We start from the raw sequence: 55,959 nt of genomic DNA, 5'->3' as shown, positions 1-55,959 counted from the left end.
GCTCGGCGACTCGCAGTACACCACGATCGCCGGCCGCGAGTTCAGCATGGTGACGCCCGAGAACGAGATGAAGATGGACGCCACCGAGCCGAACCGGGGCCAGTTCAACTTCGCCAACGGCGACCGCGTCTACAACTGGGCCGTGCAGAACGGCAAGCGGGTGCGCGGGCACACGCTGGCCTGGCACTCTCAGCAGCCCGGCTGGATGCAGTCGCTGTCGGGCAGCAGCCTGCGCCAGGCGATGATCGACCACATCAACGGTGTCATGGCCCACTACAAGGGCAAGATCTACGCCTGGGACGTGGTCAACGAGGCCTACTCCGACAGCGGAGGCGGGCGGCGCGACTCCAACCTGCAGCGCACCGGCAATGACTGGATCGAGGTGGCCTTCCGCACCGCGCGCGCCGCCGACCCCGCCGCCAAGCTCTGCTACAACGACTACAACATCGACAACTGGACCTGGGCCAAGACGCAGGGCGTCTACAACATGGTCCGCGACTTCAAGCAGCGCGGCGTGCCGATCGACTGCGTGGGCCTGCAGTCGCACTTCAACGGCAACAGCCCGTACAACAGCAACTACCGCACCACCATCTCCAGCTTCGCCGCCCTCGGGGTGGACGTGCAGATCACCGAGCTGGACATCCAGGGCGGCTCTCCGCAGACCTACGCCGCCGTGACGAACGACTGCCTGGCGGTGCCCCGCTGCGCCGGCATCACGGTGTGGGGGGTGCGCGACCAGGACTCCTGGCTCGGCGCCGGCGCCAGCCCGCTGCTGTTCAACGGCGCCAACAAGAAGCCCGCCTACGACGCGGTCCTCAACGCCCTCAACGCCGCCCCGCCGACCCCCACCCCCACCCCGACCCCGACGCCCACCCCGACTCCGACGCCCACCCCGACTCCGACACCGACTCCGACTCCGAACCCGGACGGATGCACGGCGACGATCACGACGACCAACAGCTGGCCGGGCGGCTTCCAGTCGACGGTGACCGTCCAGGCAGGCGGCGCGGCGATCAGCGGATGGACCGTGCGGTGGACCTGGCCCGGCGGGCAGAGCATCAGCAGCCTGTGGAACGGCCAGCAGAGTGTGTCCGGCTCCAGCGTCACCGTACGCAACGCCGACTACAACGGCTCCATCGCCGCCGGCGGCTCCACGACCTTCGGGTTCACCGCAAACGGCACCGCAGCCACCCCGACCGCTACCTGCACCAGCCCCTGACGGCGGTTGGACATGATGATGAGGAGAATACAGATGCGTCTGCCCTGGCGAGCGCGGTCACCGCGCCTCTCCGCCGTCACGACCGCGGTGCCGCCCCGGCGGGCCTCGCGCCGGGGCCTCGTGATCGGCGCCATCGCGGTACTGCTGGCCGGAGCCGGACTGCTGACCACACAGCCCGCCCAGGCCGCGGTCGACTGCCGGGTCGACTACACCATCAGTTCGAGCTGGACAGGCGGCTTCAACGCCAGCGTCACCATCAACAACCTCGGTGACGCGGTCAACGGCTGGCGGCTGACCTGGTCCTTCAGCGCGGGCCAGCAGATCACCCAGATCTGGAACGCCACCCAGACCCAGTCCGGCTCGTCGGTGACCGCCACCAACGTCTCCTACAACGCCTCCATCCCCTCCGGCGGCAGCACCAACTTCGGGTTCAACGGCTCGTGGAACGGCAGCAACCCGGTGCCGACGTCGTTCACCCTGAACGGCGTGACCTGCGGCAATCCCGGCACCCCCACCCCCACTCCCACCCCCACTCCCACCCCCACCCCCACTCCCACCCCAACTCCCACCCCCACTCCGACGCCTACGTGCGATCTACCGTCGACGTACCGCTGGACCTCGACGGGGCCACTGGCGAACCCGAAGTCGGGTTGGGTCTCGCTCAAGGACTTCACCAGCGTCGTCTACAACGGCAAGCATCTCGTCTACGCGACGACGCACAACACGGGGACGAGCTGGGGTTCGATGAACTTCGGTCTCTTCACCAACTGGTCCGACATGGCCTCGGCCAGCCAGAACACGATGTCTTCCGGCACTGTCGCGCCCACGCTGTTCTACTTCGCCCCGAAGAACATCTGGGTGCTCGCCTACCAGTGGGGCGGGACCGCCTTCTCCTACAGGACCTCCAGCGACCCCACCAACCCGAATGGCTGGTCAGCGCAGCAGGTGCTCTTCTCCGGAAGCATCTCCGGCTCCGGAACAGGACCCATCGACCAGACGCTCATCGGTGACGGCACGAACATGTACCTGTTCTTCGCCGGGGACAACGGCAAGATCTACCGGGCCAGCATGCCCATCGGGAACTTCCCGGGCAGTTTCGGCTCGACATCGACGGTGATCATGAGCGACTCGACGAACAACCTGTTCGAAGCCGTTCAGGTCTACAAGCTCAAGGACCAGAACAAATACCTCATGCTCGTCGAAGCGATCGGCTCGCAGGGCCGCTACTTCCGATCGTTCACCGCCACCAGCCTGGGCGGTTCGTGGACACCGCAGGCCGCGACCGAGAGCAATCCCTTCGCGGGCAAGGCCAACAGCGGCGCCACCTGGACCAACGACATCAGCCACGGCGATCTGGTCCGCAGCAACCCCGATCAGACCATGACCGTCGATCCCTGCAACCTGCAGTTGCTCTACCAGGGACGCAACCCCAACTCCGGCGGCGACTACGGCCTCCTGCCCTACAGGCCGGGTGTGCTGACACTGCAGCGCTGACACGTGAATCCACCTCAGCCAGGGGAAGCGGCAGCGGACCCTGGCTGAGGAGTGTCGGTCAGGGTTTCGTGGGGAGGTTGGGTCAGGCCGTCGCTGCTTCGACGGTGACCTTGTGGCCGAGGGCTTGCAGCTTGGCGATCAGCCGCTGGGCTTCCTTCTCGGGGTCTTTGCGGGTGATGAAGTAGTCCTCGCCGAGTTCGTGGTACGGCGTGCCGGTGGCCAGGACGTGCCAGATGATGACGATCACGGTATCGCGGCGATCAGGAGGCGCTTGTCCGGTTTGCCGTTCGGTGCCAGTGGCGCCTCGTCGATGATGGTGACCGTCGCCGGGACGCATGCGGCGCCGAGCCGCTCGCTGACCAGTGTCCGCAGTGAATCAAGGTCGGGGGCCCGGTTCGGCGCTGGTACCACGAATGCGTGCACCGCCTCGCCGGTGTCCTCGTCCGGGGCGCCGATCACGTACGCCTCCGCGACGTCAGGGGACGTGGCCAGGACCCGCTCGATCGGGCCGGCGTAGTGGAGGTTCGCGTTGACGATGATGACGTCCCGCGTCCGCCCGGCCAGGTACAGCCGGCCATCGTCGTCGAAGTGGCCCAGGTCCCGGGTGCGCACCCACCCGTCGATGAACACCTCCGCGGTCTCCGCCGGTTCGGCCCAGTACCCGATCGCCTGCGCGGGTGTGCGGACGTACAGTTCGCCGTCGACGCCGGGCGGGACCGGTCTGCCGTCCGCGTCCCGGATCACGATGTCGATGATGTCGGGTGGGAATCCGACCGAAGGGGGGATGTCCGACGGCGTGGCCATGGAGATCGTGCCGGTCTCGGTCTGCCCGTAGCCCTGGAACACGACCGGGCCGAGCACGTCGCGTGCTTCGCGGAGCCGGGACGCCTCCAGCGGCGACCCGGACACCATGAGCGCCCGGAGGCTGCTCAGGTCGGCCGGGGCGCTGCGCTGGGCGGCGACGAGTTTGTACAGGCGGGGCACGGTGATGACGCTGGCGGACGCACGGTGTCTGGTGATCGCGTCGGGGAACGTGGGCGAGTCGGCGACGACCATGGTCCCGCCCGCGGCAAGGGTGAGGACGCCGTACTCCATCATCACCTGGCTGCTCAGCGACCCGAACACCAGGTAGCGCTGCAGCCGGGAGGCCAGTTCCCGGATCGCCGGCGGCCACGTCGCCGGGCGGGCTGTCCACGCGGCGTTCATGGCGGCGTAGGTCTGCGCGCACGCCTTCGGCGTGCCGGTGCTGCCGCTGGTGTAGACGAGCCGGGCGACGTCCTCCGGCCGGCCGGACAGGCGCAGCTGACCGACCTCGTCGGGTGCGGCCGTCAGCTCGGAGACGGTCAGTGTGCGCGGCGCGTGCTCCGGCCTGGTGGCCGCGTCGGTCACGACCGCGGCGATGTCCTGGTGGAGCACGTGGCGTAGCTGGCCGTCGGACAGCCCGGGCCGCACGCCGACGACTCGGGCTCCGACGACGTAGCCGGCGATCGTCGCGGCGAACGCTTCCGAGGTGACACCGAGCATCATGGCGAGGCCGTCCCCGGGCCCGATGGCCGCGGCGCGCAGCCCGGCCGCGATCCGCCGGACGATGCCGAGCATCTGCGCGCCGGTGACGGTACGGGGACCGTGCTCGAAGACGGGCCGGTTCCCGGCCGCGACGAGGAGGTCCAGAACGGACCGCGGGTAGGGTTCAGTAGGCGTCGGCAAGGCATTCCTTGACGAAGACGGCCAGTGGCTGCTGATGCACCGTCGGCAGGTTCCACTGGTTGTCCAGGTTCTCCGCCAGGTGGTGGACGCCGGCCGCCGTGCCGTCGCGGTAGTGCCGCACCACCGGGTGCAGGTAGCTCGCGTCGTGAGCGTTGGCGGCGTCGTTCTCGACGACTCTCGGGACCGAGATGTCGAACGGATCGACGGCGTCGTGATCCTTTCCGTACTCCAAGGTGATGACGAACCTGTGCCGGGCCGGGCCGAGCCCACCGTCGGCGGTGTACGCCACGGGGACCTCCTCCTGGTAGAGCGCGGTGCCGCCATCCACGGTGACCACGTCGCCGAGCACGCCGAACTGCTGCCACAGCGCCGAGGAGCGGTTGACCCGGGCGATGATCGCGTCGCTGATCGCGTCCGGGTCGGGCTCGACCTTCTCGGCCGGCCAGGTCCCGCCGTGGTAGCGGGCGGTCAGGATCCGGTGGAGCGCGCGCACCCCGTACCGGAAGCCGTGGATGAAGCCGCTGGTGCCCTTCTTGAAGTCGCGTTGCTGCGTGAGCGTGCCGGCGAAGTACAGATCGGGCACGTTGGCGGATTCGTACGCCGGCGTCTGCTCGGGGAAACGGTCGTTGATGACCAGCGCGGGCCGGCAACTGTCGTCGAACGCCGAGGCGTCGAACCGGAAACCGGTGCACACGATCACCCGGTCGTAACACAGTTCGCGCAGCGCTTCCACGGTCCGGGCGTAGCGGAACATGACCCGGTAGCGACCGTCGGCACGGCGTTCGATGCTCTCCACCGTGCCGTCGAGGACCGAGTTCTGCGATTTCAGCTGGTAGCTGTCGAGGAAATTGTTGTTCACCGCCCGCAGGTGCCCGACGTAGTGCGACTGCCAGGCCATCCTGACGGAGTGCGGCCCGGCGACGTGGATGACCGCGGCCTTCTCCATGAGTGACTCGGCGGTCTCGAATCCCGAATTGCCCTTGCCGATCACCAGGACCTGCTGGTCGACGAAGGACATGGGGTCGGTCTCGAACGTGTCGTAGCGTTCAGCGGTCTCGATGCCGGGGATCGGTGGGACGTACAGCTGGGAGACGCCGGTGGCCACGACCAGTCGCCGGCCCCGCCATGAGTGTCCACTGCGGTCGGTGGCGGTGAACCCGTCGTCGTCCCGGCTGATCCGGACGATGTCAGTGTCGTAGTGCACCTGGACGCCGGTCGCCGACGCGAAGTCGGACAGGTAGCGTACGAGATCGTCGGCCTGCGGGAAGTACTTCTCGCTGTAGCGGGTGAGCAGCAGTTCCGGATCGTCGCTCAGCAACGAGTTCCAGTCCATCCGCAGCCGCAGCTCCGGGTCCTCGTACCCGGTGTGCACCTTGTTGATGGAGATCAGCTGGCGGTGCCGCGGGAACCGGGTGAAGAAGGTGCCCGGCCCGGCTCCGCGTTCCAGGACGGCATAGTCGTGACCGCCATGTTCGAGCAGTGCGGCGAGCTGCAGCCCGGCCGGCCCGGCCCCGATGATCAGGTAGTCATGCGCCATGATCCAGAAGCTACGGACGAATTCTCAGAATCTTCTGAGAATTCGAGATCTATGGTCCAGGCATGCCCGTTGCCGAAGGCTCCATCAACCTCAGCGCCCCGCTGCGCTCTGCCGACCTGCACCGCGCCGCGACACCGGTGTCCGTCGTGGTCGACGAGGCCGTCCGCAACCGCGTCGAGCGCGGCCGTGACTTCCTGCGTGGCGTGCTACGGGAGGAGGAACGCCCGGTCTACGGCGCGACCACCGGATTCGGCGCCCTGGTCGGGTTCGCCGGCCGGGAGGAGGAGGCGGACCAGTGTGACAACACCCTGGCCCACCTCGGTGCCGGGCAGGGGCCGGATCTGGCCCACGACGTGAGCCGGGCAGCGATTCTCGTGCGCGTGTGGTCTCTCGCACAGGGGGCGTCCGGGGTTTCGGCACACGTGGTCGACGGGCTTGCCGCGATGTTCGCGACGACGTTCGTCCCGGCGATCCCACGCTACGGTTCGGTCGGCGCGAGCGGAGACCTGATCCCGCTCGCCTATGCCACCCAGGCACTGCGTGGCCGGGGACAGGCGTATGTCGACGACCGGCGGATGCCCGCGGCCGAGGCGCTGCGCCATGCCGGGCTGACCCCGTTGACGCTCGACGGCCGGGACGCCCTCGCGCTCGTCAACGGCACGTCTCTCACCACCGCCGCGACCGCCCTGGCCCTGGACAGCATCCGGTCCTCCCACCGCGCGCTGCAGGCGCTCACCTGCCTGCTGGCCGACACGCTCGGCTGCGACCCGGGGTTCCTCGACCCGCGCCTCCTCGACGCCTACGGCCACCGCGGCGCGATCGACGTCGCCGAGGGCATGCGCAAGACCCTTTCCGGTATCAGCCCGACCGGCACACGCGCGCTGCAGGAGCCGTACAGCATCCGCTGCTCCCCACAACTGCTGGGCGCCGCCGAGGACGCTCTGCGCTACGTCGACGGTGTCGTCGAGGCCGACCTGTCCAGCGTCAGCGACAACCCGCTGTTCTTCCCCGATGATGACCTGGTCGTGCACGGCGGCAACTTCTTCGGGCAGCCGGCCGCGTTCGCCGCCGATGTCCTGGCGATGGTCGCCGCCCAGCTCGGCAACCTCGCCGAGCGGCAGCTCGACCTCCTCGTCGACCCGGCCCGCAACGGTGGCCTGCCCCCGATGCTCGCCGCCGGACCCGGCCGCCAACACGGGATGCAGGGGGTACAGCTCGCCACGACCGCGTTCGTCGCCGAGATCCGCCGCGCCGCCGTGCCCGCCGGCATGCAGAGCCTGCCGACCAACCTGCACAACCAGGACGTGGTGCCGTTCGGCACCCAGGCCGCCCTTCGCTCCCACGACATGGCCGCCCTACTGCGCCTGCTCTGCGGCTCGCTGGCGGTGGGACTGCGACAGGCAGCGCACGTCGGCGCCCGCCGCCCCACAGCTCCGAGCTGCGCGGCACTCCTCGACGCGCTGGTTGAGGTGATCCCTCCGGTCGATCCCGACCGCCCGTTGGACGCCGATGTCCGCAGGGCCGGCGAGCTGCTCACCGCCGTACTCCCTCTGTAAGAAACAGCCTCTGGGCTCTCGCCCGTTTTCCACATGGGTGGTGCCTCCCCTTGAGGTCTTTGACCTGGTGGATCAAGGCCGACGAGCGACGGGACAGCGCTGCCGAACGAGGACCGCCCTCTTGGCGCACTGCCGCCGTGATCGGCGCGCGAGGTATCGGCCCCTTCATGCCGTGACCTCGGCGAATGGCGTACCACGTCAGTACTTCTGCTCGTACAGGGCTCTGCGCTTCTACCTGTACGCCGGTCTTCGTGCTCGGCCGCTCGAACTCCGGTGACTGACGAACGTCGCTCAGAAGTGACAGCGCCGTGTCAGGCGTTCGGGTGCCGATGGACGGACATGTCACCAGCCGCAAACGAGCCTGACAGCGAGACTCGGCGAGAGGTCCACCCTGCGCCGTAAGGGTGGGAGAGGTCAGCGGCGAGTGGACCCTCCAGCCTGGGGCCGCCGAAAGTTGAAGAGGGCGCGTACCGCGGCTTCATCGCCTTCGATGTCGACGAGCCCATGGGCGTCGTCGAGGGCGAGCACACCCGCTGCCAGCCCGAGAATGATGGGGGCGTCAGCACGCACGACGGCATCGAGACCGCCGCCATCATGCAGGGTCACCTCTGTGCCCGAGCGCGTCGCCCGCACCTGGAGCAGCTGGCCGTCGACCTCGATCCCCACCGTCGATGCCCGGTGCGCGGCGGCCCTGTCGACGAGCAAGGCGCGGAGGGCGACGGCGAGCCATTCGGCGTGGAAGCGGTCGCCGTCTGGTCCGCGCGCCATGAGCGGCGTGGACCAGCGGATGAGGCTCTCGATCGGTTCCCGCAGCTCGGCGCCCCATGGGGTGAGTGCGTACACGATCGCGTTGCCCTCCTCGGCCAGTCGCCGCTCAACCACTCCGGCAGTCTCCAGGTCGCGGAGACGGTCGGTGAGCAGGTTCGTGGCCATGCCGCCGAGCCCATCGAGCAGCTCGCGGTAGCGGGCGGGAGCGATGAGGAGCTGGCGGACGATGAGCAGATTCCACCGGTCGCCCACGACATCGAGCGCCCGGGCGAGACCGCAGTACTGGCCGTAGCTCCGACTCATGACCATCACTTTACATTCTCAAGTATGCCTGACAATATCCAGCAGGGCGCCGGTACGGGTGTGACGACCTCGTCCTGGCCATGGGACGGCCACCGCGACCAGCACTCACGCCACAGGAGTGAAACGATGACCGAGACCCCATCTCCCAGGCGAGGCCCAGACTCTGACACCCGGGAAGGCACGGGCACGGTCCCGGCTGCGACGCACAGCGGGGCCTCCGACACCCTGGCCCAGGCGCGTGCGGCACTGCGGGATGTCGTTCCCAGCCTCGTCGAACTTGTGCGCAGCGTCCCTGACGCCAACGCCGATTCGGTCGGTACTTGGACAGTGGGCGATGTCGCGGCTCACCTGGCTCATGTCTTTCGCCTCGACACCGACGCCGTCGCCGGAAGGCCGGTCCCGCAAGCCACGGTGACGACGGCGGGAATGGCCGAGGTCAACGCGAAGATGCTGGCCCAGGATGGCGAACGGGCCCCAGCCGTCCTCGCAGATCGCATCGGCACGCTGGCGAACGAGTTCGACGTCATCGCGTCGCGTTCGCGAGCGGCCGCCGTCGATTGGCTGCAAGGCGCCCGCCTGCCGCCTTCGGCGGTGGCGTGCCACTTGCTCGAGGAATGTTTGATCCACGGCCATGACATCGCCGCAGCCACCGGGTGCTCGTGGCCGATACAGCGTCACCACGCTCTCCTCGCGGTCGAGGGCGGCGTGCTTCCGCTCATCGGGGCTCTACCGCCCACGGCCCTGTTGAACCAGGAGAAAGCTCGATCCTTCCGAGCCCGCTTCGACCTGCGCCTGCGTGGAGGCGGGCGCACGTTGATGGTCTTCGACCGCGGTTCGTTGACACTTGACGCGGGGGGTGCACGCGACGTTGACGCCCACCTGTCTGCCGACCCCGCGGCTCTCATGCTGGTGTTCATCGGCCGACAAGGGATAGGCAAGCCGCTTCTCGAAGGAAAGCTCGCCGCCTGGGGCCGTCGGCCATGGAAACTCGCCCGCATGCTCACTGTCATCAGCCCCCCGTAGCCCATTCGCCGTCCACCGACCTAGACCCTGGCTGGCGCCAAGGCAGGCGTCCGACGTCATGCTCGGTGTGGACGGCTGACCCGCAGCCCGACATCGGGACCGGTCGGCTTCCTCGGCCCCTGCGCTTGCAGACACGGTTATCCAGCGCGGTAGCCGTCGATCCGGTGGCGGTGACGAACAGGCGTAGCTGGGCGTTCTTGGTGTCGGGATCGATGCGGGGCTCGGTCAGGTTCAGGACATCGACGAGCAGCGGTCCGGTGAAGGTGTGTTTCTCCGCGCTGTGGGAGGTCCGGTAGCGCACGCGCACAGTGTGCTGCGGCAGGCTGCGCGGCCGGGCCATGCTGAACGAGCGCGGACGGATCACCTGGCCGCGTACCTTGACCGTGCCGACGGTGGTCTGCTGGGCGGAGGACGGTCCGGCGGCGGCCGTGGCCGTGGTGGCGGGCGCGAGCGTGGCCAGCAGGGCGATGGCGAGTGCGGATGTGACGGCCCAGCGGCGAGGGAGACGGAGACTCACGGAAGGTTCTCCGATCTCGTGGATGCCATGGCAGCACGGTAGATCGTGCCGCTGCTGCGGTCGAAGACGGGTATTCAGACTGGAATGTGCGAAAGGTATGGTGAGGCTTGTGACGACGTTTCGGATCAGTGAGGCCGCCGCGCTGCTCGGGGTCAGCTCGGACACCGTTCGCCGGTGGGTGGACGCGGGCCGGCTCGGGGCCGAACGGGACGAGCACGGTCACCGGCGGGTCAACGGCGCCGACCTGGCCGCTTTCGCTCGATCGCAGATCGAGGAGAGCGACGGCAGCGGCCGTTCTTCAGCGCGTAACCGCTTTCGCGGGATCGTGACCGAGGTGATCCGCGATGCGGTGATGGCGCAGGTGGAGATCGCCGCGGGGCCGTTCCGGGTGGTGTCGCTGATGAGCCGCCAGGCCGCAGATGAGCTGGGCCTGGAGGTGGGGGTGGTGGCGGTCGCCGTGATCAAGTCCACCAACGTCGTCGTGGAGATTCCCGGCCACGAGCGTGTGGCCAGTCACTTGTGAGGAGCCCCCCTTGGTGTTCAGGCGTCTTTCCCGATGGGCGATCGCCCTTCCTGTCGCGCTCGCGCTGGCGGGGCTGTCCGGTTGCGGCTCCGGTGATCCGGCCACGTCCACGACCTCCGCTTCGTCCTCGGCGTCCGCCGGGGGTGGGGCCAAAGAGGTGACGGTGTTCGCGGCGGCCTCGTTGACCGGTACGTTCACCGAGCTCGGCAAGACGTTCGAGGGCGCTCATCCAGGTACGACGGTGAAGTTCAACTTCGGCTCCAGCGCCACTCTGGCCCAGCAGATCACCCAGGGGGCACCGGCCGACGTGTTCGCCGCGGCGAGCCCGGCCACGATGAAGACGGTCACGGACGCGTCGCTGGCAAGTGCGCCGACGACGTTCGTGCGCAACAAGCTCCAGATCGCCGTGCCGAAGGACAACCCGGCCAAGGTGGACGAGTTGAAGGACCTGGCCGACTCCAAGGTGAAGGTCGCGCTCTGCGCCGAGCAGGTGCCGTGCGGCGCGGCCGCGGTCAAGGCGCTGGACGCGGCGGGGCTCAAGGTCACGCCGGTGACGCTGGAGCAGGACGTCAAGGCCACGCTGACCAAGGTGGAGTTGGGCGAGGTGGACGCGGCACTGGTCTACAGGACCGACGTGATCGCCTCGGTGGGCAAGGTGCAGGGCATCGAGTTCCCCGAGGCGGACAAGGCGATCAACGACTACCCGATCGCCACGCTGGCCAAGGCGCCCGCGGGTGACCTGGGCAAGCAGTTCGTCGATCTGGTGCTGTCGCAGCAGGGCAAGGACGTGCTGGCCAAGGCCGGCTTCGAGGCTCCCTGATCCCGGATGAGCTCTTCTGCACCGGAACATCTCGACTCGGCGGGTCCGCGTGGCGGGCCCACCGAGCGCCCGGTCGCGGGCCGCGAGATCTCCGGGCGGCTGCCGTGGATGCTGGTCGTCCCCGCGGTGCTGGGGCTGGCGTTCCTGGTGCTGCCGTTGGCGGGGCTGGTGGTCCGGGCGCCGTGGTCCACGCTGCTGGAGCGGCTGGCCGAACCGCACGTGCTGGAGGCGCTGCGGCTGTCGCTGGTGACGGCCACCATCGCCACCGCCATGTGCCTGCTGCTCGGCGTGCCGCTGGCGTGGCTGCTGGCCCGGGTCGACTTCCCCGGCCGGCGCCTGGTACGGGCCCTGGTCACCGTGCCGCTGGTGCTGCCACCGGTGGTCGGTGGCGTCGCCTTGCTGCTCGTGCTCGGGCGGCGCGGCCTCGTCGGGCAATGGTTGGAGGCTTCTTTTGGCATCACGCTGCCGTTCACCACTGCGGGCGTGATCGTCGCCGAGGCGTTCGTGGCGATGCCGTTCCTGGTGATCAGCGTGGAGGGTGCGCTGCGTGGCGCCGACCAGCGCTTCGAGGAGGCTGCCGCGACGCTCGGCGCCTCGCGCTGGACTGTGTTCCGGCGGGTGACGCTGCCGATGGTCATGCCGGGTGTGGTCGCCGGGGCGGTGTTGTGCTGGGCGCGGGCGCTGGGCGAGTTCGGGGCCACCATTACGTTCGCGGGCAACTTCCCGGGCACCACCCGCACCATGCCGCTGGCGGTCTACCTGGCGCTGGAGACCGAGCCGGAGGCGGCCATCGTGCTCAGCCTGGTCCTGTTGGCCGTCTCGGTGGTCATCCTGGCCAGCCTGCGTGATCGGTGGGTGAGTGCGCCATGACCCTCGACGCCAAGCTGGTGGTGACCCGGCCCGCCTTCACTCTCGACATCACGCTCGAGGTCCAGCCGGGCGAGGTGGTCGCGCTGCTCGGCCCCAACGGCGCCGGCAAGACCACCGCCTTGCGCGCCCTGGCTGGGCTCACCCGTCTTTCCGGCGGGCACATCAGCCTACGCGGCAGGCCCCTGCACACTCTGCCCGCCGAGAGCCGTCCGATCGGCATGGTCTTCCAGGACTACCTGCTTTTCCCGCATCTGACGGCGTTGGACAACGTGGCCTTCGGGCCGCGCTGCCGCGGAGTGTCCAAGGCCGAGGCGCGCAGCACTGCGGCCGCCTTGCTGAAGCGTGTCGGCCTGGCCGACCGTGCCGGCGCCAAGCCGCGCCAGCTGTCCGGCGGCCAGGCCCAGCGGGTCGCGCTCGCCCGCGCGCTGGCCGTACAGCCTGAGCTGCTGCTGCTGGACGAGCCGCTGGCCGCGCTCGACGCGCACACCCGGTTGGAGATCCGCTCCGAGCTGCGCCGCCACCTGGCCGACTTCGACGGCGTCACCGTGCTGGTCACCCACGATCCGCTGGACGCGATGGTGCTGGCCGACCGGCTGATCGTCATCGAGAACGGCGCCATCGTCCAGCAGGGCACTCCGGCTGAGGTAGCCCGCCGCCCCCGCACCGACTACGTCGCCCGTCTCGTCGGGCTCAACCTGTATCGCGGCGTGGCGGACGACGCGCGGGTCAAGGTCGGCGAGCTGCTGCTGCACACCTTCGAGCAGCTCGACGGGCCCGCGTTCGTCGCCTTCCCGCCCGCTGCCGTCGCCCTCTACCGAGCGCGCCCCGACGGTAGCCCGCGCAACCTGTGGCAGGCCCGGATCGAGGGCATCGAACGGCACGGCGACAACGTCCGTGTCCACCTCGACGGCCCCATCACCGCCTTCGCCGACATCACTCCCGCCGCCCTCGCCGACCTCGACCTGACACCGGGCCAGATGATCTGGGCCTCGGTCAAGGCCACTGAGACCCACGCCTACCCCGCATGAACGAGATCCCGCCGGACGGCCGCCACGACTGCAACGCCATCTGTCTCGGCGGGCCCTGCCACGGCCTGCTCACCCACATCGACCAGGACATCGGCATCCTGACCGTCCCTGTACCGCGTCGCTCACCGAGTGAGGCCGAGACGTGCGCCCGTTACCGCATCACGCGCGAACGGGTGCGCTACTGCGGCCAGGCCGAGCCGTACATCGCCCTGCACTGGGCCGACCCGCCATGTTCCTGCGGCCTGACCCCATAACCGGTCGTCAGCGCACACCCTGATATCGGTGACCTGGCTGATGTGCCGCGCTCCGCAGCGATCTCCCGGCATCAGCGGCATCGAGCCGAGCATCGCGACGCTCAGCGCGGCTGACCGGCACCTCCGGCATGCCCGCGGGGCCGCGCAAGTCCTGGGGTTGTAGAGGTGGGTAGCACGATGGTCCCCACACCCGTGAAGGTGACCTGCGAAGCCCGCTATCCGGCCGTTGGCCGAAGAGACGCTACCTGCGCGGTACGGCAGCAGCGTTGGAGTGCCTTGTCGGTCGCCAGGTGGACTTCGCGCGTGATCGCTCCCCATCGCATTTCCACGATGGGTTTCACGAGCGAAGAGATACAGGTCAGCGCGTGGATGTGAAGGGGGATTCGGCGGCATCCAAGGAGATAGTGCTGGACGGGCGCAGCACCTGATTGCACGGGCGTGGGGCAGAGAGGACGCCGTCCCCCAGAGATGATCTAGGCTGGACGTCTCCATCTACGAACACGTGGCGGCCGTCTTGCTTCCGTTACCGGTGGTTCCCCCTCGCTGGAGGGTGGCTTCGTTAACGCTGGCGGCGCTGGCGGCTCCCGCCTTGCGTACCGTCTGGTGGTACTTCCCCGAAGGGCCTGCCTACTCGACGCACCGCTTTATCCGCTTCTCATGTGATGTCTTCCCCTTCGCGAATGTCGGCTGGCTGATAGAGATCCACGGGTGGACCATATCGGCGGAGTTGAACGGCTGGCCCACTGCTGTGATGGCACTTGGCCTGAGCGCGACTCTCGCCCGTCGGGGAAGGTGGGGCACAGTCGCCGGGTGGATGACGGCGGCGTTGTTCGTGGTGATCGCCGGGGTATTCACGCACGGCATGCAAGTTCGGCAAGATCAGCGGGCGTGTCTGCGCCACCGTGCGCTACCGTAACGTCTCCGTCAACGACCTGCGGCACATGGTCGTCTCGAACTCGACCGACTGCGCCAGTGGCGACAGTGGCGGCCCCTGGTACCACGGTGGCATGGCCATGGGCATCCACCAAGGTCTGATCCGCAAGTCCGGTGACAGCTACCGGTGCTCGTTCACGCCGGCGTATCTGTACCAGAACAGAAACTACGACGTCTGGCAACGCTGACCACGGACCAAGGCGCCCTCCTCGGGCGGGGCGGCACTGCTCAGTGCCGCCGGCTGTTCGTCGACCGCACGGCATCGGGCCTGAGCGATTTCACGCAGCACTTCAAAGGCCGCACCGCCGTACCCGATGAGGCCCCTCGACAGCCGCGTCACGCTCCGTGTCTTCGTGGACTTCTCGTCAGTCGAGGCCTTCGGCTTTGCGATCGAGCTCTGCTCGGATCTGGCTGAGCCACTCTGTGCCCAGTTGGCGTCCGTTCGGAAGTTGGTCGTCTCGATCCCAACGCCACGTTGTGATCATCGCCAGCACGAGGATCCGGCACTCGCGCAGCAACTCTTGATCGACGCCCGGATAGTGCTCGCCGACTTCTTCGGGCGCATGGGCGAGGTCGAATTCGACAGGCCCACGGCAACACGTCTCGAGATCTATGAACAGCAGCCCGTTCTGCGTGGTGAGCACATTGCCCGGGTGCGGCTCGCCGTGCAGCAGCTGATCGGCGCCGCCGCGCTCGCCGATCACTCGGCTCAGGGTTCGTAACGTGTCGCCGAGCAGCTCCCGGTCCGCGTCGGCGAGTGCCGGAGTAAGGTCGCGGTTCGCCACGAGTTGTTGGGCCTGCTCGACTCGATCCGTGAAGTGCGGCGTCGGGACATCGAGCCGGCGCATGCCGGCGTGCAGCCGCTCGAGTGCATGGGCGTAGTCGGCCGGTGAGACCTCTCGATGTGTCACGGGTTCGTAGTAGGTCCACAGCGTGACCACGAAGCCATCGCGCTCATAGACGCGTGGCTCCACTCGAGGCTCGAGAGCGGCAACAGGGCACCCGGATTCGGCGAGCCGCTGGGCAAGCTCGACTTCGAACTGTGCGACCTGCTGCGCTACAGGTGCCACCCGGGCCAGGACGTCACAAGGCAGCAGACGCAGGGTGAGCTTGTTCGAGTCATGAAGAACGATCGCGTCGTCGGCTGTCAGGCCAAGTGATGAGGCGGTCGACATGGCCGCAGCCACCGCACGGGTGAGATCTGACGCCTGCATCGTCGCCTGGCCCCCTTCCTTGAGCGCTTCCATACTCTCCAAGCGGTGCAATCTGGGCACCATACCAAGGTGTCGATAGAAGGCCGCAGTAGCGCGACCGAATCGGCGACCTGACCCCTTCGGCGGCTCAGCGGCCTCACCCACGAACCCTGACGAAAGTAAGAGCGCGAGCTGGACTTTCGGACATGTGGGGCATGGCTGCGTCCTTCCTACAGTGCTGCCCGTGATCAGAACTCGCCGCAACGCCGCGATCGTCCTTCTCAGCCTGACGATGACCCTGCCTGTGCCAGCCGCGGCGGCCGCCACGACGTCGTCTCCCGCCGCCGCGACCTCCTCCACGGACACCTCCGACGTGCGCTTCGCGATCCCTCGACCCACCGGGCAGTACGAAGTCGGGCGCGACACCCTGCATCTCGTCGACGGCAACCGCCGCGACCTGTGGCTGCCCACAGCCGGCGCACGCGAGCTGATGGTGTCGATGTACTACCCGGCCCACGCCGGCGGGAGCGCCGCGCCGTACATGGCCATCGACGAGGCCCGTCTCCTCCTCAAAGGGCAGAAGCTCGACAGCGTCTTCAAGGCCGAACAACTCGCCGGCGTCCACACGAACGCACACGTCGGCGCCCGCCCCGTCAGCGGCAAGCACCCCCTGGTGGTGCTCTCCCCGGGTTTCACCCTCAACCGTGCCACCCTGACCACGCTCGCCGAAGAACTCGCCTCGAAGGGCTACGTCGTCGCGCTCGTGGATCACGCCTACGAGTCGTTCGGCACGACTTTCCCCGGCGGCCGCACCCTGACCTGCGTCGCATGCGAGACGGTGGAGAAGGCCCCCTCCGACGAGGCGGAGAAGAAGCTGATGGCCAAGGCCGCCGCCAACCGGGCAGCGGACCTCTCCTTCGTCATCGACCAGCTGACCCACGCTGCCGGGTCCGCACCCGCCTGGAAGCGCTGGAAGATGATCGACCCACGCCGGATCGGCGCCGCCGGACACTCGCTCGGCGGCAACGCCACAGCGAGCGTCATGGCCACCGACCACCGAATTCGTGCCGGGGTGAACATGGACGGCACGTTCTTCGCACCGATCCCCACCTCCGGCCTCGGCCAACGACCGTTCCTCATGCTCGGCACCAAGGCCCAGCACTCGCCCGACTCCATTGACCCAACCTGGCTACGAGACTGGCGACGCCTGGACGGCTGGAAGCGCTGGCTGACCGTGGCCGGCTCCGGCCACTTCACCTTCATCGACCTGCCCATCCTGGGCGGACAGGCCGGGATCACCGACCCCACCGCGCCGCTGTCGGGAGAGCGGTCGGGCGAGATCACCACGTCGTACGTGGACGCCTTCTTCGACCAGCACCTGCACGGCGAACACCAGCCGCTGCTGGACGGCCCGTCCCCCGCCAACCCTGAAGTCGCCTTCCAGAACCCCTGAGACCGGGTTGAGACACCGGCCGCCGCTGCCGTGCACCCGGAGGAATTCCACGTAGCGGGGGCCTCCCGATCAGCTGACGGGCAGCGCGCCCAGGTCATACGCTGCCCGTCGAGCCGTCACAGGTTCAGCGGAGAGGCAGGACCGGCTGGAAGGAGCTTGCGGCGCGGAAGGCGGCGGTCGCCTGCCGGGGAAGGAGCCATAGCTGACGGTTGCGCTGGACGACGACCCGGTTCGGGTAGTTGAACGACTCCAGTGTCACCGATGCGGAGGTCGAGCCGGGACGGGCGTAGAAGGTGGCGTCCTTGTTGAACAAGGAACCGCCATCCCTGAGGTCGAAACGCAGCCGGAAGTTCCTGTGGCGTAGGTAGCGGCCGTCGAGGCCGACGAATGAGTATCCCTTGGGGTCAGCGAGGCCCGGCACGATGCGCAAGCCGGCGCGCTGCCGGGCTGCGGCCGGGTCGTCCTCGCGGATGGCGGCTAGCTGGGCGAAGCCGCCGGACGCCTGGATGAACAGGGGAGGAGTGCCGAGCGATCGGAACGACCGCGTGACCCCTGTGGGCAGTCCGGCAGGCGCCGGTGTTGACGTAGGCGATGGGGATGCCGTGGCCGGCGGATTCGGCGTGGAAGTCTGGGAGGGCAGGGGACCGGCCGACGGGGTGGCGGAAGGTGCCGTGTCCGGATTCCGTTTGACCAGCTTGATCGTGGGATTGCCCGCCGGCACGAAGCTCGCCCAGGCGGAGGTGTCGCCGGTGTAGTAGATGGTCAGCTTCGCCGGGTCGGCTCCTGTGAACGCGGCGGCGTCCTGGGCGGGCGGCTTCTGGCCGAGGTACAGCGCTCGCAGGCGGGGAGTCTGCGCGAAGACGCGCGGACCGAGCCTGCTCAGGCTCGGTGCGTAGACCGATTCGAGGCTCGCGTTGCCGGAGATCGAGTCATGCCAGGCGGTCGTCAGCGCGGGCGCGTACAGCTCCTTGAGGGAGGCGAGGTGGACGATGGCGTTCTTGTCCAGCGTCTGCAGGCTTGGCAGCCGCAGCACCTTCACGCCTGTCCCGGCGGCGGCGTCACCGTTGAGATCGAAGCAGTTGATGCCCATGTAGCGGAGCTTGGGCAGATTGACCGCTTCCAACACGTGGCTGTCGTTCAGTCCGTTCCGGCCGATCGACTCCAGTTCGGGGGCGTTGAAGTAGCGCAGACGGGAAGCGTCGTCGAACGCGAAGTCGTCGATGGTGCGCACCCGCGGGAGATTGACCTTCGTCAGGTACTGGTTGCGGCGGAACGCGTTCGCGCCGATCTCCGTGACGCTGGGCAGATAGAGCACACTCAGCTTGGCGTACGGCCCGTGTCCGAACGCCATCGCCCCGACGGTGCGGGCCGCCTTCAAGCTGACCGAGGCGAAGTTGTGGTTGCTGAAGGAGCCGGGCTTGACGTCCTGCAGATCGTCCAGCACCAGGTGCCTTACCCACGACCCCCACCACCCGTTGTACCACAGGTACGGTGAGCGCCCGCCGCGTGCGATCTGCCCGGCGCACGCCAGTCCGGAATCCGGTGTGCACTCTGTGCCGCCCTGAAGGGAACGCAGGTTGTAGATGTGCAGTCGGTTCAAGTTGGTCAGCCCGAGCCCGCCCGCGCTCTCGGCGTTGCCGGCCGTCTGCACCGCCCTCAGGTCTGCGTCGTTGAGCGCGGTTCCGCCGGTGAGGTAGAGCGCGATGCCGGTGCTGCGGGCGAGCTCCGCTCGGGCCTTGACGAGCTGCGCCTTCAGGGGGTGCCGCGAGGCTTGAGACACGTCGTAGGACAGCAGGAACGTGCCGGACGGCAAGGCGTGGTCGCCCGGCTTGGACGGCCGGTAGGTATAAGTCTCCTTCCTGCTCAACTCCCCATCGGAGGAGAAGACGGGGTCGGTTCCCGGATCGGGCAGGCCCGTGCCGCCGTGTAGCGCCGCCGGGATGGCGGTGCGCACGGCGGCGGATGCCGCCGGCCCCGGGGTGCCACAGACGGCCACCGCCGTCGCCAGCACGGTAAGAGCCAGATGGCGGGCTGAGGAGTTTGCACAACGCTTGTCGCTCATTGCTGCCTTACTGCCGTTGCCTCCCGTGTGGAGGCTGTCGTGAGAGTAACGCAGGGGACGGATGGGGATAACAGGAACATACCGGGGCGTTCGCGATTTCATCCGCTGCTGCGTCAGGACGGCAGGCTCCTCCTGACGGCGGCGCCGGCAGACGCCAAGCTGCCCGGCATCGCCGTGGAGAACACGGCGCCGTCCCGGCTGTTCCGCGCCGGGATAGCCGATCTTTGCCGTGCTGGCCATGATCCTTGCTTGGTGCGGGTTTACTCGGCGACAAGGTTGCGGGAGCCGACGGCCGGGCCCGTACCCCTGACGCCGGTGGTGCTTTCTGCAGGAGTATTCGAGTCCGGCGCCCCGGGACGCTCATCCTTCGGCCAGGGGCGTGCCGCGGTAGGCGCGCCAGAGGGCGAGGTCGTAGCCCAGGCCCAGGGCCGCGCCGAGCAGCAGCGGAGCTCCCAGCGCGGCGAGAGTGCCGGTCAGCAGGGTGGTGGCGGCGATGGGAGCGGCTGAGACGGCGATGCTGCGGGCCAGGCTGGTCATGCTGGCGGCGGCCGTACGGTGCGCGGAGGGAACGACCGCGGCCGTGAAGGCCTGCCGCGCCGGTACGTCGATCTTGGAGACCGTCTGGCGGAGCAGCAGCAGGCCGACGGCGGTGGCGAGGTCCGGGGCGAACGGGATGCAGGCCAGCAGGAGATTGGCCACCGTGTGCGGAACGAGCATGGTGGCCAGCAGGCCGCGCCGGGCGGCCAGCAGCGGCGCGGTGAGCTGGGCCAGGGCCGGCAGCAGGTTGGCGGCGAAGAACACCAGGCCCAGTTGCGCGGTGGTGGCGCCGTAGCGATGGGCGAACCACCAGGCCAGCACCGCCTGGACGGCCAGCCCGCCGGACAGGGCGTCCAGGGCGGACAGCCCGGCCAGCAGGCGGACCTGCCTCGGCATCCGCACACGGCGACTGTCCTTGTCGTGTCGTGCGGTCTCGGGCGCCTCGATCTCCGGCGTCAGGTGCCAGAACATCGTCACGGTGCCGGCTGACAGGACCGCGTACAGGGCGAAGGCGGCGTCGGGGGCCGACGTCCACGGCTGGAGCCCGAGGGCGGCGGCGGCCAGGGCGCCCAGTGCGCCGGATGCCATGGCGGTGACGTTGTAGCAGGTGAAGACGGACGTATGGCGGGCCTTGGGGCAGACCTGGGCGAGGATCGTCTGCTCCACCCCGGAGAACGGCGTGTTGTCGTTGGTGGAGGGCGAGATCGTCCCGATGAAGGCGGCGGCGACCAGGATGGGGTAGGACTCACTGAGCGCGAACACGGCGCCGGTCACCGCCATCAGGCAGCCGCACGCGATCAGCGTTCGACGCCGTCCCCACACGTCGGCGAACAGGCCCAGCATCAGGCTCGCGAACACCGAGCCTGCGGAGGCCACGGCCAGCAGCAGGCCGGTCTGCCAGGGGGCGTCGCCGTCCTGGGCGAGCAGCTCGGCCAGGAGCACGCTGGTGCATCCGTACCCGAAGGTTCGCAGCGCCCGTGCCGCGATGACCAGCAGCCCGTTGCGTCCCACTTCCGCCGGAAATCTGCCCCTGACCTGCGTCTTTGACATGCGGCATGATGCCGCGGGCACTACACCGGGCACACGGCGAACGCGCGAAGATCTTCCTGTGGTTGCCCTGATGTGGCGCGCCAGCCCGCGAGGCTTCTCACGGAGTGGTGCTCGCGTGCCCCGAACGGCACCTCTGGTGCAAATATCTACCAACTGGTAGAAGTTTTCCTCGGGCCCGGTTCGGTGGGCACGAAGGAGACGCGGATCCTTGGAGAGCATCACCAAGAACAGGCAATCACCGCAGACGTTGCGGGCGATGGTGGCCAGGGCCTACGGACCCGACCAGGTGCCGGTGGGAGCGGAGGAGTGGGTCAGCGAGCTCGGGCACGGCTGGTTCAACGTGGCCTACCGGATTCATCTGCGTGACGGGTCACAGGTCGTGCTGAAGATCGCACCATCGCCCGGGGTCGAGGTGATGACCTACGAGCGCGGGGCGATGGCGACGGAACTCGCGGCGCTGCGGCTGGTGCGCGAGCACACCTCCGTGCCGGTCCCCGCCGTAGACTTCAGCGACACCAGCCATGAGCTGTGCGACGCGGACTACTTCTTCATGCCGTACATCGACGCGGACAACCTCGGAATCGTCCGGGAATCCCTGCCCGCTGCCGAACGGGACGCCTGCAACGAGGCGCTGGGGGCGGCCAACCGGGAGCTGAACGCCATCCGCGGCAGCGGCTTCGGACCACTCGCGGGCGCGCCGCAGCCGAGCTGGCGGGCGGCGTTCACGGGCATGGCCGAGGACGTGCTGCAGGACGGGGAGCGGCGCGGAGTCGACCTGGGCTGGGACTACGACCTGATCCGGAGCATCTTCGCCGAACAGGCGGGCTGCCTGGAGGAGGTGGTCGAGCCCCGGTACGTCGAATGGGATCTGTGGGACGGCAACGCGATGGTCCGCGACGGAAAGATCGTGAGCATCATCGACCACGAACGGGCGTTCTGGGGAGACCCGCTGATCGAGGCCGGCTTCACCGGTGTCGAGCTGCCGGACTTCGGTGACCCGACGGCATTCATGCGCGGCTACGGCCAGGGGCCGCTGACCGACTCCGAGCGGGTGCGGCGCCGTCTGTACTGCCTGTACCTTGTGCTGATCATGGTGATCGAGACCGTGTACCGAGGGCACGCCGACACCCGCCAGTACGACTGGGCCCGCGGCCAACTGGACCAGCTGATGGCGAAGTTCGGGCACCGCTCCCCGCGGTGAGCGAGGCCCCGGCGGCCCGCGTCCGGGTGGATGCCACGACCGCGCTGGGCACCCGCCCGGTCGGCCGGTTGCTGTGGAACGCCAGTGTGCAGACCACCGCGTCGGTCGGTGTCTATGGCGTCTACGCGCTGACCAACGCCTGGTTCGTGGCCCACGGGGCCGGGCCTGCGGCCCTGGCGGCGGTCAACCTGGTCGCCCCGGTGCTGCTCGTCCTGGGCGCCGTGTCCACCACGGTCGGCGCCGGCGGAGCATCGCTGGTCTCGCGCAGCCTCGGCGCGGGCGACCCGGCCGCGGCCGCGCGAGCGGCCGGGAACGCCTTCACGCTGTTCTGGACCGCCGCCATCACGGTCACGGTCACCGGGCTGCTCATGCTCGACCCGCTGCTGACCGTGCTCGGCGCGGAGGGGGCAACGCGGGCGCCCGCACGCGCGTACGCGGCGATCCTGCTGGCCGGCGCGGTCGTGGCGACCGGCTTCTCCAGCCTGGTGCGGGCCGAGGGACGGCTCAGGTTCTCGACGCTGCTGTGGCTCGTGGGCGTCCTGGTACAGATCATCCTCGATCCGATCCTGATCTTCGGGCTGCACATGGGCGTGCGCGGCGCGGCGTTCGGAACCGTCGCCGGCCAGGCACTATCCACGGGGATGAGCATGTGGTTCTTCTTCGTGCAGCGCAGGCGGCCCTACCGCATCCGTGTCGCCGACCTGCGTCCCCACGCCCCGACGCTGCGCGCTCTGGTGGCGACGGGCGCACCGTCCCTCCTCGCGGGCCTGGGCGCCACGGCTCTGGTGCTGCTGGTCAACACCACCCTCGCCGCCTCCGGCCAGACCGTCGCGCTGGCCGCCTACGCAGTGTGCGCGCGGCTGCAGACTTTCGCCTCAATGCCCCACCTGGGCATCAGCCAGGGCCTGCAGCCCGTGGTCGGCTTCAACGCGGGCCGCGGCCGGACCGACCGGGTGCTGCGCGCCCGGGACCTGGCGCTGCGCGCCTCCGTACTGTACGGGGCCATGGCCGCGATCGTGCTGATCGTCTTCGCCGTGCCGCTGGTCGGCTTCTTCCTCCGCGATCCGGCGGCGGCCGCAACCGCGCAGCAGGCCCTGCGCGTGATCGCCGCCGGGCTCGCGTTCGCTGGTGTGACTCCGCTGGTGTCGGCCTACTTCCAGGCCCTGGGACGGCCCAAGCCGTCGTTCTTGCTGTCCGGGGGCACCCTCGTGGCGGTCAAGGTACCGCTGGTCGCCGCGCTGGGAGCACTGGGGCCATCAGGTCTGTGGTACGCCCTGGCAGCCGGGGAGCTGCTGTCGGCCGGCGTCGCCCTCGTCCTCCTGGGGCGGCTCGGACGCCACGACATGCCGCAGCAGTGATGACGGAGCTGACAGCCCGGCCGGGCACCAACCTCCGTGGTCACTGCGGCTGGTCCACTGGGACGAGCAGCACCTGCTGAAGGAAGAGCCGCAAGGGACCCACCAGATCCACCTCGCCAGGATCGGTCAGCCACTGCACCTGCAACCCGTCCATCAGCGCGATCAGCGCGGCCGCCGCCGTCTCCGGGTCGACGCCGTCCCGCAGCTGCCCGGCCTCGGCCAGCGCCGCGAACGACGCGGCAGCGTACCCCCGAACCTGGCGGTAATGCCGCGTGAAGTAGCCGTGTGCCGGATGCCCGGGCGTGATCGCCTCCGCCGCGAGCCGGGCGTACAGTTCCACGATGGCCGGATGATCCTGGTTGTGGGCGGCAACGTCGAGTAGATGCCTCAGGACGCCCAGGCCCGGCGACTGGGGGAGACCACCGCGCGCCGCGTCCTCCACGTCGCGCCGCTCCAGCACAGCGGCCAGCAACGCCTCCCGGGTCGGGAAGTAGTAGATCAGCCCGGCATGGCTGATCCCCACCCGCTTGGCGATCTTCCGCAGCGAGGCGCCGTGGTAGCCGAGGTCGGCGTAGGCCGCCACGGCGGCTTCGACGATCTGCTCGCGGCGCATCTGACCCTTCGCATAGCCTGCCGAGGACGACGTCGTACGGGGTGCACCGGAGGCCATCCGCCCATCATGCCCCACCGATGCGCACGCACTGGCAGAGCTGTTCCAGCCAGAGGAACCGGCAAGGGCACCGTGGATGAGCACCACCGTCGGCTTGGCGGCAAGGCGATCCACGGCCGCCATGCGGGGCCTGGCTCGCTGGTCCGCGGAGCGCGAACCGATCGTGCTTACTGCGCCAGGGACTCGGCCTTACCGCGCCAGGGACTCGGCGACGAGCCGCCAGATCTCCGCGGCCAGGTCCATGTTGCCGCTCTGCTGGGCCTGCTCGGCGAGCTTCCGCAGCCCTGCGAGCGCCGGAGCCTGCTCGCCTTCCATGAGCAGCACGCGGTTGCGCAGCACGTCGAGCCTGATCCGCTCCTGGTACGGCAGCAGGTCGTCGAAGCCGACGAGCTGGTCCAGCAGCGCGCGCGCCTCGTCGGAGTGGCCGGTGATGACGGCGATACGGGCGCGCACCGCCAGCAGTTGCTGCTCGATGGTCGGTGCGCCCGCGAACGGCAAGGCCGCTCGGACCTCTTCGACACGCCGCTGGGCGCTCTCCGCTCTCGGCGGGTCGGCCATGAGATCGAGCCGGGCCGAACTGATCCGCAGGCGCATCCACATCGTCAGGTCATCCCGGCCGTCGAAGCCGTCGACAGCCTGGTCCATCAGCTCTGCGGCGGCATCAAGATCGCCCTGACGCGTCCGGATGTTGGCCGCGGTCCACAGGGCCTGCGCCCATTGCGGCCTCGAGCCCTTCTCCGCCGCGGTGAGCAGCTCGTCGGTGTAACGCGCGGCGTCGGGGATCCGCCCGGCCTCACCCAGTGCCGACACCAGGGCAAGCAGCGTCGAGACCTGCACGCGGGCGGGCAGCGCCTCGCTTTTCGCCAGCTCGTAGGCGTGCGTCGCGGTGTCGACGGCGCCGACGATCTCGCCGGTGTCGCGCATGCAGCGGGCCAGCTCGGCCAGCACTCTGGCCTGCAGCTCGGGCAGGCCGATCTGCTCGCTGAGCGCGACCAGCTCGTCGAGGCACGACCGCTGTTCGGCGTACTCCTGCCGCCGCCGGCGCCACTCGGCGACCCGCCAGAGCGCCTGCCAGCGCAGCAGCGGATCCTCGCCCCCCGAGGCCTTCAGGGCTTCGCTGAGCGTCCGGCCGGCTTCGTCCTGGCCCAGTCCGGTGGCCAGCGTCAGGCTCTGTGCGAGCGAGGTCGCCGTGGACTGGGTGAGTTCGGCCGGGCTGATGCCCAGCTGTGCAGCCAGATGCGCGACGGCACGCTCAGTGGGTTGACGCGCACCGGACTCCAGCCGGGACAGGTATCCCGTGGACATGCCCGCGCCGGCGAGCGCGGCGAGCGTCAGGCCGCGCTCGGTCCTCAGTTGCCTGAGCCTGCGGCCGAAGACTGGCTGCTCGAGCATGTCTGGACTCCCGGGTAGCGGTGACGTCGTACGACGTCCGGAGGGTACGTCGCACCCGAGCCTAGCCCACTTGCCTGTATTCAGACAAGTTATTGCCAAGCTTCGGCGCTCAGCCCTCTGTCATTTTGGCAATTGAATTTGGCAATTACTTGCCAAGGCTATGGCAACGGCCATACCGTTGCTGTCGTTCGCAGACGAACCCCGTCGCGGACGGCGCCACCCTCACCAGCCGCTCTTCGCACATGAACGGAACCTGACACATGCAACCGCATCCCCGCCGCTGGCTGATCCTGATCGCGCTCTGTCTGAGCACCCTCGTCCTGCTCATGGACAACATGGCACTCACCGTCGCCGTACCGTCGTTAGCCGCCGACCTGGGCGCGACCGCGCAGGACATCCAGTGGATCCTGGAGTCCTACATGCTGGTCTTCGCCGGTCTGCTGCTGACCGCCGGCTCCCTGTCCGACCGGTACGGCAGGCGGAAGGTCATGGTCATCGGGCTGGTGCTGTTCGGCGCCGCCTCCCTGGCGGCCACACTCACCACAGACCCCGGCCAGTTGATCGCCGCCCGCGTGGCGATGGGCGTCGGCGGCTCGCTGATCATGCCCAGCACCCTGTCGCTCCTGATGGTCGTCTTCCCCGACGAGGTCGAACGGCGCAAGGCGATGGCCGCCGGAGCCGCCTTCGCCGTGCTCGGCCTGGTCGGCGGCCCCGTCCTCGGCGGTGCCCTGGTCGCCTCCTTCGGCTGGGAATCGGTCTTCTGGATCAATGTCCCGGTGGTGGCGCTGGCCATCCTGGCCGCCCTGACGCTGATGCCCGAGTCGAAGGGGCCGCGGACCAAGCCGGACCCGATCGGCGCGGTCCTGTCGGTGATCGGCATGTCCGCTCTCGTCTGGACCATCAACGAACTCGCGCACGGCATCTCGTGGACCCCGCTGGCCATCGCCGTCGTCGCCCTCGCCGCCTTCATCCTCTGGGAGCTGCGCACCGACCACCCGATGGTGCCGCTCAAGCTCTTCAGCGACCGCGACTTCGCGGGCGGCAGCCTGTCGCTGACCCTGGTCCAGGTCGGCAACGGCGGCCTGCTCCTGGTGCTCACCCAGTACATGCAGTTCGTCCTCGGCTACACGCCCACCCAGGCCGGACTGGCCCTCATCCCGATGTTCGTCGCCTCGGTGATCTTCAACGGCATCGGCACCGGCTTGGGCATCAAGCTCGGCAACCGCACCACCGCGGTCCTCGGCATGATCGTGATGGCCACCGGGTTCGGCCTGCTCACCTTCTCCTCCCCCGACAGCTTCGTAGCGCTGGCCATCACCCAGGTCGTGCTGGGCGCCGGTGGCGGCCTGGCCGTGCCCACGGCGATCGCCGCCCTGATGGGCGCCATCCCCACCGAGCAGGCGGGTGTCGGCTCGGCACTCAACGACACCATCCAGCAGGCCGGCGCCGCGCTCGGTGTGGCCATCCTGGGCAGCCTGGCCACCAGCAGCTACACCTCCGCCATGCCGGCCACCGCATCAGAGGAGGCCCGCCGCTCGGTAGCCGCCGCCGTGGCCGACCCGTCCCTGGCCGCGGTCGCTCGCGAGGCCTACCACGTGGCCATGTCGTCCGCCTTCCTGGGCGCCGCGACCGGGGTGCTCGGCGCCGCCGTACTGGCTCTGCTCCTGCTGCGCGGCCGCAAGCCGGGCGCACACGCCACCGAAGCAGACGCGCATGTCACCAGCGAGTCCCAGGCCCTCGTCAACGCCTAGGGCGCTCTCCATCGACCATGCGGTGTCGTGTCAGCGGCCGCGTCAGGACGGCAACGGCCCCGTATCAGAGCGGTCGGCGATGGTGGATGTCATGAACGGTTCAGCAACGTCCGTTCAACCGAATCTCGTAAAGGAGCACACCGCCATGTCGCACACCATCGCCCTCAGCGACCAGGACAAGCTCACCCTGCGGGTCGCCGCGTGGGGCGCCGTCTCACTGATGTCCGCCGCCGGCGCCGCAGGCTCGGCCCACAAGGTCGCCACCCACGGCTCCATCGCCCTGACCTCCGCGACCGGCCTGGTCGGACACGTGCTCACCAAGGCGCCCAAGGGCGTCAAGTACGGCAAGTCCGTCGCCGAACTCGCCGACCAGGTGCTACCCGCCCTGACCGCGGCCATGACCCTGCTCAAGCAGCAGGACCCGGAAGAGGCCGACAACTTCCGCAGCACCGTCATCGTCGCCATCGAAGCAGGAGCCCAGACCCACCAGGGCCTGCCCAGCCCCACCCTCGCCGAGATGGCCCGCAAGATCACCGCAGCCCTCGACGCCGCCTGATGCCTGCCACGGGGTCCTGCCCGGACCCCGGCTCATCGCCGATCCCCTCGAGCAGAGCGCAGTGAATTTCGGGTGCGGCGTGTAAGAAATGCGGGTGTGCGTGGGGTTACCCGGTATCAGACCTGGCAGCACACCCGAGAGGGGGTGGTGGCGTGACGAACGACAGCCTCCACGATCACGACGACTCTGGCTCACCGACGTAACGTGGCTGATGGGCGCCTCCAGACTTCCAGCGACGAGCCTGGAGCACGGCAAATCGCACCAGTCCGGCCATCAGCACCGGTATTCCGACGAACCAGCAGCGTGTGCCCGCCCAGACCCCCTCGTTGGCATGCTGGCCGTTGCCCCGGATCTCAGGTGCGAGGTCGGAGGCGATCACTGGAAGCAGGAGCAGCGTGACACCTGCGAAGACAAGCGCCGCGCTGGATGCGATCGACTGTCTCGGCCGGTAGGGGCGAGCCGCCAGCAGAGTCAGGGCCACGGCACATACGACGGCAGGCAGCGCCACCTTGCCCGACCAGTGCAGCAGCATCGTCGTCCCGTACCACCGCTCATCTGAAAGAGGCTCCGCAAAGTAGAGCGCAGGAGCCGGTGCGCCACGGAGATCTTGCACTGTGCCCAAGAGGCTTCCACCGACCAAGGCGAGAATGAACACAGACCAGCGCCATCCGGTCCGGAGCCCCTTGGCCGACACAATGAGAGAGGCGGTGGCGACGAGCAGACCGAGCACCACGCCCTTGCTGGCCCCGTTGGCGAACGGGATCCACTTGTTCCACGGGTAGTTCCCCACCGCGATGGCCGTCCACGCGCCGATAGCACCCCAGGCAACGACCCCGACGGCGATCCCGACGCACAACACATCCCAGATGCGCTCATCTTGGTCGCGCACGGTGTCCTTCGAAAGATCCTTTCGGCGCACCGGGCCATCATGGTGGGGCGCGAGGCCCACGTGCAATGCCGGCGCGACGTTGCCGCCCAGGCTCAGCCTTGCCGGTCCGCGAAGCCGTCCAGTGCGGTGAGGATCTCCGTGTTCATCGTGGTGCTGCCGGTGTGGCCGGAGTCGTCGACGACCACGAGGCGGGCGTCCGGCCAGGCTTGGGCCAGTTCCCAGGCGTACTGGAGCGGCGCGCCCAGGTCGAAGCGGCCGTGGATGAGGACGCCGGGGATGCCGGCCAGCCGGTGTGCGTCGCGCAGCAGTACCCCTTCCTCCAGCCAGGCGCCGTTGGCGAAGTAGTGGCTGCAGATGCGGGTCAAGGCCAGCAGGGCGTCGGGCGGACGATTGCTGTAGGCGTTCGGATGGCCGTTGGTCTCCAGGGAGATCACCGCGTCCTCCCAGGCGGTCCAGTCCCGGGCGGCCTGGGCGCGGACGGCGGGGTCCGGGTCGGACGTGAGCCGGGCGTAGGCGGCCAGCAGGTCGCCGTCGCGTTCGGCCTCAGGGACGCTTTCACGGAAGCGCTGCCACTGTTCGGGGAAGAAGCGGCCGACGCCGCGGTACAGCCAGTCGATCTCGTAGCGCCGGGGCCTCTCCATGTCGGCCACGAGATGGTGCGTGGTGTTGGTGGACAGGTCGGCGTCCGGGTCACTCGCGTGTGGTCGGCTCCGGCCGCAGTTGCGCTGGTCGAAGAGGATGATGCGTTGACGCGCTCCCCGGCGTAAACGCCGGGGATTCTGGCCTGTGCCGCGCTGTTCATGCGGCGGCACTTCCTCGGCTTCCTGCTTCGTCGGTCCGTGCCGCCGCGAGCGGTGGTCTTACCGGTCCTCCACAGGCGTTTTGTCTCTCCGCCCGTCCGGCGGCGAGAATGTTGATCGCGGCATTGACGTCCCGGTCATGGACGGCACCACACGGGCAGGTCCATTGCCGCACGTTCAACGGCATCGTGGCAGCCAGTGTCCCGCAGGCCGAGCAGAGTTTGGACGACGGGAAGAACCGGCCGACCTTGGCGAAGTGCCTGCCATAGAGTTTCGCCTTGTACTCCAGCATGCTCACGAACGCCGACCAGCCCGCGTCATGGACGCTCTTGGCCAGCCTCGTGCGCGCCAGCCCCTTCACCGTCAGGTCCTCCACATACACCGCTTGATTTTCGCGGATGATCTGTGTGGAGGTCTGGTGGTGGAACTCGCGGCGCGCGTCAGCGACCTTCGCATACTGGCGGGCCACCTTCACCCGGGCCTTGGCCCGGTTGGATGATCCTTTCTGCTTACGCGACAGCGCTTTGTGCAGCTTCTTGAGTTTCTTCTCCGCCCGGCGCAGGAAACGCGGAGAGTCGATCTTCCGGCCGTCCGCCAGGACAGCGAAATGGCCGAGCCCCAGATCGATCCCCGTCTCGCCAGGCACGGCGGGCAGCGGCTGCCGGCGTACCTCGACCACGAAACTGGCGAAATACCGGCCGGCCGCGTCCTTGATGACGGTGACCGAGGACGGCTGGGCGGGCAGCTTTCGCGACCACCGCACCCGTATATCCCCGATCTTCGGCAGGCGCAGCTTGCCGCAGGTGGTGACGGCGAAGCGGGCGTTCTTGGTGAACCGGATCGCCTGCCGATGGTCCTTGCGGGACCGGAACCGGGGCGGGGCCATCTTGGGGCCTTTGCGCTTCCCATTGACGGAGGCGAAGAAGTTGCGGAACGCGGTGGCGAGGTCGGCCAGGGCCTGCTGGAGCACGACCGCCGACACCTCGCCCAGCCAGGCTCGTTCAGGTGTCTGCTTGGCCTGCGTGATGACCCGGCGGGACAACTCGGCGTCGGCGATGAACGGCAGACCGTGCTGGTGGGCGTGGTTGCGCAACGCGAGCGCGTCGTTGAACACCACCCGCGCACACCCGAACGCCTTGGCCAGTGGGATGCGCTGGGCGGGGGTCGGGTCGATCCGGTAGGCGTACCGCAGCTGCACAAGCTCCATCGTACAGTTGGTTTATGGCCGAGCACACCGATATCAGAACCGGCAGGCACTGCGTTTTCATCCTTCATGCTCATTTGGTTTTTGTCACCAAATACCGGCATCCGGTCTTCACCGGCGCCCACCTGATGCGGCTGGAAGAGATCATGCGATCGGTCTGCGCCGACTTCGAAACCGAACTGGCCGAGTTCAACGGCGAGGCCAACCACGTCCATCTGCTGGTGAACTTCCCACCCAAAGTCGCGCTGTCCAAGCTGGTCAACAGCCTCAAAGGCGTGTCCTCACGCCGGATGCGCCAAGAGTTCCCCGAACTGGCCGCCCACTACTACCGGGCCAACAAGCTGTGGTCAGGCTCCTACTTCGCCGGGTCGGTAGGCGGCGCTCCGCTCAGCATCCTGCGCCAGTACATCGAGCAGCAGAACCGGCCCGTCTGAGCAGGTGGACGCCGATTCGCCTGGCGGCGAATCGGCTGTTCTCGCCCCGCTACGCGGGCTGGTCGGCTTCACCCCCGGCCTGAAGACCGGAGCACTGCCGACGAATCTGGTAGCGCTCGGGGTCGAACCAGCGGCGCTGGCCCGGTGTGCAGCCGGAGTCTGGGCCGCCGTGGACGACCAGGGCGGGCTTGCCGTTGGGGTTGCCGCAGACCTCCCAGTAGACAAGGTGGCCGTCGCCGGTGTCGAGATGTCCGTGGTCGTAGGGCTCGATGGGAGGGAAAGGGCGCATCGGACAAAAAACAGCACTGTTGTATTCTTCGTTCCCGCTCGTGTCGGCGGGGTTCTCTCGCGGTGTCGTGACTGATCGGAAAGCGTCGAGGCCGATGTCGCCGCCGACCTCGTAGCTTCTGTCGCCTGAAGAACTGCTCTGCCAGTAGATGCGAAGATGCGGAGGTCGTACTCGCTGAATGGAAGAGAGTCCTCGGCATGGCCGTCATCCACCACACCACCGTCAAGCCGACCAAGCTGGAACTGCTCACCTCCTGGCTGCCTTCCCGGCCGTGGTACGTCGGCGGCGCGGGCGGACCGGCGCTGGCCAAGGCCGGCGGCTTCCGGCTGGATGACCCGGAGGGGGAGGTCGGGATCGAGTTCATGGTGGTCGCCGACGCCTCCGGCACGCACCCGATCAGCTACCTGGTGCCGCTCACCTATCGGGGTGCCCCGCTCGACGGGGCGGAGCACGCCCTCGTCGGCACCATGGAGCACGGGGTGCTGGGACGGCGCTGGGCCTACGACGGCTGCCACGACCCGGTGCTGGTCGCCCAGTTGCTGCCCCTGATCGAGGGCCGGGTCCAGGCCCAGGACCAGAACGCCAGCGACACCCCCGACCGGGAGGTCACCCGCTCCTACATCGGAGACGGCCTCGCCCCCACGCACTTCACCGCCACTGCCACCGACGGCCAAGAGGGCACCGAGCTGACCGGACCGGATGGTACGTCCCTCCGCTTGCACCGGGTCCTGCGTCCCGCCCCGGACGGCGGGCCTCTCCTTCCGCCGGAAGCGATCGGCCACGTCGCCGGCTCCTGGCAGGCGCCGGATGGCACCCGCGCGCGGGGGCTGTTCGTCGTCCTGCACGCCGGCCCTCGCGCCTAGGGATCAGTTCGTAGATCATCGTCCCGCCCCGGCTGATTGCCGATCTTGGTCCCTGAACCTACGGATCGAAGGGTGAAGCACTATGGGCAAGAGGCGCTACGTCGCCAGAGGTGTACCGGGCGGCTACCGGATCTGGGACAACAAGGCGCGCGGCTGGTGGGGCGACCTCTACGAGTTATGCCCTGACGAATTACTTGATGAGCTGAACGGCGCACGCGACTACGACAAAATCACGGCGCTCCTCAAGCGTTGCCGAGCCATGAAGCGGTAGACGGCGCTCGTCTCTTAAGGAAGGTTCTGCCTGATGTCTACCGGCAGGTGTTGACCGACCGGGCCGTCCTATAGTGCAGGAATGGCCGGGAGTGAGGATGAGACGGTTTGGGGCGAAGAGGAGTATGTCGCGTGCCTGCGAGACGAGCGCAGAAACTTTGCGTGGGTGATGCAGCGCTATGGAGGCCTCACTTCGGCTGAAGCCGAGGAAGCTGGGCTGGAACGGTACCCGTACGAGCCGAGTGGCACGCCATTCCGTGGACTGATCTTCCATGACGAGGCGTGGCACTGGGCAATGCTGAGGATCTACGGCGATCGCTACACCGTGGACCACCCTGAGGTGGCTCACCCGTCGGCCGAGTACGAGGCCCTCGGCTGAATCTACGCATGCCGAATTCAACGCCCGAATAGGCATTACGCCATGTTGCGCTGCTGCCTCGGCAGGAGCGTGATGAGGACGGCGCCGGTGGCCAGGTGCATGCTTGCCAGGGCGGCCGCGGCCGTACGAACTCGTTCGCACCCGTGGTGACATAGTGGGGCCTCGGTGCCGCGCGCGGTCCGAGATCCGGGCGTCCACACGCAGCGGCAGGTAGTGCCGTACCCGTGCCTTGCCGGGCGCGCGATTGGAGAGCGACGGATGCCGACTGGACTCATCGCGCTGGCACTCGGCGGTTTCGGCATCGGTCTCACCGAGTTCTTGATCGCCGGGCTGCTGCCGCAGGTGGCGTCGAGTTTCACGGTGTCCGAGGCGGCAGCGGGCTGGCTGATCTCCGGATACGCGTTGAGTGTCGCGGTCGGCGCGATCGCGCTGACCGCGGCGACGGCGCGGCTGCCCCGCAAGAGGGTCCTGGTCGGCCTGGTGGCGCTGTTCGTCATCGGCAACCTGCTGTCCGCTGTCGCGCCGAACTACCCGGTGATGCTGCTCGGGCGGATCGTCGCGGCGTTGTGTCACGGTTCGTTCTTCGGTATCGGCTCGCTGGTCGCCCGCAGTCTGGTCGCGCCGGAGAAGAAGTCCCGCGCGGTGGCGGTCATGTTCGCCGGACTGACGGTCGCGAACGTGCTGGGGGTGCCGTTCGGCGCGCTGGTCGGTGAACACTGGGGCTGGAGAGCGGCCTTCTGGGCAGTCACGGGCATCGGCGTGCTCGCGCTGGTGGGGATCGTCGCTCTCGTCCCCGGCTGGGCGGGCGAGACGCGGCCGCCGACGGCGACGGGCGGCGGCCCCGATCCGATGCCGCCCAGCGGCTTGCGGGCGCAGTTGCGTGCGTTCCGGTCCTGGCAGGTCTGGCTGACTCTGGCGGCCACCGCGCTCAGCTATGGCGGGATGTTCGGCGCGTTCAGCTACATCGCCTACACCTTCACCGAGGTCAGCGGCTTCTCCTCCGCGGATGTCGCCTGGTTGCTGATGGTGTACGGCGTCGGTCTGGTCGTCGGGAACCTGATCGGCGGACGGGCGGCCGACCGTGACCGCGACCGCGCCCTGGTCCTCGCCCTGGTCGGACTCACCATCACCCTGGCCGCGTTCGGTCTGCTGGCCGGCAGCGCCACCGCGTCGGTGGTCCTGGCGTTCCTGATGGGGGTGTTCGGGTTTGCCGGCGTGCCCGGCATGATCACCCGCGTCACCGACGTCGCCCACGGGGCGGCACTGGCCGCCAGCGCCAACGTGTCCGCGTCCAACATCGGCAACGCCCTTGGCGCCTGGCTCGGGGGGCTGGCCATCACCGCGGGCCTCGGATATGCCGCGCCGCTCTACGTCGGCGCCGGCATCGCCCTGACCTCCGTCATCGTCATGGTCATTGCCGCATATCCCGCCAGGTCACTCGCGCAGCGGGCTGACCACTCCGTTTGAGCTGCTTGAGGTGCCGCGCTCAACTCGCTGCCTGGTAGGCGGTGGTCCAGAAGTCGCGGTGCAGGCGCGGCGTGTGGACGGAGTCCATCGCGCTCTGCGTCAGCAGGATGCCCACGAGGTCCTCGGCCGGGTCGGCGTACGCGGTGGTGCCCAGGCCGCCGTCCCAGCCGAACTGGCCCGGCGAGGCCAGGTCGCGGCGGTGGGTGCGGACCGCCATGCCGAAGCCGAACCCGCCGTGCCGGCCGAAGTGGTCGCCGAACGCGTCCTTCTCGACCTTCTGCTCCGGCGTCAGGTGGTCCATCGTCATGAGCTCGACCGAGGCCCGCGACAGGACCCGCTCGCCGCCCAGCGTCCCCTTGTTGAGCAGCATCCGGTAGAACGCGTGGTAGTCGTCCACGGTCGACACCAGCCCGTCGCCGCCCGCCTGGAACTCCGGCAGGCGGCTGTACTTCCCACCGGCCGCCTCGTCCCACACCGCCAGCTCGCCGGTCTCGGGGTTGTGCGCGTAGCTGGTCGGCAGCCGGTGGATCCGGTCGTCGGGTACGTGGAAGCCGGTGTCCTTCATGCCGAGCGGGGTGAACAGCCGCTCGCGCAGGAACCCCTCCAGCGACTGCCCGGCCACCCTGCCGACGAGCACGCCGAGCACGTCGGACCCGACGTGGTACTGCCACAGCTCGCCCGGCTGACGCATCAGCGGCAGCGTCCCGAGCCGCCGGATCCACTCCTCCGGCCCGAAGTCCGGTGAGGTGGTGTCCAGCCCGAGCTCGCGGATCGCGGTCTGGATCGGGTACGTGTCCGGCGCCGCCAGCACGACACCGAACCCGAAGGTGAAGGTCAGCAGGTCGCGTACGGTGATCGGGCGGGCCGCGGGCACCGTCTCGTCCAGCGGGGCGTCGATCCGGGCGAGCACGCGGCGGTCGGCCAGCTCGGGCAGCCACTCGTCGACCGGGTCGTCCAGCCGCAGCCGGCACTCCTCGACGAGGATCATCACCCCGGCGGCCGTGACCGGCTTGGTCAGCGACGCCATCCGGAAGATCGTGTCCCGCCGCATAGGTTCGGCGCCGCCCGCGTGCATGGTGCCCATCGCCTCGACGTGCGTGTCGTCTCCCCGGCTGACCAGCGCGACCAGGCCGGGGACCGCGCCGGAGGCGACATGGCCGTTCAGCACGTCATGCATCCGCCGCAGGCCCGCCTCGGCCAGCCCGGCGCGGTGGTGCTCCTCCCAGCGGCCCTGAGTCTCCCAGGCGCCTTTGCTGTCCCAGGTGCCCTTCATGTCCCACGTGGTGGCCTTCGACATGGTTCCAACTCCCATCGCGTATGTCGTTCGCGCTATGCGCACAGTGTACTCACAAAGGAGACAATGTACGCAAGTGCTGAGAAGTGCGGATGGTTCCACAGGTCTTCACGGAGCTCTGCCGGAGTTCTGCGCCACCAGCGTGCCGCGAGCCCGCCCTGGGTCGCGACGGCATCGAACGCGCCGCCCTGGCGGCCCGCGGAAAGGCGAACGCGCTGGTCCTGGGCATGGTCAACGAGAATCCCCAGGACCGTGCGCCCGCTGTTCGACGCCTTCAAGAGCCGTCACCCCGAATGCGACCTCCAGCTCCGCTACGCCGGATTCGCCGATCCCTTCAGGCTGCTGCGCTCCGGAGACATCGACCTGCTGATCGCCTGGTTACCCGAACGGCGAGGCCTGATCCGGGACTTCGCCGCTGCCGCCCGCGACCTCGGTGTCCTCGCCCTTCGAACCCGTACACGACGGCCCGCCTCTCAGTCGCGACGGTCACGCCAGGTCCAGCACCCCGACCGTCTGGCCTTCGCTCTTCTCACCTGTGAGCTCGAACCCGAGCTTCCGGTAGAAGCCTTCGGGGCCGCCCTCTCCCGGTTCCCAGGTGACGTACATCTGCGTGCCACCGCGACGTCTGACCTCGGCCGCCACTGATTCGACGGCGAAGCGGCCGACTCCGCGCCCCTGTGCGTCGGGTGCCACGTTGAGACGCCACAAGCCGGACCGGAAGTCGACACCCTTGCCGTTCCAGTCGATGTCGAGGAACGCCATGAGGAAGCCCACGGCGCGGTCGCCGTCGAGAATGAGGCGTGGCCAGGCCACGTTCGGGCGGACATACGCCTCGGCCAGCGATTTCACCACCGGTGAGACGAAGTGCTCCTGGTCGGGGCGGACCTTGACCGCGATGACCGTATCGATGTTGGCAGGGGTGACAGGTACGAGGCGGAGGCTTCTGGTCATGGAAGAACCATATGGGCCGACCCCGCCAGCCAGTCGGCGACGTCGGCGACCACGGCGGGGTCCACGTGCTGGGGAGACTCGTAGTCCGCGGGCGTGGACGGGCCCGAGCCGGGGAAGAACAGGTGGTCGTCGGCGTCGTAGACGCGGATGGTGACGTCCGGCCGGTGGGCGAGGCCCGCCTGCCAGCCCGCGAGGTCGTCGGCGACGGTCACCTGATAGTCGCGGCCGCCCTGGAGGATGAGCATCGGCTTGCCCAGCGCCGCCGCCGTCGCCACGGGCTGGTAACCGCGCAGATCCAGCCAGTACGCCCCCGAATACCCGAACGGCAGTTCCGCCGCCGGCGTGTCAGGCGACAGGTCGGGGCTGTCGACGAGTGCGGCCTGCCGCGTGATCGTCTCGACCGCGTCCTGCGCGCCGGGGTCCAGCGAGGCGAGGTGGCGGATGACGCGTACGGCGGCCCGGTGCATGGGCTGGGTGTCGCCGGCCAGGATCACCAGCCCGGCCACGGACGGCTCGGCGGCGGCGACCCGTGGGGCGACCTTGCCGCCCATGCTGTGGCCTGCGACGTACACACGCGCGGCATCGACGGCCGGGTGGCGCTGGAGCAGGTGAATGGCGGCGACGGCGTGCGGGACGTACTCGTCGCTCATCGTGAAGCCGGGCTCGGCCGGGACCTGGCTGTGGGCGTACGTCACCTTGTCGAAGCGGAGCACCGCCACGCCGCGCCCGGCCAGCCCCCAGGCCAGGTCCTTGAGCGGTTTGTTCGGGCCGGCGGTGCCGTCCCGGTCGAACGGTCCGCCGCCGCCGAGCAGCACCACGCCGGGCCACGGGCCGTGCCCGCGCGGCAGGCTCATCGTCCCGGGCACCGCCAGGGCGCCGGAGCCCACGGTGACCTCGTGCTCGTCGAACCTCTCGGGGCGGGCGTACGGGGGAGGCGTCCACTGTGTGGTGAGCCCGGGCGCGAGCCGCAGTCCCTGCACCAGGCCGGTCTCGTCGACCGACATCACCACCGTCAGCCCGCCCCGCTCGCCCGTCACCGGCACGCTCACCCGGACCAGCCCTGCTCTGGCCGGCTCGCTGGTCGGCGTCCCGATCGCGGTGACCATCCCGATGCCGGCCGTCTGACGCTCCCAGTCGGCCTGCATCGTCTGGGCGGAGACCACCGCGCGCAGCGGTGGGGCGAACAGCTCCTCGACATCCGCGAAACGCCCGTCGCGCGCCATCTCGACGATCGCCGCGGCGACGACAGCTGGGTCCGTTCTCATCGTCGCTCCTTTCTCAATTTATGCGAACGGTAGCACAATATGAGATCGTTGCGCGCGGTGGACGGGCGCTGTTAGCTTGCGGCGATGGATCTCTTCTCACGCTCCTGGACGGCACTCCGCTCGGCCGTCGCCGAACTCCCGGACGAGGACTTCGCACGGCCGTCCGGTTGCGCCGGCTGGCTCGTGCGGGACCTGGTGTGCCACCTGATCATCGACGCTCAGGACGTCCTGATCACGCTCGTCACGCCCGCGGTCACGGAGCCGACGCGCGACGCGGTGACGTACTGGGAGGTCTCCCAGTCGCCACCGACCGGAGACGACCCGCTCGACGCGCTGACCGTGCGGCTGGCGGCCGCGTACGAGGAGCCTCGGCTGCTCAAGTTCCACCTCGACGACGTCGGCTCGGCCGCCGGTCGCGCCGCCGAGCTCGCCGACCCGGCCCTCCGGGTCGGCACCCGCGACGAGGTGATCGCCGTGGGTGACTACCTCTCCGTGTACGTCATGGAATGGACGCTGCACCACCTCGACCTGATCGCGTACCTCCCGGACGCGGCGGAGCCGCCCGCCGAGGGCCTCGCCCGTTGCCGCCAGATGCTGGAGGAGATCGCCGGGGCGGCCTTCCCCGCGTCGTTCTCCGACAAGGACGCGCTGCTCGTCGGCACCGGACGGCGTGTCCCGACCGACGCGGAGCAGGCCGAGCTGGGCGAGCTGGTGGGGAAGCTCCCGTTCGTCCTCGGGTGAGAGGCGACGTGTCCCTCAGGCGAGCCGCCAGGCGAGCAGCCCCTCCGGCGCGTCGGCCTGGACGAAACCCGCACCCACGAGTTCGCCTTGGATCGTCTCCCAGGTCGGTCGGTAGCCGTGGCCCACGAGCTCTTCTTCGCTGATCACCTTGTCGCCCTGGGTGATCCGGTAGACGTAGCGACCTCTGAAGGACTCCTCGTCCGACTCGAAGATCTCGGACGAGACCGTGTAGGTGTGCCGGCCCACCCGGCGGGAGTCCAGTTCCTTCAGCGGACGCGGCGCGGGGAGGCCGCCGTCGCGCCAGGTGAAGACCAGGAGACCGCCGGGTTCCAGGTGCTTGGCCAACACCGGCCAGACCCGCTTGCGGTAGTCGGGCTCCAGGGCGTACATCACGTTGATCATGACCATGGCCTCGACCGGCTCGTCCAGATCCAGGCTGAGCGCGTCATAGGGGAGCACGGTGACCCGCTCGAGCAGCTCCGGCTGCTCGCTCAGCCGGGAGAGCAGCATCCCTCGCATACCGGCGGACGGCTCCAGGGCGAAGAGCTCGGCCGAGGTCCATTCGGCCAAGGAAACGGTGATCAGGCCGCTCCCTGCGCCGATCTCCAGAACGCTCCTGTGGACCCCTGCGAGGACCGGCGGCAACTTCTCACGCATGGTCGCCACGTGACTGTTCTCGGCGAGCAGGTCATAGAACGGGAGGGAGATGAAGTTTGCCATGGGCGGCCATGGTAGTCCCGGAATTCTTGATCGACTTCGTCGTGGCGGCTCGCTACGGTAGGGCGTCCGATCCCGTCCGCCCCCCAGGAAGTGCCGCGTGCTCCGTCACCGTTCATCCCTCCCCGCCCTGCTCATCGTGGGTGTGTACGTCGTCGCGCTGGCGGTCGTCGCCGTGTTCGCGCTGGCCGCCGGCGACCTCGGCGCGTTGTGGTGGTTGACGCTCTTCGCGGAGGCGGACAACGGTGCCGCGGCGACGTGGCCGGACGTGCTCGCCCTGCTCCTGGCGGGCATGCTGTGGGCCTGGGCGCTGTGGCAGTGTCTGCGCGGCCCGCTCGCAGGCCCTCCGCCCGAGCTGGACCGGGACACGCGGCGGCTGAGGGTGGCGCTGTACGCCACGGCGGCGTCCTGGCTGCTCCACGTTCTCACCCCGTCCTGGCCCTGGTGGGCGGAGGCGCTCGACGGCGTGATGATGTGCGGGGTCGTGCTGCTGTTCCAGCCGGTGCTGGGACGCAATCTGGAGCGCGCCGGCCGAGTGCGCGTGGTGGGTGTGCTGGGGTACGGAGGCGGCGCCGTCGTCAACGTCCTCGACATCCTCGACCGGCCCGTGCCCGAGGCGCTCGCGCTGGTCTGCGGCCTGGCGGCCCTGATCTGGATGATGCTGGTCATTCGCGCGCAGCGGTCGGACCGGCGCTGGCAGCGGGCCACTGTCCGGTACGGCATCGCCGCGCTGGTGGGACCGTTGGTCGCGGCAGTTGCGGTCGGGGTGCTCGCAAGGATGGGAAACCTTCACACTGCCGCGGCGTTCGCGGGTGTCGAGGGTGCCCTGATGGTGATCTGGCTGGTCCGCTCCGGCCACGACCTCGCCGACCCGAGCCAGGAGCCAGAACGCCGCACTTACACAACATCAACGCATCCTCTATAACCGACACATCCTGGTTTCCATGTCTTTGATCTTCTATACAAGGACGTTAGTGTCGCTCTGATACTGAGCCGAAGCCGAAGGGGCGGTGGGTGCGATGGCCGAGACGAGGGGAGTGCTGCTACCCGCGTATGTGGTGGCGGACGAGTCGGCGTCGATGGGCCCGTACTACCAGGACCTGTCCGGAGGGCTGGCGGCGCTGTGCAACGGTTTACGCGCGGAGCCGATGATCGCGGCGAAGGTGCGGCTCGCGATCCTCGGGTTCTCCGAGGACGTGCAGCTGCGGCAGGGGCTGAGCGACATGCGGATGGTCGACAGGCTGCCGCAGCTCGCGGTCCGCGGGGCGACGAACTACGGCGCCGCCTTCGCCGACCTGCTGCAGCGCATTCCCTATGACGTGCGGATGCTCAAGAACGACGGGTACAAGGTGCACCGCCCGGTGGTGTTCTTCCTGAGCGACGGCCAGCCCACGGACGGGCAGCACTGGCACGGCCCACACCGGATGCTCGTCGACCGGCACGCCGCGCCGTTCGCCCCCAACATCATCGCCTGCGGGATCGGGTCGGCGCGGGCCGACACGATGCTGCAGGTGGCGACCCGCCAGGAGTTCGCCTTCGTCGCGGTGCCCAGCGCCGACATCGGCAGGGCGATCGCCGAGTTCTTCCACGCGCTGACGGCGAGCCTGGTCGCGTCCGGCCGCGCCATGGCCGACGGCAACCCGACGCTCGTCATCAACCGGCCGGACCAGTTCCGGCTGGCGATCGACGAGATCTGACGCCCGGCACGAGCTCAGGAGGTCGTGTACGTGCAGGACGCACGGCGGCAGGCCGACCAGATCCAGGCGTGGCAACGCGTCGTGATCGACATTCCCGGCCCGGAGTTCGAGCCGGCGCCCCCGCGTCTGCTGGGGGGAACGTGTCCCGATTTCGAATGTGACGGTTGGTCCACCGCGGAGGTGACGCTCCGATCGGCTTCCGTACGGGGAGAACGGCACCGCTACTACCGCCAGCCCCGGCAGGACGCCACCTGCGCCGTGGTCCACGAGGGGACGGGCACCGTGGTGTTCGCCGTGGCCGACGGGGTGTCCAGCGCCACCGCCGCGGGGGTCGGAGCGGCCGAGGTCTGCTGGGCAGCGGTCTGCGCCATCCACGCACAGCTCGACGAGGGCCATCCAGGGCACGATTTCCCCGCGGTCGTCCGGTACGCGGTCGAGACACTGCACCGGCAGGCGGCGGCGATGCTCCAGCACGAGCCGGACCTGGCACAGGTGGAGGAGCTGTTCGCCACCACCCTCGTCGCGGGTACGGCTCGCCCCGGCCCGGAAGGCGTCGAGATCTCGCTGTTCCGGGTGGGTGACTCGGGCGCCTGGGTGCTCGACCTGACCCGGCCGCGTTACCACCCCCTGTTCGCCACGAAGACCGAGGGGGACGTGGTCGCCACCGCGGTCAGCGCGCTGCCCAGGGTGCCGCGGAAGCTGGAGCAGTGGTTCGGGAAGCTGGTGCCCGGCCAGGTCCTGCTGGTGGGGACCGACGGGTTCGGCGATCCGCTCGGTGACGGGGACGGCCAGGTCGGCGCGCTGTTCGCCGAGCACCTGGCCGCGCCGCCGTCGCCTCTGTGGCTGGCCCACCTGCTCGACTTCTCCCGGGAGACGTTCGACGACGACCGGACCTTGCTGGCCCTCTGGCCGCGAGGTGAGACCCGATGAGCCGGACGGACCGCGCCGCTCTCAAGCTGGGACGGCGCCTCGGCCAAGGTGGCCAGGGGGCGGTCCACGAGGTGCTCGACCGCAAGATCAACGGCCAGTGGGACGTCGTCTACAAGGAGTATGATCCCGACGTCCTGCGCCAGCTCGACGTCGCCGCCCTCACCGCGATGACGGACCTGATCGGCCGGCTCCCGGGGTGGGACGCGGCGTGGTTGTGCGACAAGACGGCCTGGCCGGCCGGGCTCGTGGAGGCGGGTGATGCCGTCACCGGTTTCCTGATGCGGTCCGTGCCCCACAGGTTCTCCTTCGACCTGCGGACCCTGTCGGGCGCCGAGCGGAAACTGGCGACGGTGGAGTTCCTGCTCAACGACGACGCGTACGTCGGGCAGATCGGACTGCGGGTCAGCGAGCGCGACCGCCTGCTGCTCCTGGCCGACCTGGCCGACACGCTCGCCCGCCTGCACTCGATGGACATCGTCGTGGGCGACCTGTCGCCCAAGAACCTGCTGTTCGCCACGGAGGCTTCTCCCGAGTGCTTCCTCATCGACTGCGACGCGATGCGGCTGGGCGGGGTGGAGGCCCTGCCTCAGGTGGAGACGCCTGACTGGCAGATCCCCGCCGCCGAGCAGAAGGGCACGCCGCAGAGCGACGCCTACAAGTTCGCGCTGCTGGCCGTCCGTGTCTTCGCCCGCGACCAGGCCTCCACGGATCTCGGCCGACTGGCCGCCGTCAGCCCCGCACTGGCCGACCTCGCGACGGCGGCGCTCCATCAGCCCCCGTCCCAGCGGCCCGCTCCCGCGCAGTGGGCCACGCAGTTGAGGCAGGCCGCGCTGTCGGCCTCCACCGCACCGACCGCCGTACCGCCGCCTCCGCCCGGCCCTCCGGGGCCGTCCGCCGTTCCCCCGTATCCATCGCGACCCGGTCAGAGCCCCGCCCGGTCGGCGAAGATCGGTCTCGGTGTCGCCGTGGGAGTGATCGGCCTGATGCTCGCCGTGGTGGCGGGGATCACCGCGGCCGACAGCTCGGACGAGGGCGGCTCCAACGCGTCCTCCTCCAGCACGTCCTCCACCAGCACTCCGTACGCCGCTGCCGAGCCCTCCTCCACCTCCCCTGAACCGGAGCCTTCCGAGACGCGGTCCGAGGAGCCGTCCGAGGATCCGTTCGACCCCACCGATCTCGACACCAAGGGCACCGACTCGACTCCGATCACGTCGGGGGCGCTGCTCCCGCAGTCCTTCACAACCGCGAAGAACGTGCGCTACACCCTCAGGGCCGGCGGGGTGGACAAGTGCCCGGGCTCGTACCACGAAGGCAGTGTCCGCACCGCCCTCAGCAAAGCGCGCTGCAGCAAGATGGTCACGGGTGCCTATGTCAATCCGGGCGCGCCCGCGGGTCAGCGGATCATGGTGTCCGTGTGGGTCGTTCCGCTGAGCAGCGCGGACAGGGCCGACACCGCGTACGCGAAGCTCGACGACCTCTACGCGGACGCCTGGGGCATCGTGTGCCCCAGGAGGGGCCCGGGAGCCGGCCTCTGCGACTCGAGCAGCTGGACCAACGCGCAGACGTACGGGTGGACCGGATACACCCACCGATATCTGATCCACACCGTGGCCATCTACACGAATCGCGCCACCGCCTCCAGCGCGAAGCCGTGGCTCAAAGATGCCTCCAAGGCGGCGTACCACGCGGTCGGGCCGAAGGTCTATCACGACGAATAGTGACGCTCAACGGGTCGATCAGGCCGGCGATCCGGGGGTCGGGGCGGCGGTGGTCGGAGTAGCCGAGGCCGATCGTCTGGTACGGATTCGCGTTCACCGTCATTCGGCGCTCCTGCCCGTCATAGAGGTCACAGGTGCTTCCTGAGGTCGGCCACGTCCAGCAGGGGCAGGCCCCAGCTCAGCGCGGCGATCTCGAGGTCGGCGGCCTGCGCCATGGTCCCATCGGGGTTCATGACCTCGCAGCACACGCCGACGGGCGGCAGCCCGGCCGCCACGCACATCGCCACGGTGGCCTCGGTGTGACCGGCGCGTTCGGAGAGCCCGCCGGGGCGCGCGGCGAGCGGGAACACGTGTCCCGGCCGCAGGAAGTCGGCCGGTGCGGCGTCCGGGTGGGCCAGGCGGCGCACGGTCGCGGCGCGTTCGGCGGCCGACACCCCGGTGCCGGTCCCGGAGATCAGATCCACCGGGACGTGCGGACGGGTGCCGTGCCGGTCGCCGGGGCCGGGGATGGGGCCGATCTCCAGGCGTTCCAGGACCTCGGGAGCGCACGGCACGGTCGGATGGCCGCATACCTGGGTGAGCAGGAAGGTGAACGCCTGCGGGCGCAGCCGCGCCCCCGCGAACACCACATCGCCTTCGCCCTCCCGGTCGGGGTCCCAGATCACCACGGCTCCTCCGGCGGCGAGCTGCGCGAGCGCCTTCTGCACGCCCCGCCCGCCGGACAGCCGTCCGGCCCATGGAAGCGCCGCGACCACGTCGGTCACCGCCTGCGCCAGGTCGGGCAGCCGGCGCCGTACCAGGCGGACGACCAGGTCGGGTTCCAGGTTGACCCGATCGCCGACGGACAGCTCCGACAGCGTGGTGGCCTGGAGGGTCAGCGGGATCAGCGCCACCGAGAACCGGTCGCGGGCCACCTCGGCGACGGTCAGGCTCACGCCGTCGACCGCGATCCGGCCCTTCGCGACGATCAGGGGGAGGAAGCGCTCGGGCGGGTTTGATCCACAGGCGCCGCGCGGCTCCCTCGTCGTCGATCCGTACGATCTTGCCCACGGCGTCCACGTTGCCCTGGACCAGATGACCGGCGAGCGGGTCACCCAGAACCAGCGGGGTCTCCACGTTGACCCGTGTGCCCGGCCGGACCTGGTCGAGGGTCGACCTGCGCCGGGTGTCGGCCGAAAGCCCGGCTTCCAGCACCTCCGTCCCGTGCGCGGCCTGGAGGACGGTCAGGCTCACGCCGTTCACGCAGACCGAACCCGGCACGCCCGCGGCGGTCTTGGGAGCGCTGACCGCGATGCGCGCCTCTTCGACGGCCACGACGGTGCCGATTTCCTGAATGTTGCCGGTGAACATGCGACACCACCTCTCGACAGCGGGAGGACGAGCCTCACCGCACGAAGGACCAGGGGCCCGGAACAGGCCCGAGAGGTGGCGGGGTGTCACCGCATGGCCCGGATTCGCACCGAGTCGTCCCGCCAAGCACGGCGGAACCGGCGGGCTGTCACCGCCGCACCTTGGAATCGCACCGATCTACCTTCTATCACCCACCGCCGCAGAGATCAAAGATCCCTGGAAGCTCGCGTTAGTGACTATCATTACGTTAGTCTCTAACACATGGAGAACATCGGTCTTCGAGCACGGCGGAAGGCACTCACCCGACAGGAGATCCAGGAGCACGCGATGCGGCTGTTCCAGGAACGCGGCTATGACGAGACGACCGTGGCCGACATAGCCGAGGCGGCGGGCGTCTCGTCGATGACGGTCTTCCGTCACTTCCCGACCAAGGAGGATCTCGTCCTGTCCGACGAGTTCGACCCGGTCCTCGCTGCCCGCATTCAAGCCAGGCCGGCCGACCAGCCGCTCCTGCGGCGCATCGGCGACACGCTGATCGAGAGTCTGGCCCAGGCCACCCGGGCCGAGCTCGACATGATGCTGGCCCGGCTCAAGCTCGGGCTGGCCACCCCCGCGCTGCGTGCGCGCTGGCTGGACAACGAGTACCAGACCCGGAACGCGATCGTCGGCGTGCTCGACGACGGCCGGCATGACACGTTCCATCTCCAGGTGGTCGCCGGCGCCTGCCTGGCCGCCACCACGACGGCTCTCATCCGCTGGGCGGAGAGCGGGGGGCAGCAGGCGCCCCACGAGCTTCTCACCCGAGCACTCGACATCCTCCAGGAGGAATCGTGAAGGTCCGCAGAGTCGTCACCGGGCACGACGCCGACGGCAGCGGTGTCGTCGTCAGCGACGACCACGTCGCACCCTTCGCCCCCGACCTCGGACAGAAGTGGTCGATCTGGGCCGGCGACGTCACGACCACCCTGCCCAACGACGGCACACCGCCGCCGTTCACCGGCCCCCTCCTGCCTCAGCCGGGCGGCTTCCACATCACCGTGTTCACTCTGCCGCCCCGCTTCAACCCCGACGACCTGCTCGGCCGCGATCCCGTCAGAGCCGCTGACCTGATGCGCCGGGCCGCCGACGAGTCCCATCCGTTCGTCCACGACCCCAACCCGCCCGGCGCCCACGGCGACCTGCCCGGCTCCTCCGCCATGCACGCCACCGCGTCCATGGACTGCCTCATGCAGGTATCGGGTGAGTCCGTCTTCGTCCTCGACGACACCGAGGTCTGTCTACGTCCCGGCGACTGGCTCATCCTCAACGGCGTCGCGCACAGCTGCCGCAACGACGGCGACGAGACGGCTGTGCTGATCGGCGTCGTCATCGGCGCGCATCACAAGGGCGTCCCGCTCAGGACGACGACCGCCTGACGGAGGTCACGGCTGGGCTGCGATGGCGCGCGTGCCGAGAGCTTCCGGCCATTCGTCGTCCTCTGGAAGCGCGGCCCACTTCTCGTCGGTCATGGTGACGGCGAGCGTGGCCGTCGGCCACTCGGCGGCGAGGATCGTCCGCACCTCGTGCGCCGGGAGATCGTCGAGGTCCTCGGCGGGCTCGTAGATGATCGTGTAGTGCGCTATGTAGGCGTCGGCGACCTGTTCCATCAGGTCCCAAGGGGCATCGATGCCGAGGCGCTCGGCGTCGGCGGCCAGAGCCTTGGCGAGTTCGGTCCTCTCGTCGTCCTCGTCCCATCCCCATGCGAGGAGGTCGAGCACGTGGCACGACGCGTGCAGGTCCAGCTCTCGCCGGTCGGGTGGGATGCGGAAGGAGAGTTCGATCTCTCTGCCGCTCTGCCGGGCGCCGACGAACTCGGCCTTGACGTAGTCGAAGACCCTCGCATACGTGAGTTTGCCGCCGCGCCGCCCGGCGTTCGGCACGAGACGCGCGATCGACTCGATGCCGCCACCGACGCTCAAGCAGCCGTGCGCGTCCATCCTCGCCCAGGTGCCCTCGTCGACGAGCGAGCCGTCTTCGGTTCCGCCGTGAACCGCCGATGTGACCCGCACCGCCCGGCCGATCCAGTCCGCCGGGATGTTCTTCGGGCGGTGGATCGTGTCTCGCGTCGTGTAGGCGCTCGGCGAGTACGCGGGAATCTCGAGCAGCGCCGGGCCCGTGTGGAGCATGTCCCCCCAGGCGGCGCGCGGCACCAGGATGAACGAGTCGCCTGGGTCGTCCATCGCCGCATCCTTCCCGCCGGGGAGGATCGGTGCGCAGTCAGCGAATTCGACGCCGGTCTCGAAGGCGTAGCTCTCCCAGGCGTCGCCCTCGTGGACGTGGTCCAGCCACGCTGGGTGGGTGACCTCGATGTGGAGCACCGCGGACGGGAATCTGCCGGCTTCTCTCTCGGTCACCCGGACCGCCTTGACGAAACCGCGGGCGAACCGCTGCTGCCACTCCTCGTCGGAGACGTCCTCGAACGACACTTCCCTCGCGAAAGGGCTGTCGCGATCGGGATGGTTGTCAGCGGCCTCCTCAAGGAGCATGAGCGCGAAGTCTTCGCGCGCGATCGCCGCATCCTGGTCATCGGCCGACACGATTCTCAGCGAGACCGCCGTGCCTTGACATGCCGTCACCGTGACGTCGGAGATCTTTGAGCTCACGGCGGAGCATCCTAGCGCTGGGCGCGCCGTTCAGCCGGGCTTTCGTCGCTCGCCGGTCGGCGGCCACCAGGCGTCAGCCGAGTGCTCGCAGATGGCGGCCCGTCAGGGAGCCCGGCGCGTGGACGAGGTCGCCCGGCGGGCCCTGGAAGACCACCTGCCCGCCATGGCGGCCCGGCCCGGGGCCGAGGTCGATGACCCAGTCCGCCTGGCTGATCACGTCGAGGTCGTGCTCGACCACGACCGCCGTGGCACCGCCGTCGACCAGGCGGTTCAGCAGCTCGACGAGGCCGGCGACGTCGGACATGTGCAGCCCCGCGGTGGGCTCGTCGAAGATGTAGACGCGGCCGGGCCGGTCGAGCTCGCTCGCGAGCTTGAGCCGTTGCCGCTCCCCGCCCGACAGCGTGCTCAGCGGCTGCCCGAGCGGCAGGTAGCCGAGTCCCACGTCCACGAGGCTCTCGAGCACCCGGCGGATCCGCCGCTCGGGAAAGACCTCGAGCGCCTCCCGTGCCGTGAGGTCGAGCACCTCGCTGATCGTGCGACCGCGATGGCGATACCGCAGGACGTGCGGGGTGAACCGGCGGCCGTCGCACTCCTCGCAGGTGCTGACCATCGGGTCCATGAACGCCAGATCCGTGTAGATCACGCCGAGCCCGCCGCACCGCGGGCACGCGCCTTCGGCGTTCGGGCTGAACAGCGAGGCGCTCACCCCGTTCTCGGCGGCGAAGAGCGAGCGAATGGGATCGAGGACCCCGGTGTACGTCACGGGGCTGGAGCGGCGGGACCCGCGGACCGCGGCCTGGTCGACGAGCACGGCGTCGGGACACACCTCGGGCAGGAAACCCCGGATGAGGGTGCTCTTGCCGGACCCGGCGACGCCGGTCACCACGGTCAGCGCCCCTACCGGGATGTCGACGTCGACGCCGTCCAGGTTGTGCCGGGTGGCGCCGCGGATCTCGATGAACCCCGCCGGGCAGCGCGTGACCGCCTTCGGCCGCGGCCGGTGCCGGAGGTGCCGCCCCGTGGCCGAGCCGGACTCGGCCAGCCCGGCCACGTCGCCCTGGTAGACGATCTGGCCGCCGTCCAGGCCGGCTCCCGGCCCCAGGTCGATTACGTGGTCCGCCACCGTGATGACGTCGGGGTCGTGCTCGACGACGATGACCGTGTTCCCCTTGTCACGCAGCTCGCGGAGGAGCGCGGTCAGCTGGGCCACGTCGTGCGGGTGCAGGCCGACGCTCGGCTCGTCGAAGAGGTACGTCATGTCGATGAGGCTGCTGCCCAGGTGGCGTACCATCTTGACCCTTTGTGACTCCCCGCCGGACAGCGTCGAGGTCGGCCGGTCCATGGTGAGGTAGCCCAGCCCGACCGAGATCAGGCGCTCCAGCTGGGTGACGACGGCGGCCACCACCGGCCCCGCCTCCGGGGCGTCGAGTGCCCTGATCACCTCGACCAGCTCGCCGGCCTCCATGGCCGCGCACTCGGCGATGTTACGGCCGCCGACCCGGCTGGACAGCGCGGCCTCGGAGAGGCGGGCGCCGTGACAGGCGGGGCAGGGTCCCTTGGTGACCACCCGTTCGTAGGCCTCCCGGGTCCTGCCCCTGAGCGACTCGACGTCCTTGGGCAGCCAGATCCGCTCGAAGCGCGGCAGCAGCCCCTCGAAGTTGGCGGCCGGCCCGCTCCGGCCGCGCGGGCTCGCGGGCACGCCCTCGCCGTGCAGGAACGCCTGCCACTCCCGCTGCGTGTATCCGGCCAGCGGTTTGTCGAGGTCGAACAGGCCGGACTCCGCGAACGTTCGCCACATCCAGCTTCCTACCTGGAACGTGGGGAAGCGGATGGCGCCCTCGTTGAGCGACAGCCGGCGGTCGACCAGCCGGTCGACGTCGACGGTACGCGTCGTGCCCAGGCCCTCGCACCGCGGGCACATGCCTTGCGGATCGTTGAAGGAGAAGGCGTTCGAGTACCCGGCGAACGGGCGGCCCGCCCGCGACCAGAGCAGCCGCATGAGCGCGTAGATGTCGGTGATCGTGCCGACCGTCGAGCGGGCGTTGCCGCCGAGGCGCCGCTGGTCCACGACGATGGCGGCGGACAGGTTCTCGATCTCGTCCACGTCCGGCCGGCCGTAGCGGGGGAGCCGGTTGCGGACGAACGCGGTGAAGGTCTCGTTGAGCTGGCGCTGGGCCTCGGCCGCGAGGGTGTCGAAGACCAGCGATGACTTGCCGGACCCGGAGACACCGGTGACGACCGTGAGCCGCCCCTTCGGAACGGCCACGGTGACGTCCTTCAGATTGTGCTCCCGTGCTCCGGCGATGCGGATGTGATCGCGTGCCATGCGGTGACGCTAGGCAGGGTTGTGGTCAGATCATGGCCACAATGTGCGAACCTGGCAGAATGCCCGATCCGAGCAAGCGGATGCTGGAGCTCCTGTCGCTCCTGCGGGACGGCAGTGCCTGGCAGGCCGCCGAGCTCGCCGAGGCGCTGCGCACCTCTCCGCGTACGCTGCGGCGCGACATCGAGCGGCTGCGCGACCTCGGCTATCCGGTCTCCTCGCTCCGCGGCCCGGGCGGCGGCTACCAGCTCCTGGCGGGCCGGGCCATGCCGCCGCTGGTGCTCACCGACGACGAGGCCGTGGCGACCGTGGTCGGGTTGCGCTTCGCCGCGCTCTCCCGCGCCGACGGCGCCGTCGCCGCGGCGGACAGCGCTCTGCGCAAGCTCGGCCAGGCGCTCCCGCCGCGGCTGCGCCATCGGATCGAGGCCCTGTCGGCCTCCACCGAGGCCGTGTCGCGGGTGGCCCGGCCGCTGGACCTGCGGACCGTGCAGCTGCTGGGCACCGCCGCGCACGCGCACCAGGACGTCCGCTTCCACTACACCAGCCGCGCCGGGCGCAGTACGGAACGCCGGGTCCAGCCGTACCGGCAGGTGCTGTTCGGCGGCCACTGGTATCTGCTCGGCTGGGACGCCGACCGCCAGGACTGGCGCACGTTCCGCCTCGACCGGATCGATCGCCTCGCCGTTCCCGGCACCACGTTCACCCCGCAGGAGCCGCCCTCCGGCGAGGCCGTGGGCTTCCTTCAGGGCAGCCCGTGCCACGGCGTGGTGTGGTTCGCCGCCCCCCTGGCCCACGTCTCCGGACGGCTGATGGCCCAGGCCGGCTCGCTGGAGGCGATCGACGACGACACCTGCCGCTACGTCACCGCCGCCGACTCCTGGGAGTGGCTGGCCGTCATGCTGGCCGCGGTGGGTGTGCCGTACACGATCGAGGGGCCGCCCGAGCTGGTCGCGTGCTCGCGGCAGCTGGCCGAACGCATCGCCGCCGCCACGCGACAGAGCCCCGGTGTTGACAGTTCGGAGAGCCGCCGGAGATCTTAACCACACGAAGATCAATAGGGCCGACGGCGGAAGTGAGCGATGAAGCTGATCAGCATGGGGTTGCTCGCCGGTGTTCTCGTGGCGGCGACCGCCGCCCTGGTGGCCCGCCGGCGGTACGTGGTGGTCACCGTCAACGGGACGAGCATGGCCCCGACACTCAGTGACGGCGACCGCGTCCTGGTCCGGCGGCGCCGGCTCGACCAGGTGTCCAAGGGCGACGTCGTGGTGCTCGAGCCCCCGCTCGATCCCACCGGGAAGATCCTGCCCGGACCTCCCGGCACGGACGGCCGGCGCTGGAACATCAAGCGCGCCGTCGCCCTCCCGGGAGACCCGGTGCCGCCGGGGATCGACGGCAGTGTCGACCGCGTGCCCGCGGGCTCGCTGGTGGTCTACGGCGACAACCCCCATAGTGTCGACTCGCGGCAGCGCGGCTTCTTCGCGGGCGATCGCCTGCTCGGGGTCGCGCTGCGAAGGCTGGGCGGATCCGCCCTGTAGGCGGCGTGAGGTGAAGTTCCGGCTTCTCGGGCCGCTGCGGGTCGACGCCGACGGCTCGCCGGCCAGGATCGCGGCGCCCAAGCAGCGGACCGTGCTCGCCATGCTGCTCGCCCGGGCGGGCCATGTCGTCCCGATCCGGACATTGGTGGCGGAGGTCTGGGACGACCAGCCGCCCCCGTCCGCCGTGGCGAACCTGCGTACGTACCTCATGCGGCTGCGTAAGCTGATGCCGCCCGCGGCCGACCCGGTGGTCGAGCGCCTGGTCACCTCGGACGCCGGATACCTGTTACGGGTCGATCCCGAGGAGTTCGACCTCCTCCAGTTCGAGGCGCTGTCCGCGCACGGCCGCCAGGCACTGGCCAGGCGCGATCTCAGTGGCGCCCTGGACGCGTACACCCGGGCGCTCGCGCTGTGGCAGGGGATGGCGGCCGAGGACGTGCCGCTGGGGCCGACCCTGCGGGAGGTGGTCGCGCGCCTCACCGACCACTACTTGAGCGTCGTGGAGGAGCACGCGGAGATCCAGCTCGCCCTGGGCAGGCACGCGACGGCGGCCAAGCGGCTGCGCGAGGTGATCGGGCAGTACCCGCTGCGCGAGCGGCTGTACGGCCAGCTCATGGTGGCCCTGTACCAGAGCGGCGACGTGGTCGGCGCGCTGGACGCGTTCGGAGCCGCCCGCCGGGTCCTCGCCGACGAGCTGGGCCTCGATCCAGGCCCCGACCTGCGCAGACTGCACCAGCTGATCCTGCGCAGGGACGCCACCCTCCTGCCGGAGGCCTCCGCCGACGACGGGCGCGCCCGGCCACGCCAGCTGCCACGGGAGCCGACCGCGTTCGTGGGCCGTTCGGCCGAGCTGCTCCGGATCCACATCGCGCTGAGCGCCGACGCGGGGCCGCCCGTGCTGGCGCTGCACGGTCCCGGCGGGGTGGGCAAGTCGACGCTCGCCTTGAAGGCGGCGTACCGCGCGGCCGACCGTTATCCCGACGGCCACCTCTACGTCGACCTGCAGGGATCGACCTCGGGCCTGTCGCCGTTGCGACCCCCCGAGGTGCTCGGCCGTTTCCTGCGCGCCCTGGGGGTGCCTCCCGGAGAGGTGCCCGCGGCGCCGGCGGAGGCGGCCGCCCTCTACCAGTCGTTGCTGGCCGACCGGCGCGTCCTGGTCGTCCTCGACAACGCCGTCGGCGCCGCCCAGGTGGCCCCCTTGCTGCCGGCGGGCGGCGGCTGTGCGGCGCTGGTCACGAGCCGGTCGGCGTTGACCACGCTGGACGGCGTGCCGATCGCCGTGGACCCGCTCGACGAGGAGCAGTCGGTACGGATGCTGGCGCTGCTGGCCGGCCAGGCGCGAGTGGCCGCCGAGGCGGAGGCGGCGGCCGAGATCGCGCGCTGGTGCTGCCACCACCCACTGGCGTTGCGCATCGCCGGCGCCCGCCTCGCGGGCCGGCCGGACTGGTCGCTCGCGAGCTTCAACGAGCGCCTGGGCAGCCGGCGGCGGCGGCTGGACGAGCTGCAGGCGGCCGACCTGCGACTCCGCTCCTGCTTCGAGGTCGGCTACGCGACCCTGACGAGCACCGCGAAGACCGCCTTCCGCCTGTTCGGCGTGCTGGAGGTGCCGGAGGTGGGCGTCGAGCTGACCGCGGCGCTGGTCGACGCCGACCGGAAATCCGCCGAGGCCGCGCTCGACGAACTGGTCGAGGCGCGCCTGATCGAGCCGGTCGGCGAGAGCCGGTTCCGCACGCACGACCTGCTGCGGCTCTTCGCGGCCGAGCTGGCCGCCGCCCATGACCCGCCGGAGGAGTCGGCCCTGGCCGTACGGCGTGCCCTGGACTGGTACCTCGATCTCTGCGGCCAGATGCGCGACCTGCTCCAGCCGCACCTGCGAGCCGGCGGGGGAAGCAGGCCACGGCGGCGCGATCCGGGCCTGGTCCTGCGCGACCCCGCCGCGGCGGTGCGCTGGTTCGACGTGGAGCTGCGCTGCCTGGTCGCGGCGGCCGTCCAGGCAGCGCGCGGTGAACCGGACGTGGCACGCTTCGTCATCGAGCTGATGGCCCTGGTCAAGGCCATGGCGATGAAGGGCGGCTACTGGCGCGAGCTCGAGACCGTCGCGCGGCTGGCCGTCGAGGTGGCGGGCCGGGACGGCGACCGAGGCGCGGAGGCGGCCACGCTCGCGACACTGGGGCTGCTGGAATGGCGGGCCGGCCAGACCGAGGCGGCCTACGGCCTCCTGCGGCGGGCTCCCGAGCTCTGGCGCGAGCTGGGCGACCGCGAGGAGGAGGGGCTGGCGCTGCACAATCTCGGCTGGCTGTGCATGCGAACCGGCGATCTGAGCGCCGCACTGAGCCATATCAGCGCGAGCCTGCGGATACTCAAGGCGCACGGGTCCAAGCGCGCCGGGCTGGTCGGTCACAATCTGGGAGAGGTCCTGCTCCGGTTGGGCAGGGACGCCGAGGCGGTGGACCGCTTCGAACGGTGCCTGACCGTCCGCCACGCCGATCGAGACCTGTACGGCGAGAGCATCACGCTGGCGGCGCTCGGCCGCGCCCACTGCCTGCTCGACCACCGGGACAAGGCGCTGGCCGTGCTGGACGAGGCGCTGGTCCGCTGCGAGCAGACAGGTAACAGGGAGGACGAGTGGGAGGTGCTGCTCAGCAGGTCCGAGATCCGGTTGCGGTACGGTGACCCCGCCGCGGCCGAGGCCGACCTGTCCAGAGCCCTGGAGCTGACCGCGCAGATCGGTGACGCGTACGGCTTCGCCGCGTGCACCCGCCAGCTCGCCAGGGCCCGCGCGGCGTCAGGAGATCCGCGGGCTGAGGAGGACGCCCGCAAGGCCGAAAAGCTCTTCGCCGATCCGGCGATGCGGCGGGATCCGGTGCTGGAGAGGCTGCTCATCGCACGGATGTAGACCGGGTGTATCGGCCGCTGTATCTCGCCCACATAGCGTTTCGGCCTGACCGCATCGCTACACAAGGAGCGAACATGACTGCTGTCTTGGGCAAGCTCGGCGACAGGATTCTCGAGAGGCTCGTGCCGAAGGCGTCCGCGAAGGCGGCCGCCGAGTGGTACGTGCACTGCTACTGCAGAGAGCGTTCCGACTTCCGGAAGATCTGCACGACCGCCGGCGGCACGACCCGCTGTGGGTCCTGCTACGCGTTCAGAATCTGCGGCGGCTAGGTAGCACACGTGAGCCGGCGGCGGCGTCCGCCGTCGCCGGTCTCCGAACACGAGGGGTGGTTGTCCGATGCCTTTTCTGATCGCCGCTGTCGTGCTGGTCGGCGTGCTCTGCCTGGTCGACCTGGTGCTCACCTTGGCAGTGGTGCGCCGGCTCCGCGAGCACACCGCCGAGCTCGAGCGCCTCGCGGGGAGGCCGGGGCTGATGCCGTACGATCCCGGCGTACTGGTCGGGCGCACGCTGCCGCGGGACGTGGCGGGAGCGCGGCTCGTGGGGTTCTTCGACGTCGGCTGCGACACCTGTCATGAGCGCGCGCCGCAGTTCGCCGTGGAGGCCAAGGACCAGACCGCCCTCGCGGTCGTCTCGGGTGACGCCGGTGCGGCCGGTGACCTGGTCGAGGTGCTGGGCGGCGTGGCGAGCGTGGTCACGGGCGACGACGCGCTCCGCATCGTGCACGCCGTCGGCATCGAGGCGTTCCCGACGTTCCTGAGGACGGACCAGGACGGCACGGTCGTGGCCGCGCACACAGAACTGGCCGACCTGCCCGCCGTGGCTCCGGCCACGTGACCGAGTCCCCCGAGGGGAGACGGGGTCCGCTGCGGCGCGCCGCCACCCTGGCGCTGCTGTGCTGGCGGACCGGTCCGGTGCTGGCGGTGTCGCAACTCGGGGTCACCCTCCTGTCCGGGCTGCTGCCCACGGGCACCGTGTGGGCGACCAAGCTGCTCGTGGACGGGCTGACGACAGGGCGGCCGGAACACGTGCTCGCGCCGGTCGCCGCCCTCGTCGCGCTGGGGCTGGTCGCCGGGGTGCTGCCGCAGCTGACCGGGTATCTGCGCGGCGAGTCGGACCGGCGGCTGGACCTGCTGCTCCAGGACCGCCTGTACACGCGGGTGAACGGGTTCCACGGCCTGTCGCGGTTCGAGAACCCGGTCTTCCTCGACGATCTGCGCATGGCCGTGCAGGCGACGGGCGGCGCGATGGGGCCGATCACCTCCGGCCTGTTCGACCTCGGCCGCAACGCCATCGCCCTGGCCGGGCTCCTCGCCGCCCTCGCCGTGCTGAGCCCGCTCATGGCGGGCCTGGTGGCGCTCGCGGCGCTGCCCATCATCGCGGCGCGGATGTCCCTGGAGAAGCGCCGGGTCAAGATGATCGCCGGACAGTCCGCCGCGGCCCGGCGGCAGATCTTCTACTCCTCCCTGATCACCGATGCGGAGGCCGTCAAGGAGGTCCGGCTCTTCGGGCTCGGCGACTTCCTCAAGCGCC

At 69.7% G+C, this 55,959-nt stretch carries 53 protein-coding genes and 2 pseudogenes (2 of these 55 only partly in view); 33 read left to right on the top strand and 22 right to left on the bottom strand.

Going from position 1 to position 55,959, the window contains the following annotated elements; translation table 11 throughout:
- Both ABD830_RS37800 and ABD830_RS37795 read left to right on the top strand, forming a co-directional pair.
- Positions 1-1,219, top strand: the 3' portion of a protein-coding gene (locus ABD830_RS37800) for a glycoside hydrolase family 10 protein (protein ID WP_344998386.1). Its footprint begins 101 nt before the window's first position; 1,219 of the gene's 1,320 nt are visible here — the last part of the coding sequence; its start codon lies off the left edge, out of view; its stop codon occupies positions 1,217-1,219.
- A gap of 33 nt (positions 1,220-1,252) precedes the next feature.
- Complete coding sequence (locus tag ABD830_RS37795; RefSeq protein ID WP_344998384.1) at positions 1,253-2,713, top strand: non-reducing end alpha-L-arabinofuranosidase family hydrolase; 1,461 nt, start codon at positions 1,253-1,255, stop codon at positions 2,711-2,713.
- Positions 2,714-2,795: 82 nt separating this feature from the next.
- Here ABD830_RS37795 and ABD830_RS37790 read toward each other — a convergent pair whose 3' ends face one another.
- Genes ABD830_RS37790 through ABD830_RS37780 form a run of 3 tightly spaced genes read right to left on the bottom strand, consistent with a single transcriptional unit; the run spans position 2,796 to position 5,957 of the window.
- Positions 2,796-2,960, bottom strand: coding sequence for a hypothetical protein (locus ABD830_RS37790; protein WP_344998382.1), 165 nt, complete (start codon positions 2,958-2,960; stop codon positions 2,796-2,798).
- Positions 2,957-4,420, bottom strand: a complete 1,464-nt coding sequence (locus ABD830_RS37785) for a class I adenylate-forming enzyme family protein (protein ID WP_344998380.1) — start codon at positions 4,418-4,420, stop codon at positions 2,957-2,959. The genes ABD830_RS37790 and ABD830_RS37785 overlap by 4 nt, the downstream gene beginning before the upstream one ends.
- Entirely contained in the window at positions 4,404-5,957 is a 1,554-nt protein-coding gene (locus ABD830_RS37780) for an NAD(P)-binding domain-containing protein (RefSeq protein WP_344998378.1), read from the bottom strand. Before ABD830_RS37780 ends, ABD830_RS37785 begins: the two co-directional genes overlap by 17 nt.
- A 62-nt stretch (positions 5,958-6,019) precedes the next feature.
- On the opposite strand from ABD830_RS37780, the gene ABD830_RS37775 reads away from it, so the two are divergent.
- Complete coding sequence (locus ABD830_RS37775) at positions 6,020-7,513, top strand: aromatic amino acid ammonia-lyase (RefSeq protein ID WP_344998376.1); 1,494 nt, start codon at positions 6,020-6,022, stop codon at positions 7,511-7,513.
- A 414-nt stretch (positions 7,514-7,927) separates the two neighbouring features.
- Here the strand turns inward: ABD830_RS37775 and ABD830_RS37770 are convergent, their stop codons facing one another.
- A complete protein-coding gene (locus tag ABD830_RS37770) occupies positions 7,928-8,584 on the bottom strand; it encodes a winged helix-turn-helix transcriptional regulator (protein ID WP_344998374.1) in 657 nt (218 codons plus the stop codon).
- 126 nt (positions 8,585-8,710) lie between these two features.
- Between ABD830_RS37770 and ABD830_RS37765 the strand changes: the two genes are divergently transcribed.
- On the top strand, positions 8,711-9,607 hold the full coding sequence (locus ABD830_RS37765) for a maleylpyruvate isomerase N-terminal domain-containing protein (RefSeq protein ID WP_344998372.1): 897 nt from the start codon (positions 8,711-8,713) through the stop codon (positions 9,605-9,607).
- On the opposite strand, the gene ABD830_RS37760 is transcribed toward ABD830_RS37765, so the two are convergent.
- A complete protein-coding gene (locus ABD830_RS37760) occupies positions 9,594-10,124 on the bottom strand; it encodes a hypothetical protein (RefSeq protein WP_344998370.1) in 531 nt (176 codons plus the stop codon). The genes ABD830_RS37765 and ABD830_RS37760 overlap by 14 nt on opposite strands.
- 109 nt (positions 10,125-10,233) lie before the next feature.
- On the opposite strand from ABD830_RS37760, the gene ABD830_RS37755 reads away from it, so the two are divergent.
- From ABD830_RS37755 to ABD830_RS37730, 6 genes are all read left to right on the top strand, one after another.
- A complete protein-coding gene (locus ABD830_RS37755) occupies positions 10,234-10,647 on the top strand; it encodes a TOBE domain-containing protein (protein ID WP_344998368.1) in 414 nt (137 codons plus the stop codon).
- Between the two features lie 13 nt (positions 10,648-10,660).
- Positions 10,661-11,467, top strand: coding sequence for a molybdate ABC transporter substrate-binding protein (gene modA / locus ABD830_RS37750; RefSeq protein WP_344998366.1), 807 nt, complete (start codon positions 10,661-10,663; stop codon positions 11,465-11,467).
- Positions 11,468-11,473: 6 nt separating this feature from the next.
- Positions 11,474-12,337: an ABC transporter permease gene (locus ABD830_RS37745; protein ID WP_378520963.1), complete on the top strand. Its 864-nt coding sequence runs from the start codon at positions 11,474-11,476 to the stop codon at positions 12,335-12,337.
- The gene (locus tag ABD830_RS37740) at positions 12,334-13,365 is read left to right on the top strand and encodes an ABC transporter ATP-binding protein (RefSeq protein ID WP_344998364.1); all 1,032 of its coding nucleotides are present in this window, start codon (positions 12,334-12,336) and stop codon (positions 13,363-13,365) included. The genes ABD830_RS37745 and ABD830_RS37740 overlap by 4 nt, the downstream gene beginning before the upstream one ends.
- Positions 13,362-13,619, top strand: a complete 258-nt coding sequence (locus tag ABD830_RS37735; protein WP_344998362.1) for a hypothetical protein — start codon at positions 13,362-13,364, stop codon at positions 13,617-13,619. Before ABD830_RS37740 ends, ABD830_RS37735 begins: the two co-directional genes overlap by 4 nt.
- A gap of 902 nt (positions 13,620-14,521) precedes the next feature.
- Positions 14,522-14,740 (top strand): chymotrypsin family serine protease, encoded by a 219-nt coding sequence (locus ABD830_RS37730; RefSeq protein ID WP_344998360.1) that lies wholly within the window; start codon positions 14,522-14,524, stop codon positions 14,738-14,740.
- Between the two features lie 177 nt (positions 14,741-14,917).
- Here ABD830_RS37730 and ABD830_RS37725 read toward each other — a convergent pair whose 3' ends face one another.
- On the bottom strand, positions 14,918-15,799 hold the full coding sequence (locus tag ABD830_RS37725) for a phosphotransferase enzyme family protein (RefSeq protein ID WP_344998358.1): 882 nt from the start codon (positions 15,797-15,799) through the stop codon (positions 14,918-14,920).
- A 190-nt stretch (positions 15,800-15,989) separates the two neighbouring features.
- Between ABD830_RS37725 and ABD830_RS37720 the strand changes: the two genes are divergently transcribed.
- Positions 15,990-17,198, top strand: a complete 1,209-nt coding sequence (locus tag ABD830_RS37720; protein ID WP_344998356.1) for an alpha/beta hydrolase family protein — start codon at positions 15,990-15,992, stop codon at positions 17,196-17,198.
- Between the two features lie 124 nt (positions 17,199-17,322).
- Here ABD830_RS37720 and ABD830_RS37715 read toward each other — a convergent pair whose 3' ends face one another.
- Positions 17,323-19,260 (bottom strand): AbfB domain-containing protein, encoded by a 1,938-nt coding sequence (locus tag ABD830_RS37715; protein ID WP_344998354.1) that lies wholly within the window; start codon positions 19,258-19,260, stop codon positions 17,323-17,325.
- 360 nt (positions 19,261-19,620) lie between these two features.
- Positions 19,621-20,847 (bottom strand): MFS transporter, encoded by a 1,227-nt coding sequence (locus ABD830_RS37710; protein WP_344998351.1) that lies wholly within the window; start codon positions 20,845-20,847, stop codon positions 19,621-19,623.
- Positions 20,848-21,055: 208 nt separating this feature from the next.
- Here ABD830_RS37710 and ABD830_RS37705 point away from each other — a divergent pair, with 208 nt between their 5' ends.
- Positions 21,056-22,048, top strand: a complete 993-nt coding sequence (locus tag ABD830_RS37705; protein WP_344998348.1) for a phosphotransferase family protein — start codon at positions 21,056-21,058, stop codon at positions 22,046-22,048.
- Positions 22,045-23,406, top strand: a complete 1,362-nt coding sequence (locus ABD830_RS37700) for an MATE family efflux transporter (RefSeq protein ID WP_344998345.1) — start codon at positions 22,045-22,047, stop codon at positions 23,404-23,406. The genes ABD830_RS37705 and ABD830_RS37700 overlap by 4 nt, the downstream gene beginning before the upstream one ends.
- Positions 23,407-23,446: 40 nt before the next feature.
- Here the strand turns inward: ABD830_RS37700 and ABD830_RS37695 are convergent, their stop codons facing one another.
- Both ABD830_RS37695 and ABD830_RS37690 read right to left on the bottom strand, forming a co-directional pair.
- Positions 23,447-24,076, bottom strand: coding sequence for a TetR/AcrR family transcriptional regulator (locus tag ABD830_RS37695; protein ID WP_344998343.1), 630 nt, complete (start codon positions 24,074-24,076; stop codon positions 23,447-23,449).
- Between the two features lie 189 nt (positions 24,077-24,265).
- A complete protein-coding gene (locus tag ABD830_RS37690; protein WP_344998341.1) occupies positions 24,266-25,468 on the bottom strand; it encodes a helix-turn-helix domain-containing protein in 1,203 nt (400 codons plus the stop codon).
- A gap of 260 nt (positions 25,469-25,728) precedes the next feature.
- Here ABD830_RS37690 and ABD830_RS37685 point away from each other — a divergent pair, with 260 nt between their 5' ends.
- Together ABD830_RS37685 and ABD830_RS37680 are read left to right on the top strand one after the other, a co-directional pair.
- Positions 25,729-27,219, top strand: a complete 1,491-nt coding sequence (locus tag ABD830_RS37685) for an MFS transporter (protein ID WP_344998339.1) — start codon at positions 25,729-25,731, stop codon at positions 27,217-27,219.
- A gap of 145 nt (positions 27,220-27,364) precedes the next feature.
- Positions 27,365-27,775: a hypothetical protein gene (locus tag ABD830_RS37680; RefSeq protein ID WP_344998337.1), complete on the top strand. Its 411-nt coding sequence runs from the start codon at positions 27,365-27,367 to the stop codon at positions 27,773-27,775.
- A gap of 175 nt (positions 27,776-27,950) precedes the next feature.
- Here ABD830_RS37680 and ABD830_RS37675 read toward each other — a convergent pair whose 3' ends face one another.
- From ABD830_RS37675 to ABD830_RS37665, 3 genes are all read right to left on the bottom strand, one after another.
- Positions 27,951-28,694: a hypothetical protein gene (locus ABD830_RS37675; RefSeq protein WP_344998335.1), complete on the bottom strand. Its 744-nt coding sequence runs from the start codon at positions 28,692-28,694 to the stop codon at positions 27,951-27,953.
- Between the two features lie 62 nt (positions 28,695-28,756).
- Positions 28,757-29,305 (bottom strand): alpha/beta hydrolase family protein, encoded by a 549-nt coding sequence (locus ABD830_RS37670; protein ID WP_344998333.1) that lies wholly within the window; start codon positions 29,303-29,305, stop codon positions 28,757-28,759.
- 157 nt (positions 29,306-29,462) lie between these two features.
- Positions 29,463-30,662, bottom strand: a complete 1,200-nt coding sequence (locus ABD830_RS37665) for an RNA-guided endonuclease InsQ/TnpB family protein (RefSeq protein ID WP_345002210.1) — start codon at positions 30,660-30,662, stop codon at positions 29,463-29,465.
- A 23-nt stretch (positions 30,663-30,685) separates the two neighbouring features.
- Between ABD830_RS37665 and tnpA the strand changes: the two genes are divergently transcribed.
- Positions 30,686-31,102 carry an IS200/IS605 family transposase gene (tnpA, locus tag ABD830_RS37660; RefSeq protein WP_344998331.1) on the top strand — a complete coding sequence of 139 codons (417 nt, stop codon included), beginning with the start codon at positions 30,686-30,688 and terminating at the stop codon, positions 31,100-31,102.
- Between the two features lie 103 nt (positions 31,103-31,205).
- Here the strand turns inward: tnpA and ABD830_RS37655 are convergent.
- Positions 31,206-31,391, bottom strand: a pseudogene (locus tag ABD830_RS37655) (prolyl aminopeptidase); the annotation flags it as partial.
- A gap of 197 nt (positions 31,392-31,588) precedes the next feature.
- On the opposite strand from ABD830_RS37655, the gene ABD830_RS37650 reads away from it, so the two are divergent.
- The 4 genes from ABD830_RS37650 (at position 31,589) to ABD830_RS37635 (ending at position 34,370) form a co-directional block, all read left to right on the top strand.
- The gene (locus tag ABD830_RS37650; RefSeq protein WP_344998329.1) at positions 31,589-32,254 is read left to right on the top strand and encodes a maltokinase N-terminal cap-like domain-containing protein; all 666 of its coding nucleotides are present in this window, start codon (positions 31,589-31,591) and stop codon (positions 32,252-32,254) included.
- Positions 32,255-32,336: 82 nt separating this feature from the next.
- The gene (locus ABD830_RS37645; protein ID WP_344998327.1) at positions 32,337-32,525 is read left to right on the top strand and encodes a hypothetical protein; all 189 of its coding nucleotides are present in this window, start codon (positions 32,337-32,339) and stop codon (positions 32,523-32,525) included.
- Positions 32,526-32,606: 81 nt separating this feature from the next.
- Positions 32,607-32,903, top strand: coding sequence for a hypothetical protein (locus ABD830_RS37640; protein ID WP_344998325.1), 297 nt, complete (start codon positions 32,607-32,609; stop codon positions 32,901-32,903).
- A 258-nt stretch (positions 32,904-33,161) separates the two neighbouring features.
- Complete coding sequence (locus ABD830_RS37635; protein WP_344998323.1) at positions 33,162-34,370, top strand: MFS transporter; 1,209 nt, start codon at positions 33,162-33,164, stop codon at positions 34,368-34,370.
- 19 nt (positions 34,371-34,389) lie between these two features.
- On the opposite strand, the gene ABD830_RS37630 is transcribed toward ABD830_RS37635, so the two are convergent.
- From ABD830_RS37630 to ABD830_RS37620, 3 genes are all read right to left on the bottom strand, one after another.
- Positions 34,390-35,667, bottom strand: coding sequence for a serine hydrolase domain-containing protein (locus ABD830_RS37630; protein ID WP_344998321.1), 1,278 nt, complete (start codon positions 35,665-35,667; stop codon positions 34,390-34,392).
- A 483-nt stretch (positions 35,668-36,150) separates the two neighbouring features.
- Positions 36,151-36,615 carry a GNAT family N-acetyltransferase gene (locus tag ABD830_RS37625; RefSeq protein ID WP_344998320.1) on the bottom strand — a complete coding sequence of 155 codons (465 nt, stop codon included), beginning with the start codon at positions 36,613-36,615 and terminating at the stop codon, positions 36,151-36,153.
- Positions 36,612-37,880: an alpha/beta hydrolase gene (locus tag ABD830_RS37620; protein WP_344998318.1), complete on the bottom strand. Its 1,269-nt coding sequence runs from the start codon at positions 37,878-37,880 to the stop codon at positions 36,612-36,614. Before ABD830_RS37620 ends, ABD830_RS37625 begins: the two co-directional genes overlap by 4 nt.
- An 84-nt stretch (positions 37,881-37,964) precedes the next feature.
- Between ABD830_RS37620 and ABD830_RS37615 the strand changes: the two genes are divergently transcribed.
- On the top strand, positions 37,965-38,621 hold the full coding sequence (locus ABD830_RS37615; protein ID WP_344998316.1) for a maleylpyruvate isomerase N-terminal domain-containing protein: 657 nt from the start codon (positions 37,965-37,967) through the stop codon (positions 38,619-38,621).
- A 15-nt stretch (positions 38,622-38,636) separates the two neighbouring features.
- Here ABD830_RS37615 and ABD830_RS37610 read toward each other — a convergent pair whose 3' ends face one another.
- Positions 38,637-39,341: a class I SAM-dependent methyltransferase gene (locus ABD830_RS37610; RefSeq protein ID WP_344998314.1), complete on the bottom strand. Its 705-nt coding sequence runs from the start codon at positions 39,339-39,341 to the stop codon at positions 38,637-38,639.
- A 97-nt stretch (positions 39,342-39,438) separates the two neighbouring features.
- Here ABD830_RS37610 and ABD830_RS37605 point away from each other — a divergent pair, with 97 nt between their 5' ends.
- The 4 genes from ABD830_RS37605 to ABD830_RS37590 all read left to right on the top strand — a co-directional run bounded on the left by ABD830_RS37605 (position 39,439) and on the right by ABD830_RS37590 (position 43,683).
- Positions 39,439-40,263, top strand: a complete 825-nt coding sequence (locus ABD830_RS37605; RefSeq protein WP_344998312.1) for a hypothetical protein — start codon at positions 39,439-39,441, stop codon at positions 40,261-40,263.
- A 94-nt stretch (positions 40,264-40,357) separates the two neighbouring features.
- Complete coding sequence (locus ABD830_RS37600; RefSeq protein ID WP_344998309.1) at positions 40,358-41,035, top strand: vWA domain-containing protein; 678 nt, start codon at positions 40,358-40,360, stop codon at positions 41,033-41,035.
- Between the two features lie 30 nt (positions 41,036-41,065).
- Positions 41,066-41,965: a protein phosphatase 2C domain-containing protein gene (locus tag ABD830_RS37595; RefSeq protein ID WP_344998307.1), complete on the top strand. Its 900-nt coding sequence runs from the start codon at positions 41,066-41,068 to the stop codon at positions 41,963-41,965.
- Entirely contained in the window at positions 41,962-43,683 is a 1,722-nt protein-coding gene (locus ABD830_RS37590) for a hypothetical protein (RefSeq protein WP_344998305.1), read from the top strand. Before ABD830_RS37595 ends, ABD830_RS37590 begins: the two co-directional genes overlap by 4 nt.
- A gap of 128 nt (positions 43,684-43,811) precedes the next feature.
- Here ABD830_RS37590 and ABD830_RS37585 read toward each other — a convergent pair whose 3' ends face one another.
- Both ABD830_RS37585 and ABD830_RS54425 read right to left on the bottom strand, forming a co-directional pair.
- On the bottom strand, positions 43,812-44,777 hold the full coding sequence (locus ABD830_RS37585; protein ID WP_344998303.1) for a 3,4-dihydroxy-2-butanone-4-phosphate synthase: 966 nt from the start codon (positions 44,775-44,777) through the stop codon (positions 43,812-43,814).
- A 73-nt stretch (positions 44,778-44,850) separates the two neighbouring features.
- Positions 44,851-45,033: pseudogene (locus ABD830_RS54425) on the bottom strand (hypothetical protein); the annotation flags it as partial.
- 261 nt (positions 45,034-45,294) lie between these two features.
- On the opposite strand from ABD830_RS54425, the gene ABD830_RS37575 reads away from it, so the two are divergent.
- Both ABD830_RS37575 and ABD830_RS37570 read left to right on the top strand, forming a co-directional pair.
- Positions 45,295-45,867 carry a TetR/AcrR family transcriptional regulator gene (locus ABD830_RS37575; RefSeq protein WP_344998299.1) on the top strand — a complete coding sequence of 191 codons (573 nt, stop codon included), beginning with the start codon at positions 45,295-45,297 and terminating at the stop codon, positions 45,865-45,867.
- On the top strand, positions 45,864-46,448 hold the full coding sequence (locus ABD830_RS37570) for a cupin domain-containing protein (RefSeq protein ID WP_344998297.1): 585 nt from the start codon (positions 45,864-45,866) through the stop codon (positions 46,446-46,448). Before ABD830_RS37575 ends, ABD830_RS37570 begins: the two co-directional genes overlap by 4 nt.
- A gap of 6 nt (positions 46,449-46,454) precedes the next feature.
- On the opposite strand, the gene ABD830_RS37565 is transcribed toward ABD830_RS37570, so the two are convergent.
- Positions 46,455-47,675: a hypothetical protein gene (locus tag ABD830_RS37565; protein ID WP_344998295.1), complete on the bottom strand. Its 1,221-nt coding sequence runs from the start codon at positions 47,673-47,675 to the stop codon at positions 46,455-46,457.
- A gap of 73 nt (positions 47,676-47,748) precedes the next feature.
- On the bottom strand, positions 47,749-50,001 hold the full coding sequence (locus tag ABD830_RS37560) for an ATP-binding cassette domain-containing protein (protein ID WP_344998293.1): 2,253 nt from the start codon (positions 49,999-50,001) through the stop codon (positions 47,749-47,751).
- Between the two features lie 59 nt (positions 50,002-50,060).
- On the opposite strand from ABD830_RS37560, the gene ABD830_RS37555 reads away from it, so the two are divergent.
- From ABD830_RS37555 to ABD830_RS37530, 6 genes are all read left to right on the top strand, one after another.
- The gene (locus tag ABD830_RS37555) at positions 50,061-51,038 is read left to right on the top strand and encodes a helix-turn-helix transcriptional regulator (protein WP_344998291.1); all 978 of its coding nucleotides are present in this window, start codon (positions 50,061-50,063) and stop codon (positions 51,036-51,038) included.
- Positions 51,039-51,077: 39 nt separating this feature from the next.
- Positions 51,078-51,533 carry a S26 family signal peptidase gene (locus ABD830_RS37550; protein ID WP_344998289.1) on the top strand — a complete coding sequence of 152 codons (456 nt, stop codon included), beginning with the start codon at positions 51,078-51,080 and terminating at the stop codon, positions 51,531-51,533.
- A gap of 10 nt (positions 51,534-51,543) precedes the next feature.
- The gene (locus ABD830_RS37545; RefSeq protein WP_344998287.1) at positions 51,544-54,429 is read left to right on the top strand and encodes an AfsR/SARP family transcriptional regulator; all 2,886 of its coding nucleotides are present in this window, start codon (positions 51,544-51,546) and stop codon (positions 54,427-54,429) included.
- Positions 54,430-54,503: 74 nt separating this feature from the next.
- Positions 54,504-54,698 carry a hypothetical protein gene (locus tag ABD830_RS37540; RefSeq protein ID WP_344998285.1) on the top strand — a complete coding sequence of 65 codons (195 nt, stop codon included), beginning with the start codon at positions 54,504-54,506 and terminating at the stop codon, positions 54,696-54,698.
- A gap of 67 nt (positions 54,699-54,765) precedes the next feature.
- Positions 54,766-55,263 (top strand): hypothetical protein, encoded by a 498-nt coding sequence (locus ABD830_RS37535; RefSeq protein ID WP_344998283.1) that lies wholly within the window; start codon positions 54,766-54,768, stop codon positions 55,261-55,263.
- Positions 55,260-55,959, top strand: partial view of an ABC transporter ATP-binding protein gene (locus ABD830_RS37530; protein ID WP_344998281.1) — the 5' end (the start) only. It continues 1,133 nt past the right edge of the window; 700 of the gene's 1,833 nt are visible here — the first part of the coding sequence; it begins with the start codon at positions 55,260-55,262; its stop codon lies off the right edge, out of view. The genes ABD830_RS37535 and ABD830_RS37530 overlap by 4 nt, the downstream gene beginning before the upstream one ends.

Source organism: Nonomuraea helvata (assembly GCF_039535785.1).
GTDB lineage: Bacteria > Actinomycetota > Actinomycetes > Streptosporangiales > Streptosporangiaceae > Nonomuraea > Nonomuraea helvata.
The sequence above is the reverse complement of the archived record's forward strand: the minus strand, read 5'-3'. Positions and strand labels throughout refer to the sequence as shown.

Excerpts from the sequence above, each read along its gene's own strand:
- ABD830_RS37795 (WP_344998384.1), top strand. The coding sequence starts at position 1,253 with ATGCGTCTGCCCTGGCGAGCGCGGTCACCGCGCCTCTCCGCCGTCACG.
- ABD830_RS37780 (WP_344998378.1), bottom strand. The coding sequence starts at position 5,957 with ATGGCGCATGACTACCTGATCATCGGGGCCGGGCCGGCCGGGCTGCAG.
- ABD830_RS37775 (WP_344998376.1), top strand. The coding sequence starts at position 6,020 with ATGCCCGTTGCCGAAGGCTCCATCAACCTCAGCGCCCCGCTGCGCTCT.
- ABD830_RS37770 (WP_344998374.1), bottom strand. The coding sequence starts at position 8,584 with ATGAGTCGGAGCTACGGCCAGTACTGCGGTCTCGCCCGGGCGCTCGAT.
- ABD830_RS37765 (WP_344998372.1), top strand. The coding sequence starts at position 8,711 with ATGACCGAGACCCCATCTCCCAGGCGAGGCCCAGACTCTGACACCCGG.
- ABD830_RS37745 (WP_378520963.1), top strand. The coding sequence starts at position 11,474 with ATGAGCTCTTCTGCACCGGAACATCTCGACTCGGCGGGTCCGCGTGGC.
- ABD830_RS37740 (WP_344998364.1), top strand. The coding sequence starts at position 12,334 with ATGACCCTCGACGCCAAGCTGGTGGTGACCCGGCCCGCCTTCACTCTC.
- ABD830_RS37735 (WP_344998362.1), top strand. The coding sequence starts at position 13,362 with ATGAACGAGATCCCGCCGGACGGCCGCCACGACTGCAACGCCATCTGT.
- ABD830_RS37725 (WP_344998358.1), bottom strand. The coding sequence starts at position 15,799 with ATGGAAGCGCTCAAGGAAGGGGGCCAGGCGACGATGCAGGCGTCAGAT.
- ABD830_RS37715 (WP_344998354.1), bottom strand. The coding sequence starts at position 19,260 with ATGAGCGACAAGCGTTGTGCAAACTCCTCAGCCCGCCATCTGGCTCTT.
- ABD830_RS37710 (WP_344998351.1), bottom strand. The coding sequence starts at position 20,847 with ATGTCAAAGACGCAGGTCAGGGGCAGATTTCCGGCGGAAGTGGGACGC.
- ABD830_RS37695 (WP_344998343.1), bottom strand. The coding sequence starts at position 24,076 with ATGGCCTCCGGTGCACCCCGTACGACGTCGTCCTCGGCAGGCTATGCG.
- ABD830_RS37690 (WP_344998341.1), bottom strand. The coding sequence starts at position 25,468 with ATGCTCGAGCAGCCAGTCTTCGGCCGCAGGCTCAGGCAACTGAGGACC.
- ABD830_RS37685 (WP_344998339.1), top strand. The coding sequence starts at position 25,729 with ATGCAACCGCATCCCCGCCGCTGGCTGATCCTGATCGCGCTCTGTCTG.
- ABD830_RS37680 (WP_344998337.1), top strand. The coding sequence starts at position 27,365 with ATGTCGCACACCATCGCCCTCAGCGACCAGGACAAGCTCACCCTGCGG.
- ABD830_RS37670 (WP_344998333.1), bottom strand. The coding sequence starts at position 29,305 with ATGGAGAGGCCCCGGCGCTACGAGATCGACTGGCTGTACCGCGGCGTC.
- tnpA (WP_344998331.1), top strand. The coding sequence starts at position 30,686 with ATGGCCGAGCACACCGATATCAGAACCGGCAGGCACTGCGTTTTCATC.
- ABD830_RS37650 (WP_344998329.1), top strand. The coding sequence starts at position 31,589 with ATGGCCGTCATCCACCACACCACCGTCAAGCCGACCAAGCTGGAACTG.
- ABD830_RS37645 (WP_344998327.1), top strand. The coding sequence starts at position 32,337 with ATGGGCAAGAGGCGCTACGTCGCCAGAGGTGTACCGGGCGGCTACCGG.
- ABD830_RS37640 (WP_344998325.1), top strand. The coding sequence starts at position 32,607 with ATGGCCGGGAGTGAGGATGAGACGGTTTGGGGCGAAGAGGAGTATGTC.
- ABD830_RS37635 (WP_344998323.1), top strand. The coding sequence starts at position 33,162 with ATGCCGACTGGACTCATCGCGCTGGCACTCGGCGGTTTCGGCATCGGT.
- ABD830_RS37630 (WP_344998321.1), bottom strand. The coding sequence starts at position 35,667 with ATGTCGAAGGCCACCACGTGGGACATGAAGGGCACCTGGGACAGCAAA.
- ABD830_RS37625 (WP_344998320.1), bottom strand. The coding sequence starts at position 36,615 with ATGACCAGAAGCCTCCGCCTCGTACCTGTCACCCCTGCCAACATCGAT.
- ABD830_RS37620 (WP_344998318.1), bottom strand. The coding sequence starts at position 37,880 with ATGAGAACGGACCCAGCTGTCGTCGCCGCGGCGATCGTCGAGATGGCG.
- ABD830_RS37615 (WP_344998316.1), top strand. The coding sequence starts at position 37,965 with ATGGATCTCTTCTCACGCTCCTGGACGGCACTCCGCTCGGCCGTCGCC.
- ABD830_RS37610 (WP_344998314.1), bottom strand. The coding sequence starts at position 39,341 with ATGGCAAACTTCATCTCCCTCCCGTTCTATGACCTGCTCGCCGAGAAC.
- ABD830_RS37600 (WP_344998309.1), top strand. The coding sequence starts at position 40,358 with ATGGCCGAGACGAGGGGAGTGCTGCTACCCGCGTATGTGGTGGCGGAC.
- ABD830_RS37590 (WP_344998305.1), top strand. The coding sequence starts at position 41,962 with ATGAGCCGGACGGACCGCGCCGCTCTCAAGCTGGGACGGCGCCTCGGC.
- ABD830_RS37575 (WP_344998299.1), top strand. The coding sequence starts at position 45,295 with ATGGAGAACATCGGTCTTCGAGCACGGCGGAAGGCACTCACCCGACAG.
- ABD830_RS37560 (WP_344998293.1), bottom strand. The coding sequence starts at position 50,001 with ATGGCACGCGATCACATCCGCATCGCCGGAGCACGGGAGCACAATCTG.
- ABD830_RS37555 (WP_344998291.1), top strand. The coding sequence starts at position 50,061 with ATGCCCGATCCGAGCAAGCGGATGCTGGAGCTCCTGTCGCTCCTGCGG.
- ABD830_RS37550 (WP_344998289.1), top strand. The coding sequence starts at position 51,078 with ATGAAGCTGATCAGCATGGGGTTGCTCGCCGGTGTTCTCGTGGCGGCG.
- ABD830_RS37540 (WP_344998285.1), top strand. The coding sequence starts at position 54,504 with ATGACTGCTGTCTTGGGCAAGCTCGGCGACAGGATTCTCGAGAGGCTC.
- ABD830_RS37535 (WP_344998283.1), top strand. The coding sequence starts at position 54,766 with ATGCCTTTTCTGATCGCCGCTGTCGTGCTGGTCGGCGTGCTCTGCCTG.